Source organism: Pseudomonas sp. HLS-6, from assembly GCF_002753995.1.
Classification (GTDB): domain Bacteria; phylum Pseudomonadota; class Gammaproteobacteria; order Pseudomonadales; family Pseudomonadaceae; genus Aquipseudomonas; species Aquipseudomonas defluvii.
Window position 1 is genome coordinate 690,100 of record NZ_CP024478.1, and the last position, 49,901, is coordinate 740,000.

41 protein-coding genes and 1 pseudogene (1 of these 42 running past the window's edge) are annotated in these 49,901 nt (G+C 61.5%); 15 read left to right on the forward strand and 27 right to left on the reverse strand.

The window, feature by feature from the left end; genetic code table 11:
* The 4 genes from aroQ to CS390_RS03075 all read right to left on the reverse strand — a co-directional run.
* Nucleotides 1-261, reverse strand: partial view of a type II 3-dehydroquinate dehydratase gene (gene aroQ / locus CS390_RS03060; protein ID WP_065757952.1) — the 5' portion only. The gene continues 192 nt to the left of window position 1, outside the view; only the first 261 of its 453 coding nucleotides appear in the window; it begins with the start codon at nt 259-261; its stop codon lies beyond the left edge, outside the window.
* Nucleotides 262-433: 172 nt separating this feature from the next.
* A complete protein-coding gene (locus tag CS390_RS03065) occupies nt 434-2,215 on the reverse strand; it encodes a protein-disulfide reductase DsbD (RefSeq protein WP_099776522.1) in 1,782 nt (593 codons plus the stop codon).
* Between the two features lie 113 nt (nt 2,216-2,328).
* On the reverse strand, nt 2,329-4,290 hold the full coding sequence (locus CS390_RS03070; protein WP_099773441.1) for a methyl-accepting chemotaxis protein: 1,962 nt from the start codon (nt 4,288-4,290) through the stop codon (nt 2,329-2,331).
* A 108-nt stretch (nt 4,291-4,398) separates the two neighbouring features.
* Nucleotides 4,399-6,015, reverse strand: a complete 1,617-nt coding sequence (locus tag CS390_RS03075; protein WP_099773442.1) for a PleD family two-component system response regulator — start codon at nt 6,013-6,015, stop codon at nt 4,399-4,401.
* A gap of 282 nt (nt 6,016-6,297) precedes the next feature.
* On the opposite strand from CS390_RS03075, the gene CS390_RS03080 reads away from it, so the two are divergent.
* The 4 genes from CS390_RS03080 to speA all read left to right on the forward strand — a co-directional run bounded on the left by CS390_RS03080 (nt 6,298) and on the right by speA (nt 10,545).
* Nucleotides 6,298-7,371, forward strand: a complete 1,074-nt coding sequence (locus tag CS390_RS03080; RefSeq protein ID WP_099773443.1) for a DUF2333 family protein — start codon at nt 6,298-6,300, stop codon at nt 7,369-7,371.
* A 4-nt stretch (nt 7,372-7,375) separates the two neighbouring features.
* Nucleotides 7,376-7,912: an NUDIX hydrolase gene (locus tag CS390_RS03085; RefSeq protein ID WP_099773444.1), complete on the forward strand. Its 537-nt coding sequence runs from the start codon at nt 7,376-7,378 to the stop codon at nt 7,910-7,912.
* A 193-nt stretch (nt 7,913-8,105) separates the two neighbouring features.
* Nucleotides 8,106-8,477 (forward strand): translation initiation factor Sui1, encoded by a 372-nt coding sequence (locus CS390_RS03090; RefSeq protein WP_065757957.1) that lies wholly within the window; start codon nt 8,106-8,108, stop codon nt 8,475-8,477.
* Between the two features lie 154 nt (nt 8,478-8,631).
* Nucleotides 8,632-10,545 carry an arginine decarboxylase gene (gene speA / locus CS390_RS03095; protein WP_065757958.1) on the forward strand — a complete coding sequence of 638 codons (1,914 nt, stop codon included), beginning with the start codon at nt 8,632-8,634 and terminating at the stop codon, nt 10,543-10,545.
* A 206-nt stretch (nt 10,546-10,751) separates the two neighbouring features.
* On the opposite strand, the gene CS390_RS03100 is transcribed toward speA, so the two are convergent.
* The gene (locus CS390_RS03100; RefSeq protein WP_099773445.1) at nt 10,752-12,116 is read right to left on the reverse strand and encodes an MATE family efflux transporter; all 1,365 of its coding nucleotides are present in this window, start codon (nt 12,114-12,116) and stop codon (nt 10,752-10,754) included.
* Between the two features lie 171 nt (nt 12,117-12,287).
* Between CS390_RS03100 and CS390_RS03105 the strand changes: the two genes are divergently transcribed.
* Nucleotides 12,288-17,186 (forward strand): alpha-2-macroglobulin, encoded by a 4,899-nt coding sequence (locus tag CS390_RS03105; RefSeq protein ID WP_099773446.1) that lies wholly within the window; start codon nt 12,288-12,290, stop codon nt 17,184-17,186.
* 65 nt (nt 17,187-17,251) lie between these two features.
* Here the strand turns inward: CS390_RS03105 and CS390_RS03110 are convergent, their stop codons facing one another.
* On the reverse strand, nt 17,252-17,545 hold the full coding sequence (locus CS390_RS03110) for a hypothetical protein (RefSeq protein ID WP_065757961.1): 294 nt from the start codon (nt 17,543-17,545) through the stop codon (nt 17,252-17,254).
* A gap of 104 nt (nt 17,546-17,649) precedes the next feature.
* On the opposite strand from CS390_RS03110, the gene pbpC reads away from it, so the two are divergent.
* Nucleotides 17,650-20,004 carry a peptidoglycan glycosyltransferase PbpC gene (pbpC, locus tag CS390_RS03115; protein ID WP_065757962.1) on the forward strand — a complete coding sequence of 785 codons (2,355 nt, stop codon included), beginning with the start codon at nt 17,650-17,652 and terminating at the stop codon, nt 20,002-20,004.
* 12 nt (nt 20,005-20,016) lie between these two features.
* On the opposite strand, the gene CS390_RS03120 is transcribed toward pbpC, so the two are convergent.
* On the reverse strand, nt 20,017-20,466 hold the full coding sequence (locus tag CS390_RS03120) for a DMT family transporter (protein ID WP_065757963.1): 450 nt from the start codon (nt 20,464-20,466) through the stop codon (nt 20,017-20,019).
* A 180-nt stretch (nt 20,467-20,646) separates the two neighbouring features.
* Between CS390_RS03120 and CS390_RS03125 the strand changes: the two genes are divergently transcribed.
* On the forward strand, nt 20,647-22,314 hold the full coding sequence (locus CS390_RS03125; RefSeq protein WP_099773447.1) for a ShlB/FhaC/HecB family hemolysin secretion/activation protein: 1,668 nt from the start codon (nt 20,647-20,649) through the stop codon (nt 22,312-22,314).
* 397 nt (nt 22,315-22,711) lie between these two features.
* Here the strand turns inward: CS390_RS03125 and CS390_RS03130 are convergent, their stop codons facing one another.
* The 7 genes from CS390_RS03130 to CS390_RS03160 all read right to left on the reverse strand — a co-directional run bounded on the left by CS390_RS03130 (nt 22,712) and on the right by CS390_RS03160 (nt 27,849).
* Complete coding sequence (locus tag CS390_RS03130; RefSeq protein WP_099773448.1) at nt 22,712-23,182, reverse strand: prepilin peptidase; 471 nt, start codon at nt 23,180-23,182, stop codon at nt 22,712-22,714.
* A gap of 93 nt (nt 23,183-23,275) precedes the next feature.
* Nucleotides 23,276-23,836, reverse strand: coding sequence for a DUF4136 domain-containing protein (locus CS390_RS03135; protein ID WP_065757966.1), 561 nt, complete (start codon nt 23,834-23,836; stop codon nt 23,276-23,278).
* A 26-nt stretch (nt 23,837-23,862) separates the two neighbouring features.
* Nucleotides 23,863-24,483 (reverse strand): DUF4136 domain-containing protein, encoded by a 621-nt coding sequence (locus tag CS390_RS03140; protein ID WP_099773449.1) that lies wholly within the window; start codon nt 24,481-24,483, stop codon nt 23,863-23,865.
* A gap of 20 nt (nt 24,484-24,503) precedes the next feature.
* Nucleotides 24,504-25,253, reverse strand: coding sequence for a methyltransferase (locus tag CS390_RS03145; RefSeq protein WP_099773450.1), 750 nt, complete (start codon nt 25,251-25,253; stop codon nt 24,504-24,506).
* On the reverse strand, nt 25,250-25,555 hold the full coding sequence (locus CS390_RS03150) for a MazG-like family protein (protein WP_065757969.1): 306 nt from the start codon (nt 25,553-25,555) through the stop codon (nt 25,250-25,252). Before CS390_RS03150 ends, CS390_RS03145 begins: the two co-directional genes overlap by 4 nt.
* 78 nt (nt 25,556-25,633) lie before the next feature.
* Nucleotides 25,634-26,494 carry a MaoC family dehydratase gene (locus CS390_RS03155; RefSeq protein WP_099773451.1) on the reverse strand — a complete coding sequence of 287 codons (861 nt, stop codon included), beginning with the start codon at nt 26,492-26,494 and terminating at the stop codon, nt 25,634-25,636.
* A 2-nt stretch (nt 26,495-26,496) separates the two neighbouring features.
* The gene (locus tag CS390_RS03160) at nt 26,497-27,849 is read right to left on the reverse strand and encodes a 3-oxoacyl-ACP reductase (protein ID WP_099773452.1); all 1,353 of its coding nucleotides are present in this window, start codon (nt 27,847-27,849) and stop codon (nt 26,497-26,499) included.
* Nucleotides 27,850-27,968: 119 nt separating this feature from the next.
* Between CS390_RS03160 and CS390_RS03165 the strand changes: the two genes are divergently transcribed.
* The gene (locus CS390_RS03165; RefSeq protein WP_099773453.1) at nt 27,969-29,246 is read left to right on the forward strand and encodes an acetyl-CoA C-acetyltransferase; all 1,278 of its coding nucleotides are present in this window, start codon (nt 27,969-27,971) and stop codon (nt 29,244-29,246) included.
* On the opposite strand, the gene CS390_RS03170 is transcribed toward CS390_RS03165, so the two are convergent.
* The gene (locus tag CS390_RS03170) at nt 29,233-30,252 is read right to left on the reverse strand and encodes a bile acid:sodium symporter family protein (RefSeq protein ID WP_099773454.1); all 1,020 of its coding nucleotides are present in this window, start codon (nt 30,250-30,252) and stop codon (nt 29,233-29,235) included. The two genes, CS390_RS03165 and CS390_RS03170, sit on opposite strands and share 14 nt — an antisense overlap.
* Nucleotides 30,253-30,337: 85 nt before the next feature.
* Between CS390_RS03170 and CS390_RS03175 the strand changes: the two genes are divergently transcribed.
* A complete protein-coding gene (locus tag CS390_RS03175) occupies nt 30,338-31,126 on the forward strand; it encodes a helix-turn-helix transcriptional regulator (protein ID WP_099773455.1) in 789 nt (262 codons plus the stop codon).
* Nucleotides 31,127-31,147: 21 nt separating this feature from the next.
* On the opposite strand, the gene CS390_RS25585 is transcribed toward CS390_RS03175, so the two are convergent.
* Both CS390_RS25585 and CS390_RS25590 read right to left on the reverse strand, forming a co-directional pair.
* Nucleotides 31,148-31,915, reverse strand: coding sequence for a methyl-accepting chemotaxis protein (locus CS390_RS25585; RefSeq protein ID WP_371918254.1), 768 nt, complete (start codon nt 31,913-31,915; stop codon nt 31,148-31,150).
* 90 nt (nt 31,916-32,005) lie between these two features.
* Nucleotides 32,006-33,094 (reverse strand): annotated as a pseudogene (locus CS390_RS25590) (cache domain-containing protein); the annotation flags it as partial.
* 221 nt (nt 33,095-33,315) lie between these two features.
* Between CS390_RS25590 and CS390_RS03185 the strand changes: the two are divergent.
* Nucleotides 33,316-34,197 carry a PA4780 family RIO1-like protein kinase gene (locus CS390_RS03185; protein WP_099773457.1) on the forward strand — a complete coding sequence of 294 codons (882 nt, stop codon included), beginning with the start codon at nt 33,316-33,318 and terminating at the stop codon, nt 34,195-34,197.
* 7 nt (nt 34,198-34,204) lie between these two features.
* On the opposite strand, the gene cueR is transcribed toward CS390_RS03185, so the two are convergent.
* The 3 genes from cueR to CS390_RS03200 are packed head-to-tail and all read right to left on the reverse strand — an operon-like array spanning nt 34,205 to nt 37,447.
* Nucleotides 34,205-34,606, reverse strand: coding sequence for a Cu(I)-responsive transcriptional regulator (gene cueR / locus CS390_RS03190; RefSeq protein ID WP_065761621.1), 402 nt, complete (start codon nt 34,604-34,606; stop codon nt 34,205-34,207).
* The gene (locus tag CS390_RS03195) at nt 34,603-37,005 is read right to left on the reverse strand and encodes a heavy metal translocating P-type ATPase (protein ID WP_099773458.1); all 2,403 of its coding nucleotides are present in this window, start codon (nt 37,003-37,005) and stop codon (nt 34,603-34,605) included. The genes cueR and CS390_RS03195 overlap by 4 nt, the downstream gene beginning before the upstream one ends.
* A gap of 55 nt (nt 37,006-37,060) precedes the next feature.
* A complete protein-coding gene (locus CS390_RS03200) occupies nt 37,061-37,447 on the reverse strand; it encodes a hypothetical protein (RefSeq protein WP_099773459.1) in 387 nt (128 codons plus the stop codon).
* Between the two features lie 148 nt (nt 37,448-37,595).
* Between CS390_RS03200 and CS390_RS03205 the strand changes: the two genes are divergently transcribed.
* On the forward strand, nt 37,596-37,793 hold the full coding sequence (locus tag CS390_RS03205; RefSeq protein WP_065761624.1) for a heavy-metal-associated domain-containing protein: 198 nt from the start codon (nt 37,596-37,598) through the stop codon (nt 37,791-37,793).
* Between the two features lie 119 nt (nt 37,794-37,912).
* Nucleotides 37,913-39,094, forward strand: coding sequence for a multidrug effflux MFS transporter (locus CS390_RS03210; protein WP_099773460.1), 1,182 nt, complete (start codon nt 37,913-37,915; stop codon nt 39,092-39,094).
* On the opposite strand, the gene CS390_RS25040 is transcribed toward CS390_RS03210, so the two are convergent.
* The gene (locus CS390_RS25040) at nt 39,078-39,242 is read right to left on the reverse strand and encodes a hypothetical protein (protein WP_176717476.1); all 165 of its coding nucleotides are present in this window, start codon (nt 39,240-39,242) and stop codon (nt 39,078-39,080) included. The two genes, CS390_RS03210 and CS390_RS25040, sit on opposite strands and share 17 nt — an antisense overlap.
* A 723-nt stretch (nt 39,243-39,965) precedes the next feature.
* Here CS390_RS25040 and CS390_RS03215 point away from each other — a divergent pair.
* Nucleotides 39,966-40,691: a helix-turn-helix transcriptional regulator gene (locus tag CS390_RS03215; protein WP_099773461.1), complete on the forward strand. Its 726-nt coding sequence runs from the start codon at nt 39,966-39,968 to the stop codon at nt 40,689-40,691.
* Between the two features lie 69 nt (nt 40,692-40,760).
* Here the strand turns inward: CS390_RS03215 and CS390_RS03220 are convergent, their stop codons facing one another.
* The 6 genes from CS390_RS03220 to CS390_RS03245 all read right to left on the reverse strand — a co-directional run bounded on the left by CS390_RS03220 (nt 40,761) and on the right by CS390_RS03245 (nt 46,817).
* A complete protein-coding gene (locus CS390_RS03220; protein ID WP_099773462.1) occupies nt 40,761-41,714 on the reverse strand; it encodes an adenosine deaminase in 954 nt (317 codons plus the stop codon).
* A 132-nt stretch (nt 41,715-41,846) separates the two neighbouring features.
* Nucleotides 41,847-43,202, reverse strand: a complete 1,356-nt coding sequence (locus tag CS390_RS03225) for an 8-oxoguanine deaminase (protein ID WP_099773463.1) — start codon at nt 43,200-43,202, stop codon at nt 41,847-41,849.
* A gap of 120 nt (nt 43,203-43,322) precedes the next feature.
* Entirely contained in the window at nt 43,323-44,009 is a 687-nt protein-coding gene (locus CS390_RS03230; protein ID WP_099773464.1) for an SDR family oxidoreductase, read from the reverse strand.
* 499 nt (nt 44,010-44,508) lie between these two features.
* Nucleotides 44,509-45,093: a YigZ family protein gene (locus CS390_RS03235; RefSeq protein ID WP_099773465.1), complete on the reverse strand. Its 585-nt coding sequence runs from the start codon at nt 45,091-45,093 to the stop codon at nt 44,509-44,511.
* 9 nt (nt 45,094-45,102) lie between these two features.
* Nucleotides 45,103-45,765 carry a TetR/AcrR family transcriptional regulator gene (locus CS390_RS03240; protein WP_099773466.1) on the reverse strand — a complete coding sequence of 221 codons (663 nt, stop codon included), beginning with the start codon at nt 45,763-45,765 and terminating at the stop codon, nt 45,103-45,105.
* 134 nt (nt 45,766-45,899) lie between these two features.
* Nucleotides 45,900-46,817: a LysR family transcriptional regulator gene (locus CS390_RS03245; RefSeq protein WP_099773467.1), complete on the reverse strand. Its 918-nt coding sequence runs from the start codon at nt 46,815-46,817 to the stop codon at nt 45,900-45,902.
* A gap of 114 nt (nt 46,818-46,931) precedes the next feature.
* On the opposite strand from CS390_RS03245, the gene CS390_RS03250 reads away from it, so the two are divergent.
* A complete protein-coding gene (locus tag CS390_RS03250) occupies nt 46,932-48,278 on the forward strand; it encodes an aspartate aminotransferase family protein (RefSeq protein ID WP_065761678.1) in 1,347 nt (448 codons plus the stop codon).
* Between the two features lie 70 nt (nt 48,279-48,348).
* The gene (locus CS390_RS03255; protein WP_065761679.1) at nt 48,349-49,842 is read left to right on the forward strand and encodes a CoA-acylating methylmalonate-semialdehyde dehydrogenase; all 1,494 of its coding nucleotides are present in this window, start codon (nt 48,349-48,351) and stop codon (nt 49,840-49,842) included.
* The last annotated feature ends 59 nt before the right edge of the window (nt 49,843-49,901 follow it).

Consider the following 49,901-nt stretch of genomic DNA (forward strand, 5'->3'; position numbering starts at 1 on the left):
ACGTAATGCGACACTTGTGTGCGTAAAAGCCGCCGGGTTGATCAGGATGAAGTCCACGCCTTCGTTGCGTGCGGCGTGGATACGGTCGATCAACTCGTACTCGGCATTGCTCTGCAGGTACTGCAGGTGGTGGCCAGCGGCACGGGCGCGCTGTTCCAGGTCCTGGTTGATCTGATCCAGGGTCACGGCACCGTAAACACCAGGCTCGCGGGTGCCAAGCAGGTTCAGATTGGGGCCATGCAGTACCAGTAGCGTTGCCATCTGCGGATCCTTTTTTATTCGTGCGAACACATCAGCGCGGCGACTATGCCGCAAGCACGGGGCAGTGTCCAGTTACCTGCAATAGCCAGCACGATGAGCGAGATTCACGCAAAATATATGACCATTTTGTTAATTTTGGTCATGCATGCCGCTTTTTTACGACCACAGCAAGTTATAGACGCAGTTCGCTGCGAATGCGCAACAGATGTTCAGCAAATTCGCCGGCGTTTGTCTCGCCAACCACTCGGGCGTCGGTTTTTTCGCTGCCGTTCGCCGCAAAAAACATCAGCGCAGGTGGGCCGAACAGGTGGTAGCGGTCGAGCAGGGCGCGTTGTTCGGCGGTGCTCTCGGTGATGTCGAACTTGATCAAGCGAAAGCCTTCCAGATGCGCCTGGACAGCAGGCGCACTCAGTACCTCGCGCTCGATCACCTTGCAACTGATGCACCAGTCGGCGTACCAATCCAGCACCACGGGTTGCCCTGCCGCTTTGGCCTCGGCCAGGGCGGCGTCGAGTGCTGCGGGTGTGCGCACCTTCTGCCACGCGTCGGCCTGGGCGCTGGCGATGGCACTGGCGCTGCTTGGCAGGTGCGTTTTGCCCAGTGGCCTGAACGGGTCGGTCTGGCCACTGAAGGCGCCATACCAGCAGGCCACTGCATAGGCGAGCAGTAACAGGCCGAGCAATTGCGTCAGGCGTCGGGCCGGGCTTTTCTCGATGAACTCAAGGGCACCGAGGAACAGTGCGACACCCGCCGTCAGCAAGCCGATCAGCACCAGGGTCACTTCGCCCGGCAATATCCGGCTTAGCAGGCCGATGGCCAGACCCAGCAGCAAGACACCAATGGCATTTTTCACGGTGACCAGCCAAGGGCCGCTTCTTGGCAGCCAGGCGGCACCGCCGGTGGCGACCAACAGCAGCGGCGCCCCCATGCCCAGGCCCAGGGCAAAAAGCTTCAGCGCGCCGCCCAGCGCATCGCCACTGGCGCTGATGTACAGCAGGGCGCCGGCCAATGGTGCGGATACGCAGGGCGATACCAACAAGCTGGAGAGGATGCCAAGCACCGCCGCACCAAGCAGTGAGCCGCCGCGTGTACGCCCGGCAATATGGTCAAGGCGAGTGCTCACGGCCAACGGCAAACGCAGTTCAAACAGACCGAACATCGCCAGGGCAAAGACCACGAAGAACAGCGAAAACGGCACCAGTACCCAGGCCGATTGCAGGCGCGCCTGCAGGTTCAGTTCGGCGCCGAACAGCCCCATCAATGCGCCCAGCAGGGCAAAGCAGGCGGCCATCGGCAGGACGTAGGCCAGTGACAGGCTCAAGCCTCGCCACCCACCGATATGGCCGCGCAACACCACGCCGGAGAGAATCGGCAGCATTGGCAGTACGCACGGGGTGAAGGTCAGGCCGACGCCGGCGAGGAAGAACAGCAGCAAGGCTTTCCAGTCGGTATGGGTACTGGTCTTGGCCGTGTCGGCTGGCGCCGCGCCGCTGCCCGAAATGCTCAGGCGCTCAGTTTCCGGTGGGTAGCACAGGCCTTTGTCCGCGCAGCCCTGGTAGGTCACCAGCAGGGTGAAGGCGCGCTTATCGGCGCCCCGTGGCAGGGTGATGTCGAGGATGCCGTGATACACCTCGACATCGCCGAAGAATTCGTCGTGCTTGGCTTCGCCTTTGGGCAGCTGTGCGCCTCCCAGTGCAATGTCGGCGGGTTCGCTACGGAACTGAAAGCGGTGTCGGTAGAGGTAGTAACCCTCGGCAGCGACGAAGCGCAGGGTGATGGACTGCGCATCGTCCTTGACCAGGCTGAGCTTGAACGCTTCGCGTACTGGGAGGAAATCGGCGCTGTTGTTCAGCGTGGTGGCGCCTAGCGTTGCACTCGGACGGCTGTCGAGCAGGCCGGCGGTGGCAACGGGCAGGGCCAGGAGCATAAACAGAAGGCAAAGCAGACGGCGCATGACAATCTCGCGGAACGGGTATGGGCGCATCATAGCGGAGTGTGCCGAGACGTGCAGGCGCCGCGCACCCCCTTACATCCCGCGGATGCCTTTACAGGCATCCGGTGCGCCACTCAAACCCTGAATGCGCGAACGGCAGTGTTCAGTTCGCCCCCCAGCCTGAGCAACTGTTCGCCCTGTTCACGGCCCTCGCCGATACGATGCAGGTTGTCTTCACCCAAGGTGTGGATGCGCTCGCTGTGATCACGAATTTCACTGACCGCGCCACTCTGTTGAGCCGTGACATCTGCGATACGCTCGGCGGTGGCAGCGATGGTCTGGATTGCCCCGACGATTTCATCCAGTGCGCCGTCGGCGGCCTGGGCCTGGCTGGCGGTCGCTTCAGCATGTTCAACCTGCGCACGCATACCTTCCACCGAATGGCGTGCGGCCTGTTGCAAGCGCTCGATCAGCGTTTGAATTTCTCCAGTAGCCCCCGTCGTGCGCTGCGCCAGCGAGCGGACTTCTTCGGCGACCACGGCAAACCCCCGGCCCATCTCGCCAGCCCGTGCGGCCTCGATGGCCGCGTTGAGGGCCAGCAGGTTGGTCTGTTCGGCAATCGAGCGGATCACCGTCAGTACACCCCCGATGGTTGCCGACTCCTGAGCCAGTTGTTCGATCATCTGGGCGTTGCCCTGCACCTCGCCGACCAGCGAGTGCAGCCCGGTCAGGCTTTGGCCAATGACTCGCTGCCCCTGCTCGACGGCACGCCCGGCACTGCGGCTGGCATCGGCAGCCTGGCTGGCATCGCCAGCGACCTGGACAATCGTGGCCTCCAGCTCACCCAGCGCGTCGCGTATCTGCGCTGTATCTCCGGCCTGGCGCTCGGCGCCATCGTGCAGGGCACTGCTCATGTTGGCCAAGGCATGGCTGCTGCCGGCCACTTGTTCGGCATTGCTGCGCAACGTGCCAACCAGTTCCACCAGATAGATGCGCAGGCGATTGAGCGAGTCCTGAATATCGCGCAACTCGCGGTTGGTTGCGCCCAGGGCGATGGTCTGGCTGAAGTCGCCTTCCGCCCAGCGCGACAGTGCCGGGGAGAGGTTGGTCAGCACCCGCGTCAAGCGTCTCTGCAGGGTGTCGATCAACAGCGCAATCAGCAGGATCATGGCAATCATGACACCCTGGATCAGGCGTACTTCACCCTGTATCTGCGCGTGCTGGCTACGCACGCCTGGCTCCAGTTCGGCAATCGCCTGTTGTACTGCTGCAATGCGCTCATGGGTGCTGTTGGCCAGCTCGGCGCGGCGTTGAATCTGTTCGCGGGTGCGTTGAAGCTCGCCCGGATAACGGCTTAGCAGGCTGTTAAGCTCGCGTTTCAGGGCGATGCCGCTGTCTTCGGCGACGGCGGTGGTCTCGCTCTGCAAGCCCATCAGCGCGGCGAAGTCGTCTGTGCTCGAGGCCGTGCTGGCGGTGACGCCCAGCAATGGCAACTGGTCGAGGGCGCGGGCTTGGCCGACGATGCTTTGCAGCTCGCGCTCGACCTCGTCGGCCAGTTCGCTGCGACCACTGCTGACCAACTTGTCGCGTGCCAGTGAGAGCCTGCCCAAATGCACGCTGGCATTGAGCAGCGCTTGTGGGTAGTGCCCGGCGTCGGGGCTGTTGCTGCTCTGGGCATACTGCGCCAGTTGTTCAAGTGCCACCCCAAGCTCGCGTTCGGCTTGCAGCAACAGGGCTTGAGGGTCGCCGGCAAGCTTGCCGGCGGCCAGTAGCTCGGAGCCGGTGAACGCCTGCAGGCTGTCCAGGCTTGGGCGCAGGCGAGCGGCCAGGTCGTCGGGGAGAACACTCAGTTGTGCCTGCAAGTCGACGATAGCCTGCTGTGCTTCAGCATGGCGCAGCGCATCGCCGCTATTCAGGTAGTCCTGAATGTTGCGCGCGGCCTGGTTCTGAAACTGCTGGGACAGGCCCAGGTAGCGCTCCATCAGCAGATAGGGGCGCTCCAGCGCATGCTGTGACCACCACAGTGTCGCGCCCAAGGCCAGGCAGACGGTGACCAGCAACAAGGTGTTGAGATTGGTAAGCAGCTTCAGGCGCATATCCAGGGTCTACCAACGGCTGAATGGTAAGCCTCTGAAGTTATTGCGTTTTTGTTACGAGGTTATGACGAAGGCGCGGAAGAACTAAAAAAAACTGGCACATTGCCTTTATGGTTCGCTGCGCAGCACGGTGTTGCGTCCTGCAGCCTTGGCCCGGTACAGCGCCTCATCGGCGGTGGTTGCCATGCTCAACGCATCGAGCCCATCGTTCAGTTGTACAACCCCGGCGCTGAACGTGCAGTACAGGTCGCGCGGCTGGGCCGGGTAATGAATTTCGGAGAAGCGTTGGCGGATCTCATCCAGCACTTTGTGTGCGGCATTCAGGTCTGTACTGGGCATGACAATCGCAAACTCTTCACCGCCATAGCGACCAATAAAGTCGGTCTTGCGCAGGCGTTGTTTCAGAAACAGCGCCAGGCTTTTGATCACGCGGTCGCCCATGGGGTGGCCGTGGCTGTCGTTGACCTTCTTGAAGTGATCGATGTCGAGCATTGCAAAGCTCAATGGGCGCTCTTCGCGACGGGCGCGGAAGCTGCAGTCTTCAAGCAATTGCAGGATGTGCGTGTGGTTGTACAGGCCGGTGAGGCTGTCGCGCACCATGCGTGCATTGAGGTTGCGCGCCCGTGCTGCACGGTTGCGTACCGTGGTGATCAGATGGTGCGAACGTATGGGTTTGGTCAGGAAGTCATCGCCGCCCTCGCTCATGGCTTCGAGCTGCTTGTCCAGGTCGTCCTCGGCCGACAGGTAAATAATCGGCACACTGACATAACGATCGTTCTGTCGGATGACCTTGGCCAGCTCTGGCCCCGTGCAGCCCGGCATGTACAGATCAAGAATGATCAGGTCTGGCTGGAAGTCGGCCAGCTCAGCCATGGTTTGAATCGGGTCGGTGAGGGTGCGGGTAACGATGCCTGCGTTGTTCAGCAAGCGCTCGGTGTAGATGGCTTGAGCCCGCGAATCATCAATGACCAGTACCCGGAACGGCTCGTACTGAGTCACGCTGGTCAACAGCTCGACCTTTTCCAGCAGGCTGGAGGCTTCCAGCGTGCCGGTCAGGAATTCCTGGCCGCCAGCACGCACGGCAGCCAGGCGCGTCGGCGTATCGGTTTCGTGCAGGCTGAAGAACAATAGCGGAAGGGGCTGCTCCAGCCCCTGTTGAGCCTGGGCCGCCAGATGCAGGCCTTGCCCGCTGCCGGTGAAGTCGACGTCCATGACGAGGGCGGCCGGCAGACGCTCGGCCATCGAGGCCCGAAAGGCTTCGGCGCTGTTCAGTGCCTGTACCCCTAGGCCAAAGAACTCCAATTGCGTCGCCAGTCGCTCTGCCCGGTCATGGTCTTGCAGCATGATGTAAACCGGCTTGCGCAGCGGCGGCAGCGGGGTCTGCTCAAGCTGGTCGCCCTGGCGCAAGCCAGTGCGCGACAGGCGTTGCATCAGGCGGTTGAGTTCATTGATCAAGCCGCTGCTCAGGCGCGCACCGTTAGCCTCTATGGCCTTCAGGGTTTGCCCTATTGCCTCGGCCAGTTGACTGTGCTCAGGCTGGTCAAAGCGCTCGGCATAACGCTGCAGTCGCAGGTTGGCTTCGCACAGTTCACCGAGGTCATTGCTCGACCACTCGCTACGCTGCAGGCGTTGCCAGATCTCAAGTATCTGCCGAGCCTGGTGAATGACCCGCTGGGCAAAGTGCTGTTTGAGGCGCTCACGATTTGGGTCTTCTGGCTCGGTCATATCCTGACTACTTATATAGGGGTGAGGCTGAGTTCCAGTGATGGCTCTATGCTAGCACTACTTTTCAGGCGATCGCGTGTCTTGCGTCAAATTACCGCGTTGCCTGCAAATTCAGTTTGTGACCGGATAGTCGCTTATGCGAAGCAGCCGGGTTGATTTATAGTGCAACGCATGATGCCGACCCCCGGCAGGCGAGCGGCTGTGAAAAGCACAGGGTACGCCGGCGCAATGCCTGGGCTTGCGGTCGAACCTTTGAACCGACGTGACTGAAAGGACAATGCCATGCTGGACTGGAAAAACCGTACAGGCAAAGCCGAGGCGAGCGAGCGGGCTGGTACCCGTGAAACAGCAGCGGGCAGCTATTTCAGCGGCCTGTTGTTCAGCCGGGCGCTGGGAACACTCATTGCCCTTTATCTGTTGGTGACGATTGCCCTGGGCTGGTACTGGAGCGAGGAGCCTGACCTGTTCCCGGTTCAGCAGAACGCCCAGGCTGCAGCTGAGCGCACGGGCAAGCAGATGGTGATCGGCTATACCACCATCGAAACCCTCAAGACTGTTTCCGGTACGTTGCTGCACAAGCCCGGTGGCTATATCTCCAACGACCGTTTCCCGCCAGGCCTGTGGATGGACAACATGCCGAGCTGGGAGTACGGCGTGCTGGTCCAGGTGCGTGACCTGAGCCGCGCCCTGCGCAAGGACTTTGCCCGCTCCCAGTCGCAGTCCACCGAGGATGCTGACCTGGCCAAGGCCGAGCCGCGCTTCAACTTCGATAACAAGAGCTGGATCTTGCCGTCGAGCGAGTCGGAGTTCCAGGAAGGCATCAACAGCCTGACCCGTTATCAGAACCGCCTGGCCTCGCCTGACCAGCAGGGCGCGCAGTTCTATACCCGTGCCGACAACCTGAACAACTGGTTGGGCGATGTCGCCACGCGCCTGGGTTCGCTGTCCCAGCGCCTGTCGGCCAGCGTCGGTCGGGTCAAGCTCAATACCACCCTGAAAACCGAGTCTGTGGTTGCCGGCCAGGTACCGCAATTGGATGAGGAAGTGGTCGAGACCCCGTGGCTGCAGATCGACAACGTGTTCTACGAGGCCCGTGGCCAGGCGTGGGCGCTGTCGCACCTGCTGCGCGCTATCGAGGTCGACTTCGCCGACGTGCTGGCGAAGAAGAACGCCACCGTCAGCGTGCGTCAGATCATCCGCGAGCTGGAGGCCTCCCAAGAGCCTCTGTGGAGCCCGATGGTACTCAACGGCAGTGGCTTCGGCATGTGGGCCAACCACTCGCTGGTGATGGCCAACTACATTTCCCGGGCCAACGCCGCAGTGATCGACCTGCGCCAACTGCTGTCGCAAGGCTGAGGCGGTGGCCATCTCTTCCCGCGAGGCGGCGCATCGCGCCGCTTCAGATGCTGAGCGCATCGTCTGGGTCGACCGCGATGATGCCGAGCTGGGTGCCATGCAACGGGCCGAGTTGCGCGAGCGCGGCTTGATCGGTCGTGGCACGTTCATTCTGCTGTTCAACTCGGCCGGGCACCTGTGCGTGCACCGGCGCACGCTGAGCAAGGCGCTTTATCCGGGCTATTGGGATGTGGCCGCTGGTGGCATGGTGGCGGTGGGTGAAAGCTACGCCGCCTCGGCAGCGCGAGAGCTGGAAGAAGAATTGGGCGTAACCGGTGTTGAGCTGACGGCCCATGAGCGTTTTTTCTTCGATCAGCCCGACAACCGTTTGTGGTGCGCGGTGTTCTCGGCCGTCTGGGACGGCCCCCTGCGGCTACAGCCGGAGGAGGTCAGCGAGGCTCGTTTTCTACCTCTGGAAGCGGTCATGGCCGACAGCCTGGTGCAGCCGTATTGCCCCGATTCACTGGCCGCGTTGAAACGTTACCTCGACCGTCAATCCTGAGGTCGCTAAATCTGCCTAAAATGGCGCAGATTTGTACTTAGCATTTGCTGCATTTGTCGTTACACTGCGCGGCCTTTTAAAGCCGGGACTGTTCGCAGACCCGGTTGCGCTGCCCCTGCCAGAGTGGGGCTTCGCGGTCGGTACCTCGCTCGGGGCATCGACCAGTTTTTGTCCTCACGATAGAGGATCAAAAGTGGCCAAAAAAGCCGCATCATTCGCTGCCCTTGGCGGCCTGGTGTTCTCCACCGATGCAGGTCGGCATTGCCCGGACTGCAGCCAACCCATCGATGCCTGCATCTGCAAGCAGACGGCCATCCCCGAAGGCGATGGCATTGCTCGCGTGCGCCGCGAAAGCAAAGGCCGTGGCGGCAAGACCGTTACCACCATCAGCGGCGTGCCGCTGCCCCTCGAAGCACTCAAGGATCTGGCCAGCACGCTCAAGCGCCGCTGTGGAACCGGTGGTGCCTTGAAGGACGGTGTCATCGAGATCCAGGGCGATCATGTCGAGCTGTTACTGGCAGAACTGGTCAAACAGGGCTTCAAGGCGAAAAAATCCGGTGGCTGATCGGCCCCGTCGCGATTTTTTGCATTCCCGTTTCTAAACTCGTTCCCGTAGGAAGGGTCTACCCCTGAACACGGAAGACCGTCATTTTCAGGATTTACACTGCGCCCGCTCCGGGCTGGCCGGTGTTCTTCGATTTTTTATATAGGGGACTTCGATGTCCGTACGACGCACACGCAAAGACGATGGCAGCCAATGGACCGTTGCGGACAGCCGCAGTGTGTATGGGATCCGCCATTGGGGGGCCGGGTATTTCGCGATCAACGAGGCCGGGCGCGTCGAAGTACGCCCCAACGGGCCGGGCAGTGCGCCGATCGACCTGTTCGAGGAAGTCGATGAACTGCGCAAGAGCGGCTTGTCGCTGCCATTGCTGGTTCGTTTCCCCGACATCCTGCAAGACCGCGTACGCCAACTGACCGGTGCTTTCGACGCCAACATCGCGCGCCTGGAATACCAGAGCAAGTACACCGCGCTGTACCCGATCAAGGTCAACCAGCAGGAAGCGGTGGTGGAAAACATCATCGCCACCCAGGACGTGTCCATCGGCCTTGAGGCAGGCTCCAAGCCTGAGCTGCTGGCCGTGTTGGCGCTGGCGCCGAAGGGCGGCACTATCGTTTGCAACGGTTACAAGGACCGCGAGTTCATCCGCCTGGCGCTGATGGGCCAGAAGCTGGGCCACAACGTCTTTATCGTCATCGAGAAAGAGTCGGAAGTGGCGCTGGTGATCGAAGAAGCCGCCGAACTCAAGGTCAAGCCGCAGGTTGGCCTGCGTGTGCGCCTGTCGTCCCTGGCTTCGAGCAAGTGGGCTGACACCGGTGGCGAAAAATCCAAGTTCGGCCTGTCGGCGGCACAACTGATCTCGGTGGTACAGCGCTTCCGTGATGCCGGCCTGGATCAGGGTATCCGCCTGCTGCACTTCCACATGGGTTCGCAGATCGCCAACCTGGCGGACTACCAGCACGGTTTCAAGGAAGCCATTCGCTACTACGGCGAACTGCGCGCCCTGAACCTGCCGGTCGATCACATCGACGTCGGCGGTGGCCTGGGCGTGGACTACGACGGTACCCACTCGCGCAACGCCAGTTCGATCAACTACGACATGGACGACTACGCCGGTGTCGTGGTCGGCATGCTCAAGGAGTTCTGCGATGCGCAGGGCCTGCCGCACCCGCACATCTTCTCCGAGAGCGGTCGCTCGCTGACAGCCCACCACGCCGTCCTCGTAGTGCAGGTGACGGACGTTGAGAAACACAACGATGAAGTGCCGACCATCGAAGACAAGGAAAGCCTGCCGGAAACCGTGCAATGGCTGATCGACCTGCTTGGCCCGACTGACATCGAGATGGTCACCGAGACCTACTGGCGCGCCACGCACTACATGAGTGACGTCGCTGCCCAGTATGCCGATGGCAAGATTACCCTGGCCCAGAAAGCCCTGGCCGAACAGTGCTACTTCGCCGTCTGCCGCCGCCTGCACAACTCGCTGAAGGCGCGCCAGCGTTCGCACCGTCAAGTGCTGGACGAGCTCAACGACAAGCTGGCCGACAAGTACATCTGCAACTTCTCGGTGTTCCAGAGCCTGCCGGACACCTGGGCGATTGGCCAGGTACTGCCGATCCTGCCGTTGCACCGTCTTGACGAAGAGCCGATGCGCCGCGCTGTGCTGCAGGACCTGACCTGTGACTCCGACGGCAAGATCAACCAGTACGTCGACGAGCAGAGCATCGAGACCAGCTTGCCGGTGCATGGCATCAAAGAAGGTGAAGACTACCTGCTGGGTATCTTCCTGGTAGGTGCTTATCAGGAAATTCTGGGGGACATGCACAACCTGTTCGGTGATACCGATTCGGTGAACATCTACCAGAACCCGAACGGCAGCGTGTACCACGCCGGTATCGAAACCCACGACACCATCGAAGACATGCTGCGTTACGTGCACCTGTCGCCGGAAGAGCTGATGACGCACTACCGCGACAAGGTCGCCAGCGCCAAGATCAGTGCCCGCGAGCGCACCCAGTTCCTGGATGCCCTGCGCCTGGGCCTGACGCGTTCTTCGTACCTGTCCTCGTAACACGGCGTCGGCTGCCATCGCGGCCAAGGCCGGCTCCTACAGAGATCCGTGCAGAACACTCCATTTCTGTAGGGGCAGGCTTGCCTGCGATGGCATTGGCGGGGCGTCAGTAAGTGCGCGGCGCCCGCATCGTTGGCAAGCCAACTCCTACAGGGATCAGTGTGGAGCACTGCATTGTCTGTGTGGCAGGCTTGCCTGCGATGGCATCAGCGGGATTTCAGTGCGTGGGTGGGCTCTTTGAACCATTCATTGCGTTGCTGCATCCGCCAGCTCATCAGGCCCAGTGTCACGCCGCGCAAGGCCATGAACAGCAGAAAACCCAGCCACAGCCCATGGTTGCCCAGCCCGCTTATGGCATAGGCAAAGGGGACGGCGAGGACGACGCTGAGCAGCATGCCGTTGCGCATTTCCCGTGCGCGGGTGGCGCCGATGAACAGGCCATCGAGCAGGTAGCTCCACACGGCGATCAACGGCAGCACTGCCAGGTACGGCAGGTACTCGAAGGCGGTTTCACGCACGCTTTGGATGTCGGTCTGCATTTCAATGAACAGGTGGCCGCCAAGCATGAACAGCAAGGCAAACCCCAGGCTCGCCAGCAACGACCAGCCCGCCGCCACGGTCAAGGATCGACGCAGGGCGGGACGGTCGCCGGCCCCGATGGCGTGACCGCAAAGCGCTTCCACGGCGTGGGCCAGGCCGTCCAGTGCATAGGCCGTGAGGAGCAAGCCGTTGAGCAGCAGGGCATTCGCTGCGACGGTGGCATCGCCTAAGCGGGCGCCCTGCACGGTGATCAGGAAGAACACCGCCTGCAAGGCCAGGCTGCGAATGAAGATGTCCCGGTTGACGCTCAGCAGCGGTCGCCAGCTCTGCCAGCGGCGTAGCGCTGCCCAGGCCAGTTTGCCCGGGTAGGCGCGCAGGGCCGAGCGGGTCAAGGCCAGGCCGAGCAGGGCAGCGCTCCACTCGGCGACCACCGAAGCCCGCGCCGAGCCGATAACGCCCCAGTCCAGGCCCATCACGAACCAGAGGTTGAGCACGATGTTCAGCAGGTTGGTGGTCAGCAGGATCGCCAGCGGTGCACGCGCATTCTGGGTGCCGAGGAACCAGCCTACCAGGGCGAAGCTGGCCAGGGCGGCCGGCAGGCCGAGCAAGCGGGTCTGGAAGAAGTCATGGGTGGTTTGTGCCAGCGCCTGCGAGGGTTGCATCACGCTCAACGCCAGGTGGCTGAAGGGGATCGCCAGCAGGCCCAGCAACAGGGCGAAGCACAGCGCCAGCGCCAGCCCTTGCAGCAGTACCTGGCGCAAGGCAGCGCCGTCCTCACGGCCGGCGGCTTGTGCGGCAAAGCCGGTAGTGCCCATGCGCAGGAAGCCCATCACCCAGGCCAGGACGGTATAGAGGCTGGCACCGACGGCCACTGCACCGAGTTGGTGGGCATGGGGCAGGTGGCCGATCACGGCACTGTCGACCAAGGCCACCAGCGGTACGGAGATGTTCGAAAGAATCATCGGCGCGGCCAGCGCCCACACGTTACGGTGGGTCGGTCGGTCGCGCCAATCGGCGATCAGTGAGGTCATGCAGGCTCCTTGTCAGCCCGCATTGTAGTGGACAGACGGCACTAATGGGCCGACAGGCGGTCTGAGCGCCTAGCCTGTGGCTAAAGCGTGCATTTGCGCACGCTTGCCCTGATGCTGATGAGATATAGTTCACCCCTTAAAGACACTGCTGCCCAAGAGAGTTCATCTCCCATGTTCAACAAAGGATTGTTGCTGGCCTGTGCGCTGGCGCTATTGAGTGCCTGTGACTCGTCATCCGTGGATAAACCCGCGCCTGCACCGGCAGAGAAGGCGGCGCCCAGCGCGCCCAAGCCCGCGCGTGAAGATGCGGCAACCCTGGCCCAACGCTACGCCGGACGCGAGTTGAGCGTGGTGGATGTGTCCGAGGTGCAGTTGGATGGATCGAGCACCTTGTCGGTGTCATTCAGCGCACCACTGGACGCTCAGCAGCCATTCGCCGAGCGCCTGCACCTAGTCGATACGGTAAAGGGCAAGGTTGACGGTGCCTGGGAGCTCTCTGATAACCAGATGGAGCTGCGACTGCGGCACCTGGAGCCCAAGCGCAAGCTGGTGCTGACCATCGACGCCGGGCTGTTGGCGGTGAATGGCAAGCGCCTGGCTGCCGAGTCGGTCAGCCGCCTGGAAACCCGCGACCTGGAGCCGACTGTCGGTTTCGCCAGCCGCGGCTCGCTGTTGCCGACCCGCGTGGCCGAAGGCCTGCCGGTGATCGCGCTGAACGTCGACAAGGTCGATGTCGAATTTTTCCGGATCAAGCCTGAAGCGCTGCCGACCTTCCTGGGGCAGTGGGGCCGCAACAGCAGCCTGCAGACCTATGAGTCCCGCGAGCTGTTGCCGATGGCCGAGTTGGTCTATGGCGGTCGCTTCGACCTGAACCCGGCGCGCAATACCCGTGAAACCCTGCTGTTGCCGATCGCCGGCCTCAAGCCGCTGCAACAACCGGGTGTTTATCTGGCGGTCATGCGTGCCTCGGGTACCTACAACTACTCGCAGCCGGCCACACTGTTCACCCTCAGTGACATCGGCCTGTCGGCGCACCGTTATCAGAACCGCCTCGATGTGTTTACCCAGGCGCTGGAGGGCGGTAAGGCCCTCAGCGGTGTGGAGGTCGAACTGCTCGACAACGAGGGCCGTGTGCTGGGCCAGGGCAAGACCGATGGCAGCGGCCACGCGCAGTTGCCGGCAGCGGCCAAGGCTGAGGTGCTGTTGGCCAAGCAGGCTGAACACACCACGATGCTGCGGCTGAACAACGCCGCGCTGGACCTGGCCGAGTTCGACATCACCGGGCCTCTGGCCAACCCTTTGCAGTTTTTCGTGTTTGGTCCGCGTGACCTTTATCGCCCGGGTGAGACGGTGCTGCTCAACGCGCTGCTGCGTGATAAGGACGGTAAGCCGGTCAAGCCGCAACCGGTCACGGTCGAAGTGCGTCGCCCGGATAACCAGATCAGCCGCAAGTTTGTCTGGGAGCCGGGTAGCGAGGGCCTTTATCAATACGCCCTGCAACTGGCTGGCGAAGCGCCGACCGGGCGTTGGGAGTTGCTCTTCGACTTCGGCGGCGGTCAGCGCCAGGTCTACGGCTTCATGGTCGAGGACTTCCTGCCCGAGCGCCTGGCGCTTGAACTCAAAGGCAGCCCGACACCCCTGAGCCCTGATGAAACTGCCGAGATATCGGTCAATGGCCGTTACCTCTACGGCGCCCCAGCGTCGGGCAATCGCCTGAGCGGCCAGGCCTACATCCGCCCACTGCGGGAGGCGGTGCCGGCCTTGCCCGGCTACCAGTTCGGTTCGGTTACCGAGCAGGAGTTGAGCCAGGATCTGGAGCTGGACGAAACAACCCTGGATGCCTCCGGTGATGCCACGCTCAGCATCGAGAGCAAATGGTCCGAAGCCCGTTCGCCTTTGCAGTTGACGGTGCAGGCAAGCCTGCAGGAGTCCGGAGGCCGACCAATCACTCGCCGGCTTGAACAGCCGATCTGGCCTGCCGAGCGGCTGCCGGGGCTGCGTGGCCTGTTTGACGGTGAGGAAACCGATGGTGACGGCCCGGTAGAGTTTGAACTGCTTGTCGCCGACCGCAACGGCAACAAGCTGGCGGTGGATAACCTGCGGGTGCGCCTGGTGCAGGAGCGCCGTGACTACTACTGGAACTACTCCGAAAGCGATGGTTGGAGCTACAACTTCAACGAGAAGTACCTGACCCAGAGCGAAGAAACCGTCAGCATCAAGGCCGGTGGTACTGCCAAGATCAGCTTCCCGGTCGCGTGGGGCCCGTACCGTGTCGAGGTGGAAGACCCGCGCACCGGGTTGGTCAGCAGCTTGCGTTTCTGGGCCGGCTACCGCGCCCAGGACAACACCGACGGCGGCGCCGTACGCCCAGACCAGGTCAAGCTGGCGCTGGACAAGAAAGCCTATGCCGATGGCGACACCGCCACGGTCACCGTGACCCCGCCCGCTGCAGGCAAGGGTTACTTGATGGTCGAGTCCGCCGATGGCCCGCTGTGGTGGGAGGAAATCGACGTGCCGGCCGAAGGCAAAGCCTTCGAGGTCAAGCTGGACCGCAAGTGGGCGCGGCACGATCTGTATGTCAGCGCCCTGGTGATTCGCCCGGGTGAGCGCAAGGCCAACGTCACGCCCAAGCGTGCCGTGGGTATTCTGCACCTGCCGCTGGAGCGTGCCGAGCGCAAGCTGGCGGTCAGCCTGACGGCGCCAGAGAAGATGCGTCCCAAGCAACCTCTGACGGTCAAGGTGCAGGCGCGTAACGCCGATGGCAGTGTGCCAAAACAGGTGCATGTGCTGCTGGCAGCGGTTGACGTTGGCATTCTCAACATCACTGAATACGCAACGCCTGATCCATTTGCCGCGATGTTCGGGCGCAAGGCCTATGGGGCCGATCAACTGGATATTTACGGCCAGTTGATCGAAGCCGGTCAGGGCCGCCTGGCCAGCCTGGCATTCGGTGGTGACGCCGGCCTGACCAAAGGTGGCAAGCGCCCGGACACCAGCGTCACCATCGTTGCCCTGCAAAGCGCGCCGGTGACCCTGAACGAGAAGGGTGAAGGCCAGGCCAGTGTCGATATCCCGGATTTCAACGGTGAGCTGCGGGTGATGGCCCAGGCCTGGACCGAAGACCGCTTCGGCATGGCCGAGGCCAAGACTGTCGTCGCCGCGCCGCTGATTGCCGAGCTGTCGGCGCCGCGCTTCCTCGCCGGTGGTGATCGCACCACCCTGGCGCTGGACCTGTCGAACCTCTCCGGCAAGGCACAGAACCTTACGGTGCAGTTCAGCGCAGATGGTCAGCTCAGCCTGATGCGCGCCGCCGAGCAGCAAGTGCCTTTGGCTGAAGGCCAGCGCAAGACCTTGCTGATTCCGGTGCAGGCCGTTGGTGGCTTGGGGCAAGGGCAGGTCAAGGTGCAGGTGCAAGGCCTGGTGCTGCCAGGCGAGCCGAACACCGTGTTCAGCCGGGAGTGGACCTTGGGCATACGCCCGGCGTACCCGGCGCTGCTCAAGCATTACCGCGCAACGCTCAGCGATCAGCCATGGAGCCTGCCGCAGTCGGAACTGGCGGTGTTCGAGCCGGCCGGCCTTGAGGCGAGCCTGGCCTTGTCCAGCCGCCCACCGCTGAACCTTGGCGAGCAGATTCGCGCGCTGGAAGCCTACCCGTATGGCTGTGCCGAGCAGACCACCAGTGGCCTGTACCCCTCGCTCTATGCCGATGACGCGACACTTAAACGCCTGGGCCTGAAAGGCGAGGCTGCGGATAAACGTCAGCGCAAGATCGAAGTCGGTATTGAGCGTTTGCTGGGCATGCAGCGCTACAACGGCAGCTTCGGCCTGTGGAGTGCTGACGGTGAGGAAGAGTACTGGTTGACCGCCTATGTCACCGACTTCCTCCTGCGTGCCCGTGATCAAGGCTATGCGGTGCCGGCCGAAGCCTTGAAGAAGGCCAGTGAGCGCCTGCTGCGTTACGTGCAGGAGCGTAACCTGATCGAGGTGCGCTACAGCCAGAACGCCGAGCACAGCCGCTTTGCCGTGCAGGCGTATGCCGCGCTGGTATTGGCGCGCAGTCAGCAAGCACCACTGGGCGCCCTGCGCAGTTTGTTCGAGCGTCGTAGCGATGCGCGCTCGGGCCTGCCGCTGGTGCAGTTGTCCGTGGCTTTGGACAAGATGGGCGACAAACCGCGCGCCGAACAGGCGATGCAGGCCGGGCTGGCGGTTACCCGTGATAGCCGCTACTGGCTGGGCGACTACGGTAGCCCGCTACGGGATCAGGCCTTGATTCTGGCCCTGCTGGAAGAAAACAACCTGGCGGCGGGCAAGCGTGAGGCTCGGTTGTTCGAGTTGTCGGACCTGTTGGCGGCCAATCGCTGGTTGTCGACGCAGGAGCGCAACGCCCTGTTCCTGGCCGGGCGCGGTTTGCTCGGCAAGCCAGAGCAACCCTGGACCGCTCGCCTGGAGGCTGGTGGCGAGGTGCGAGAGCTGAGCCAGGCACAGCCTGCAGTGAAGCTTGAAAGCACTGCGCTGGCTCAGTCGTTGACCGTACAGAACAACGGTGACCAGACCCTCTACCAGCAACTGACCTTGTCGGGTTATCCACAGGTGGCGCCACCGGCCGGTGGCGAGAACCTGAGCATCCGCCGCGATTACCTGGGCATGAACGGCCAGCCGTTGGACCTTAATGGCCTGAAGAGCGGCCAACTGGTGTTGGTACACCTGGCGGTGAGTGCCAGTCAGCGTGTGCCGGATGCCTTGGTGGTCGACCTGCTGCCTGCCGGCCTGGAGCTGGAGAACCAGAACCTGGCGCAAAGCGCGGCCAGCCTGGACAACGCCAGCAGTGCGGTGAAGGAGTGGCACAGTGCGATGCAGAACGCGACCTTGCTGCATCAGGAGTTCCGTGACGATCGTTATGTCGCGGCGGTGGACCTGGACGGATACGGCACCACGCACCTGCTGTACCTGGCCCGTGCAGTGACCCCGGGTGTTTACCGGGTGCCACCGCCACAGGTCGAGTCGATGTACCGGCCAAACTGGCAGGCGGTCGGCGAGGCGCGTGGGTCGTTGGTGGTCAAGGAGCGCTGAGTCTGCTGCCAGTGCCTACAGGGTGATGTCTGTCCTGTAGGCACCGGCCTTGCCGGCGAGGGTGGTCAATGCACCACCCAGCTCAGAATCCACAACCCCAGCAGCAACCAGATGATCCCGATAATGATCGAGGCGCGCATGAATGCGCGAACCGCCGAGTACAGCACCAGCAGCCCGACGATCAGCGTGAGGATGCTGACCAGCGAGGTGTCCATGCCCAACGTGCGCGAAAGGCCTTCGATAAAGCTGCCGCCAGCGTTGGACAGCAGGCTGAACAGGCCATTGAGGCCATCCACTACAAAGCGGATCAAGGCGCCCAGCGCTTGGCCGAGCCATTCGAAAAAACCTTCTACATGCATAATCGCTTCCTGATAATCATCATGGCAGCTTCGCCATTTTCCAGCCTTTGGCCACTCACGGGCCGGCTCGGTTCCCTGTGCCCGGAACAAGGTGTCGGCACGTGATGTTCAGCGTAGTTCGCCCTGATAGTCGCACGGGTAGATGGCTTGCGGGCATCGCGGCGAGTGGGTTGCTGCTGTGCGCGCTGCTATGGCTTGCCGACCGTATCTGGCCGCTGCCGTTGCCTGCGGATGACCTGGCCCGGGTGGTGCTGGCGGAGGATGGTACACCGTTGTGGCGTTTCGCCGATGCCAATGGCGTGTGGCGCTACCCGATCACTCCTGAGCAGGTGTCGCCCCTGTACCTGCAGGCCTTGCTGACCTACGAGGACCGCTGGTTCTATCGCCATCCCGGGGTGAACCCCTTGGCCTTGGGGCGCGCTGTCTGGCAGAACCTGCAGGGTGGCCGCGTGGTGTCCGGTGGCAGCACATTGTCGATGCAGGTGGCGCGACTGCTCGACCCGCATGCCAGAACGCTGCCCGGCAAGTTGCGCCAGCTCTGGCGTACCGCGCAGTTGGAGTGGCACCTGTCCAAGGACGAGATCCTGCAGATCTACCTCAACCGCGCGCCCTTTGGCGGAACATTACAAGGGGTCGCGGCGGCGAGCTGGGCGTACCTGGGCAAGTCACCCCAACAACTGACCCCGGCCGACGCCGCGCTGTTGGCGGTGTTGCCGCAAGCACCGAGCCGCCTGCGCCCTGATCGTCACCCGCAGCGTGCCCAGGCTGCACGTGACAAAGTGCTGCAACGGCTGGCCGAATACCGGGTGTGGCCTGAGCAACAGGTTGCCGAAGCGGCGCAGGAACCACTGTTGCTGGCGCCACGTCAGGAGCCGACACTGGCCCCGCTGTTGGCCCGGCGCTTGAACCGTCCGGGCAGCCCGCCATTGATCCGCACCACCCTCGATGCCGCCCTGCAACGCCGTCTGGAGGACCTGCTGCTGGGGTGGCGCGCGCGCCTGCCTGAACGTACGTCGGCAGCGATTCTGGTGGTCGAGTCGCAGACCATGGCCGTGCGCGCTTACTTGGGCTCGGTCGATCTCGGCGATACCCGGCGCTTCGGTCATGTCGACATGATCAGTGCCCTGCGCTCACCCGGTTCGACCCTCAAACCGTTCCTGTTCGGGATGGCGCTTGATGAAGGGTTGATTCACTCCGAGTCGCTGCTGCAGGACGTACCTCGGCGTTACGGCGACTACCGTCCCGGCAATTTTTCTCAGGGTTTCAGCGGGCCGGTTTCGGCCAGTTCGGCCCTGGCCTTGTCTCTGAACCTGCCCGCGGTGCAATTGCTTGAAGCCTATGGGCCGAAACGCTTTGCCGCGCAGATGCGTCAGGGCGGCATGCCGTTGACGCTGCCACCACTGGCCGAGCCCAACCTGTCGTTGATCCTGGGCGGAGCGGGCAGCCGTCTGGAGGATCTGGTCAGCGGTTACAGTGCCTTTGCCCGCAACGGCATGAGTGCCGCGCTGCGTTTGCAGCCCGACGACCCACTGCTGGAGCGGCGCCTGTTGTCGCCGGGTGCGGCGTGGATCACGCGGCGCATTCTCAGTGGCCAGGCCCGCCCAGACCTCGACCCCCATGCCGAGTTGGTGCAGCGGCCACAACTGGCCTGGAAGACGGGCACCAGTTATGGCTTTCGTGACGCCTGGTCGATTGGCGTTGGCCCACGCTACCTGATCGGGATCTGGATCGGGCGCCCCGATGGCACACCGGTGCCGGGCCAGTTTGGCTTGGCCTCGGCGGCGCCGTTGATGCTGCAGGTGCATGACGTGTTGAGTAACCGCGACAGCCAGCGTGGCATCACCGCACCGGTAGCAGCCGTACCGGCCAACGTTGGGGTGGCAGCGATCTGCTGGCCACTGGGCCAGCCGATGGCCCGGCAGGATGACAACTGTCGGCGGCAACGTTTCGCCTGGACGCTTGATGGCACCACGCCGCCGACGTTGCAGGCGCTTGATCAGCCCCTGAGTGTGGGCTTGCTGGAAAAGGTCTGGGTCAATGACCAGGGCTTGCGTGTCGATGCGGCGTGCCCCGGTGCCCATGCACGCGACATCGCCTTGTGGCCTGCGCCGCTGGAACCGTGGTTGCCCCGGGTGGAGCGACGCGAGGCACGGTTGCCGGCCATTGATCCACGGTGCCCGCCGAAGGTGCCGGACGCCACCGCGCCGTTGTCGATTGTTGGTGTGCGCAACGGCGACCAATTGCGCCGACCGGCGACCAGTCGCGACGCGCTGCAACTGAAAGTGTCGGCCTTGGGTGGCAGTGGCCAGCGCTGGTGGTTTCTCAACGGCGCGCCGGTAGGCGAGACCGCTGCACAGGATAGCCTCACGGTCAGTTTCGAGCAGGCCGGCCGGTATGAGTTGAGTGCACTCGACGCCAGCGGGCAGACCGCGCGCATCGAGTTTCAGGTCAACGACTGAGCCGCAGCCTTTTCAGCCGCGACGAATCATCCAGACGCCGGCCAGTACCAGCAGCAAACCAGCGACCTTGCCCAGGCTGGCCGGCGCTTCGCGAAAGCCGGCCCAGCCGAAATGGTCGAGGGTCAAGGCCATTGCCAGCTGTCCGGCCAGTACCAGCGCCATGAACAGCAATGCGCCGATGCGCGGGCCGGCAAAGGCGGCCGTTGTAATGAAAAAGGCACCCAGCAGACCACCGCACCAGTGCCACCAGGTCAGACTCTTGAGTGCGTTGAATCCAGGCACTTCGCGCTGCAGTAACACCAGCGCAAGCAGCGCGACGGTGCCGACACCAAAGGAAATCAGGGCGGCGGCCAACACGCTGGACACCTGTTTGGCCAACTGGCCGTTGATACCGGCTTGCAGCGGCAGAAAGGCGCCAGCGACGAACGGCAGGCAGAGCAGCCACCAGGCAGGGGCGGGCATGGCAATCTCCAGAAAAAAGGGGCGCGGATTATAACGGCAGGCGGCGAGGGGTGCTCGTCTTGCCTCTGGCAACTGTAGACCGTGTGGCCAATTAGACGGTTGTTCGGGCAACACCTACGCTTGGGTTAGACGAAACGCACCGTCGAGCCGCCCCGTACATTCAGGGTCAAGGAGTGTCCTATGCGTTCGGTGACCCTCGCATTGCTGGGCCTTTTCTGGGGGTGTGGGGTGTACGCCGACGCCTTGCAGAATGACCTCAATCGCAGTGCGGTCGAACGCTACCTGCCGACATCCAGCCTGCCGATCGATGCCTATCGCCCGGCCGCAGCCGATGTGTTTGTCGCGCCTGCGAAACCGCCTTTGTTGCGTTTGCCGACCGGTACCCGGGTGTGGTTTCGAAAGGTGCATTTTGAGGGGGGTACGGTCTACCCACTGAGTGATTTGAAAGACAACTATCAGGACCTGATAGAACGCGCCGTCACCCTTGACGAGGTGCTTGAGGCCACGGCGCGATTGACCGAGCGTTATCACCGCGATGGCTATTTTCTGTCTTATGCGGTGGTGCCGGATCAGGACTTCAGTGAAGGTTCCTTGCGGGTGGTACTGGTTGAAGGCTACGTGCGCGACGTTGAACTGCGCGGTGATGTCGGCCCGGTGTCGGCCTATGTGACACGCCTCGCAGAGAGGATCAAAACGCAAAGACCACTGACCCAGCAGACCTTTGAGCGCTACACCAGCTTGATGAACCACATCCCAGGCGTGACCCTGAAAGGCTTGTTGAGCCCCGCCAGCCCGTCGGACGGTGCTGCCCGGTTGATCGTCAGGGCATCGCGCCAACCCTTGGCGGCGGCGGTGGTACTGAACGATGGCAGCCGTGCAGACCCTCAAGCGTTATTGAGCCTGGACAGCCAGTCGCAGACGGCGCTGGGTGAGCAATTGAGTGTTCGTGGCTTGTTTGCGCCGGGCGATGATCATCAGCGTTACTACCGTCTCGACTATGCCCAGTACCTGGACAGCGAGGGCAGCCAGTTGAACCTGGCTGCCTCGACCTTCCGCACGGAGTCGGACACTCCGCTACACCTTCGCAATGGCCAGGAGCTGCTGCGGGATTGGCGTAGCGACACCGTATCGGCGGGGCTGAGCCAGCCACTGATTGCCGCACCTGACGAATGGCTGAATGTTGCGGCAAGGCTCTATGCGGTGCGTGACCGCATTGACTATCGGGCTGACGGTACGCCGCTCAATACCTCAACGGATACCGATACCCGTGTGCTCAGCTTTGAGGGGGATTGGCGCAAGGCTGATGAGCGGCAACTGCGGATGATCAGTGGAGGTGTGTACCAGGGGCTTGATTACCTGGGGGCCAAAACCAACAGCGATTACGACCTGGATTTTTTGCGCCTGCGCGTGTCCGGCGTCCAGCGTGACCGTTTCTTCGACAATTGGCAGGGTGTGGCCTCGGGGGCTCTGTACTGGAGCGACGACAGCCTGCCGGACAGTGAACGGGCCGTGTTTGGTGGGCGGTATTTTGGGCGAGGTTACCCGGTCGACCAGGCCTCGGGCGATAAAGGATGGGGCTTGGCTTATGAGGTCAACTACAGCGTCATGGGGGAGGGTGGCCTACTGAACGTGGTGCAACCCTATGCTGTGCTGGATACCGCCCAGGCCTGGTTCAACAAACTGGATGTACGCAGTGCGCACCTGGCATCGCTGGCGCTGGGAGTGCGCATGGGGGATTTGCGTGACTACAACCTGTCACTGGAGATCGCCAAACCTTTGGCCGATGCAGCGTTTGACAGCGTCGATCGGCAGCCGCGTTTTACCGTGAGCGTCAGCCTGAAGTTGTAAACCTGTACGGGATGGCATTTCGTTTTCCTTGCGCTACCGTCAATTAACGAAGCCATTGAATGCCGCTGCAGGGTTGGGGCGCTGCCTGAAAAGACACTGTGAGTGGTCGTTTGAGCAGAGGGGGCCGACATGAGTAGTCGCATTACCATTAGTCTGGTGAGGGCGTTTCTGCTGGGGGCGCTTGTGGCCTGTTTCTGCGGGCAGGTGCTCAGTCGGGATCCTGGCGTATCGGAGGCCGTGCCGGTGTTCATGAGTGAGCGGTTGATCGTACCGCCCTCAGGCAATTTTCAACGTCTTGAACAGGTTCTGGGGCGCAGAATCTGGCGGGCACTGGCCGCCGGTCCCTGGCAGGAAGCGTGTCATTTTGAAGCGCGAGCGCTAAGCAGGGGCGGTTCGGTTACTGGATCCACACCGCAGCCAGAAGAAAGCCTGCCATCAGGAACGGTGCGAAGGGCTGTTTGCTCGATGACGCTTCACGCAGTTGCGTGAGGCGTTTTTTCACTCGCAGGCTCAAGAGCGACCACAGCCAGCGCCGGCTCAATAGCCAGATCACCAAGGCCACGCCTGCACCGATAAAGGTGCCCAGGACATGCATCTTGTCGGTGGCCAGTGCCAACGCGGCGAGCAGCTTGACGTCACCCGCACCCACATGGCCAAGCATGTAGCCGGGCAAGGTCAGCAGCATGACCAAGGCCAGCGCCCAGCCGCCTTCGCTGGCGTCGGCGCCTATCCAGGTATGCCCGGTGGTGAACAGGTAAGCCAGTGCGCACGTGGCGGCACCCAGCGTCAGGGTATCGGCGACCTGGCGTTCACGTACATCCTGTTCGGCACACAAGGCGAGCCACAGCAGCAGGACGATGCTTTGCATGGGTGAGTTGCCATCCTTTTCGATGATTGATTCTAGGAGCCGTCTGCGCTCTCTTTCAGGGTAGACGCCTTCAGCCACGGCGGAAAAAAAAGCTCAGCGCGGTGGGTAGTTGGCCAGGACCTTGGCGACGGTTTGCTGGATCGCACTGCTGCGCTCTGCAGGGCTGGGCGGGTAGTTGCTCATTACGTGTTCAGCGCTGCCGCGCCAGACCAGCTTGCCGTCATGGCCGTCGAACAGGTCGACCTGAATGGTGGCCACCGTGTAGTCGACGCTGCGGGTTTCGTTGTAGGCCGGCCCGCCCCAGTAGCCGCCCCAATAGCCGTTCCATGCGCCACCATAGTTGGTCGTGACCTGCTGCTGGCGGTTTTCGACGATCAGGTAGGCCTGTACGCTCAGATCGGCATGGCTGCTGCCTTGCGCTGGGCGCAGGCCGCGTTGATCGAGCTGACCACTGATGGCCTGGCGAATGCGTTGCTCGGTCAAGTCACTCTGGATGCGCGGATCGTCGGGCCGGTACTGCAAGGCCGGTTCTTTCCAGGCCCAGCTACGGTAGCTGGCGAAGTCTCGGCTGGCGTCGAAGTCCTGGGTGACATTGTTGCTCTGGCAAGCACTCAACAGGGCAAACAAGGCAAGTAACGCAATACGGCGGAACATGACGGTTCTCCGGTGGCCTCTACAACCTAACTGGGAGGATAACCCTCCAGTGCTTTGTTAATTGCGCTACGCACTGCATCGGCACGGCCCCGCTCGGAGCTCGGGTTCGCGGCTTCGGCGCTGGCACTCCAGACCGCTTGGCCATTGCTGGCGTCGAACAGGTGCAGGCGCACCACTAACACTTCGATTTCGTAGGTCCGCACGATGGGGACGCTGGTGTACATGCCATAACCGCCGTGGTGACCATAGCCATAACCGCTGTACCCATAGCCACCATAAGGGTAGTCGTCCTCACGAACCTGGCGCAGGCGTTTTTCCACACTGAGGCTGGCGCTGACCTGCAGGTCGGCGGGCTGCTCGCGGGAGGGCCGCAGGCCGTGTTGGTCAAGTGCGTTACTGACCGCCTCGGCCAGTTGCGCCGGATCGGCGATGCTACTGCCATCGGGCAGTTGGCCATTGCGCCAGCTCCAGCTGCGGTAGTGCGCATAATCACGGTTCGCTTCCGGGTAGGCGCTGGCATCGAAGGTGTTGGCTGCATGCGCGGGTGCTGGCGGTATTGGCAGAGCGCTGGCGACATAAGGGTTGCTGCCCTGGCAGCCAACCAAGGCCAGGCAGATCAGGCTCGCAGCAACAGGACGGTACGACATGTCGTGCTCCAGTCGACCCGCTACAGGGGCCGGCAGATCCAGTGCAGGTAACGGCCCAGCCCGGCAAACGCCGGATGGCGGCGGTGCGCCAGTTCCATTTCCAACAGGTCGCTCAACGCAGCCTTGGCCTGGAACTCGCTTGGCATGTAGTCGTGGAAAACCCGCACGCCGCTTTCGTTTTCAACCTGCCACAGGCGTTCAAGGTGCACCTTGAGTTCGCGTGGATCAAGTGGTTTTTGCGGGGTCAGGCTCTGCTTTTCGCCAGCCATGCTGTTGCGCCGCATTTTGCGGAAATGGCCCTTGAGCAGGTTGCGGTACACCAAGGCATCACGGTTGTAGAACGCCAACGACAACCAGCCACCGGGGCGTGTCAGTTGATGCAGGACGGGCAGAATGGCCTCGGGCTCGGCCAGCCATTCAAGCACGGCGTGGCATAACACCAGGTCATAGGGCTCGGTGAGTTGGCCGAGCAGGTCTTGCCAGGGGGCCTGGATGAACGTGGCGTGTTGGCCTGCGTCGGCAAAACGTGCCCGGGCACCGTCAAGCATCGGCGCGGCGGGCTCGGCCAGGGTTACCTGGTGGCCGCGCTCGGCCAGCCACAAGGCCATATGGCCCAGGCCTGCACCAATATCAAGAACGCGTAGTGGGCGCTCTGGCAGGCTCTCGACAAGGTCGGCCTGGAGCACCGCCAGACGAATCGCACCTTTTGCTCCACCGTAGATCTTTTCGGCAAAACGGGTCGCCAGCTCATCGAAGTGACGGTCATTCATCGGGCGAAACGCCTCTCGCTGTCAGCCAACTTGAGTGTGACGACCTGCTCCATGTCCAGGCCCAGTTCACTGCACAGTAATAGCAGGTAGAGGACGACATCGCCGACTTCCTGGCCGGCGTGTTCCAGTTGCTCCCTGGAGAGTTGGCGCGACTGGTCTTCGCTCAGCCACTGGAAAATTTCGACCAGTTCGGCCATTTCAACGCTGGCCGCCATGGCCAGGTTTTTCGGGCTATGAAAGCCGCGCCAGTCGTTGTTGTCACGAATGCGGTGCAGTCGCTCGGTCAATGCTTGCAAATTCATGGGGTAGTCTCCTCAGGCTGCATAGCTTCAGCCTGAGCGCGCTGCAACGCAAGGACCTCAAGGCCAGAGGTTGCTGGTTCAGCGGGCTTCAAGCGCTCGCCATGTCCCCTGTATATGCACCAACCCGCCATGGCCACTCAGACGCAGTTGCCCGGTGGGTGCGACAGGGCTGGCGTCGAGTACCACCTCGCTTGGCAAGCGTACCGGTTTGTGGAAATTGACCTCAATCGCGTAACCGCCGGTTGGCAGGTGGCCACGCAAGGCGGCCAGGGCCATGGCTTTGCTCCACATGCCATGGGCAATGGCTTTGGGGAAACCAAACAGGCGGGCGCTGATGGCGCTCAGGTGGATCGGGTTGTAGTCGCCACAGAGGCGTGCATAGCGTCGTCCGATGTTGCTGTCGGCGTACCAGCGGGTCAGTTCGCTCAGGGGCAGGGCTTCGGCTTCAGGTTCGCAGGCGGGTTCGCCTGGAAGTTTCACGCCTCGGCACAGCATGCGGCTGGTTTCGCTCCAGAGCAGCCCGAGACCATCGCGGGCTTCGGTGATGAGGTCGAAGGTTGCGCCTTTCTCATGGGCCTGCAGGTTATCCACCCGCACCGCGAAGTGCAGTCGGGTGACACCGCCCAGCGGTCGTATGACGTGAATGCTGTTGCTCAGGTGAACCAGGCCTGGCAGCGGAAACGGAAAGTCGTTGGCAGTGAGCAACTGCAGTTGCAGGGGGAATGCCATTACATGCGGCCAGGTCGCGGGCAGCAGCGGGTCGTCACCAAAGTGGCACAGCGTGCGGTAGGCTGCCAGTCGCTCGGCATTGACCTCAAGGCTGCAGCGTAGCCCGGTCGTCGGCAGGGTGGTGCCGCTGATCTTGCGCTTGCGCGCTGCTCGCAGGTACAGCCCAGGCAGCGCGGCGGTCGTGCTCAGTTCATGCCATTGATCCGTCATGCTCAAGCCCCCATGACCGCTTGCCCGCAGACCCTAAGCACCTGTCCGTTGACCGCGCCGCTGCCCGGCTGCACCAGCCAGGCCACGGCTTCGGCGACATCCTGTGGCAGGCCGCCCTGGCCCAGTGAACTCATGCGCCGGCCGGCCTCGCGCAGGGCGAAAGGAATGGCGGCGGTCATCCGCGTTTCAATGAAACCCGGGGCGACGGCGTTGATGCTGCTCCCCGTGCTGGCCAGACGTGGCGCCCAGGCCTGGGCCAGGCCAATCAGGCCGGCCTTGCTGGCGGCATAGTTGGACTGCCCGCGGTTGCCCGCAATACCACTGATCGAGGCCAGCAGCACGATGCGGGCGTTGGCGTGCAGGGCGCCTCTGTCGAGCAAGGCCTGGGTCAGGATCTGTGGTGCCTTAAGGTTAACGGCCATGACCGAGTCCCAGTACTCCGGGGTCATGTTGGCCAAGGTCTTGTCACGGGTGATTCCGGCGTTGTGAACGACGATATCGAGGCCATCAGGCAGGCCTGCGATGAGCTGTTCTGGAGCATCGTCCGCACAGATGTTCAGTGCCAGGCTGCGTGCGCCCAGGCGGGTTGCGAGCGCTTCAAGCTCGGCCTTGGCCTGCGGTACGTCGAGCAGCACAACGTCTGCACCGTCGCGGATGAGGGTTTCGGCGATGGCCGCACCAATACCGCGTGCGGCGCCGGTCACCAGTGCCTTGCGCCCGGCCAGGGGGCGCGTCCAGTCCTGAACGTGGCTGGTGCAAGCATTCAAGCGCAGCACCTGGCCGGAGATGAAGGCACTCTTGGGCGACAGGAAGAAACGCAGTGCGCCTTCAAGCTGGTCCTCGGCACCGTCGCCGACATACAGCAGTTGCAGTCTGCCGCCGTTGCGCAGTTCTTTCGCCAGCGAACGGCTGAAGCCCTCCAGGGCACGCTGGGCAACACTGGCCAGCGGCGCTTCGAGCTGTTCCGGGGCACGCCCGAGAATCACCACTGACGCATTGGCATCAAGGCTACGTAGCAGCGGCTGGAAGAACTCGCGCAGTTGCTTGAGCTGGTCGATGTCCTCCAGTTCGCTGGCATCGAACAGCACCGCCTTGAGCGATGGCCCCAGGCCCGCCACCCACGCCGGCAGTTGCAGGCCCTCATCGGCATAGCTGTAGACCTCGTCGGTCAGGCGTGTGGCAAACCCGGCTACCTGCCGCGACAGTGCCCCACCGCCCAGCAGCAGCGCCCCTTCGATCGGACGCATCCGGCCGGCCTCCCAGCGCTCCAGGCGGGCCGGTGTCGGCAAGCCGATGACACCGACCAGGCGGCGACCGAAGTCGGAGTTGGCGAAGTCGAGATAGCGGTCGGACATGAATGAGGCCTCCATGAGATCAGCCTCAAAGTGTGGACCATGTTTTGCCGTTGGTCGCTTGAAGGTGGAAAAAACACCTACGCTGTATCGAGTCTGCCCTCAACACAAGGAGGTTGTGCATGCGTTCTTTGCGCCGGGTCGCAATCATCGGTGGTAACCGAATCCCCTTTGCTCGCGCGAATGGCCCTTATGCCAAGGCCAGCAACCAGGACATGCTCACTGCGGCCCTGGAGGGGCTGATCGAGCGCTTCAGCCTGCACGGCGTGCGCCTGGGCGAGGTGGCCGCTGGCGCGGTGCTCAAGCATTCACGGGATTTCAACCTGGCCCGCGAATGTGTCCTTGGCTCGCGGTTGTCAGCGCAAACGCCGGCCTATGATGTGCAGCAAGCGTGTGGCACTGGGCTGGAAGCGGCGTTGCTGGTCGCCAACAAGATCGCTCTGGGGCAGATTGAATGCGGGGTTGCCGGGGGTGTTGATACCACTTCGGATGCGCCGATTGCGGTGAGCGAAGGCTTGCGTCGGATCCTGTTGCAGGCCAATCGGGCGAAAGGTACGGGTGAAAAGCTCAAGGCACTGTTGCAACTGCGCTTTCGGCACCTGAAGCCCGAATTGCCGCGTAATGGCGAGCCTCGCACAGGCCTGTCGATGGGCCAGCACTGCGAGTTGATGGCGCGTACCTGGCAGATTGAGCGTCTGGCTCAGGATGAACTGGCCTTGCGCAGCCATCAGAACCTGGCGGCGTCTTTTGCCGAGAGCTGGCACGATGACCTGCTGACACCTTTCCTGGGTTTGAACCGCGACCAGAACCTGCGCCCCGACCTTACTCTGGACACGCTTGCTGCACTCAAACCGGTGTTCGATCGAAGCAGCCAAGGTAGCCTCACGGCAGGTAACTCGACGCCGTTGACCGATGGTGCCTCGGTGGTCTTGCTGGGGAGTGAAGCCTGGGCGCAGGAGCGTGGTTTGCCGGTGATGGCCTGGCTGGTCGACGGCGAGAGCGCTGCGGTGGATTTTGTCCGGGGCCAGGAGGGGCTGTTGATGGCCCCGGCCTATGCGGTGCCGCGGCTGCTGGCGCGCAATGGCCTGAGCCTGCAGGACTTCGACTACTACGAAATCCATGAGGCGTTTGCCGCGCAGGTGTTATGCACGCTCAAGGCTTGGGAAGACCCTGTTTACTGCCGCGACCGTCTTGGCCTTGAGGCGCCGCTGGGCCGCATCGACCGCAGCAAGCTCAACGTCAAGGGCAGTTCGTTGGCGGCCGGGCATCCGTTTGCCGCGACTGGCGGGCGCATCCTGGCCAATATGGCCAAGCTGTTGACACATGCCGGCAAAGGCCGCGGGCTGATATCTATCTGTGCCGCCGGCGGCCAGGGCGTGACCGCGATTATTGAGCGCTGAGGGCGGCGCTGCTGTCGACGCGAGTTGCACGGTTGGCGTACTGCTCGGCCATGACTGAGCAGACGATCAATTGCAGCGGGTGGTAGATCATGATCGGCAGCAGGATCAGCCCAAGCCCGGGGTGAGCACCGAAGATCAGTGCAGCCATGGGCGCGCCGGCGGCCAGGGACTTCTTGCTGGCGCAGAACACTGCGGCGATTTCGTCTGCCGGGCTGAAGTTCAAGGCGCGTGCACTTCGAGTGGTCAGCCATAGCACCAGCGCCAGCAACAATGCACTGCCGAGCAGGGCCATAGCGATCACTGCGGTGCCCTGTTGTTGCCACATTCCCGAGACCATCGAGTTGCAGAACGCGGCATAGACCAGCAGCAGGATCACCAGTTTGTCCAACACGGCGGTGTAGCGCTTGTAACGGGCGAAGAGGTGTCCGAGCCAGGGCCGCAGCAGTTGCCCAAGCAGCAGCGGCAGCAGGAGCATGGCGTACAGGTCGAGCAAGGTTGAGCCAAGGTCAATGCCGTCACTGCCGCTGCCAACCACCAGGCTGACCAACCAAGGGGTGATGAAGATACCCAGCACGCTGGACAGGCTGGCGTTGAGAATCGCAGCGGGTACGTTGCCCTTGGCGCTACCGGTAAGCGCCACCGAGGACGAGATGGTTGAGGGCAGGGCGCACAGGTAAAGGAAGCCCAGCATCAGCAGGGCCGGCACCTGGGTACCCAGTAATGTCTTGCCGACCAGCCAGAGCAGGGGAAAGGCCACGAAGGTAAAGCCTTGCACCATCAGGTGCAGGCGCCAGTTTTTCAGGCCGTGACGAATCTGTTCGCTGGACAGGTTGACCCCGTGCAGGAAAAACACCAGGAACACGCCGATGTTGGTCACGTACTCGGCATGCAGGGCACCACCGCTGCTTCCAAAACGAGGGAACAGCCAGGCGAGCAGGGTGGCGATGAACATGCCGCAGAGGAACCAGTCGGTTACCACGCGCTTGAGGTGTTTGAACGCTTGCATGGGGAGGCCTGTGGATATTTTGTAATTGGCGATGACAGAGGCTAACCTGCGAGGTCTCTACCGTCTTGCGATACCAGGTCAATCGATGCCGCGTAACGGACAACCTTCAGGCCCTCGCCCGATTCCCACGCTGGAGCGCCTGCCCCGGCCGCTGTATGCGCGAGCCGAAAGTCTCAGCGCCGGATCCTGGACCTCGCGCCATCAACATGATTGGGTGCAGTTCTCCTATGCGATCAGCGGTGTGCTTGGGGTCTATACCGCTGAAGGCAGTTACTTTGCACCGCCACAGTGGGGCATCTGGATTCCTGCGGGGGTCGAGCATGAAGTGGTGACGTCGATGCGTGCCGAGATGCGCAGTGTTTATGTGCGACGCGAGGATGCGCAGTGGGCGCCGGACGGCTGTCGGGTGCTGGCCGTCACGCCGCTGGCCCGTGAGTTGATCAAGCAGTTTTGCCAGTTGCCGGTGGAGTACCCCGAAGGCAACAGCCCCGAGGCGCGCCTGGTGCAGGTATTGCTTGACCAGTTGCAGGGGCTGGCGGAGGTGGGCTTTTCCTTGCCGTTGCCACAGCATCCGCGCTTACGTGAACTATGCGACAGCCTGCTTGAACAGCCAACACAGTCCGACACCCTTGGCCAGTGGGCGGAGCAGTTGAACATGTCGGAGAAAACCCTGACTCGCCTGTTCCAGCGCGAGACAGGTTTGAGCTTTCGAGGCTGGCGCCAGCGGATGCGCCTACTGTCCTCGCTCAGCGTGCTTGAACAGGGCGCAGGGGTAACGGAGGCTGCGCTGGGGTGTGGTTATGACTCAACCTCTGCCTACATCGCAGCGTTCAAGCGCTTGTTTGGTTTTACCCCGGGGAGCCTGGGCCTGTAGCCGGCCCCCCAAGGCAGGACATCAGGTACGGAAACGGCGCACCAGCGAATCCAGTTCGTTGGACAACCCGGCCAGGCTTTCGGAGTCATGCCGCGCTGCGCTAGCCAGTTCGGCTACCAGTTGCGCGTCACCATGGATCTGGCTGATGTGCCGGTTGATGTCCTCGGCGACCTGATGCTGCTCTTCGGCTGCAGTGGCGATCTGGGTGTTCATGTCACGAATGACGTCCACCGACTCGCGGATCTGCCCGAAGCTGGTGCGTGCCATGCCAATACGGCTGACCGATTGTTGCGACACTTCCAGGCTGGCGTGCATTTGTTGCGCAACCTGGCTGGTGCGTTGCGCCAGATTCCCCAGCAAGCCATCGATTTCGGCTGTGGAGTCGGCCGTGCGTTTGGCCAGGGCGCGTACTTCGTCGGCCACCACAGCGAACCCTCGACCCTGCTCACCGGCGCGTGCGGCCTCAATGGCGGCGTTGAGCGCCAGCAGGTTGGTCTGTTCGGCGATGGAGCGGATTGTGCCGAGAATCGACTGGATGTCGTTGCTGTCGCGCTCCAGTTGTTGCATCGATTGCGCTGACTGCTCGATTTCCTGGCTCAGGCGATCAACGCTCTGAACGGCGGCGTCGATCTGCTGCTGGCCTTCCCGGGCCTGCTGTTGGCCGCTGTCGGCCGATTCGGCGGCCTGGCTGCAGGAGCGCGCGACTTCGTTGGCGGTGGCAACCATTTCATGGAACGCCGTGGACACCATATCCACCGCTTCACGCTGGCGCCCGGCGGCTTCGACCATGTCGCCGGAGACGCGGGTCGAGTTGCTGGAGGTGGCGAGGATCTTTCCGGCAGCCTGGCCGATATGCTGGATGAGGCTGCGGATGGCCGCGAGGAACTGGTTGAACCAGTTGGCCAGTTGAGCGGTTTCGTCACGACCCCGGACTTCGAGGTTGCGGGTCAGGTCACCTTCGCCCTGGGCAATGCCCTCCAGGCCCAGGCTGACGCTGTTGATCGGGCGTACGATCAAGCGCGCGAAGGTCGCCCCGACTACGGCGAAGACGGCGGCCAGCACCAAGGCAATGGCCGCGATCAACCAGGTCAGTTGCGTGGCCGCGCCCATGACTTCGTCCTGACGGACCAGGCCGATAAAGCTCCAGCCCAGTTGTTCGGAGGGCCAGACGTTGGCCATGTAGCGCACGCCATCAAGCTCGACTTCTACCAGTCCTTTCTCGACCTTGGCCAGTTGCGCATAGCCTTCGCCCAGAGAGCCCAGCATCTTGAAGTTGTGCTCGGGCTGATGTGGGTCGACCAGCACGTTGCCGTTGCGTTCAAGCAGCATCAAGTAGCCGCTTTCACCCAGCTTGATCTGCTTGACCAACTCGGTCAGCTGTTTGATCGAAACATCGACGCTGACCACTCCACCGGGCGAACCCAATGAGTTCGACACGGTGCGTACGGTGCTGAGCAGTACCGCGTCATCAGGTGCCCAGTAGTAAGCAGCAGTGCGCAGTGTTTTGCCTGGGTTAGCCATCGCGGTCTGGTACCAGGGGCGTTGGCGCGGATCATAGTTGGCCAGTTTCGGATCATCTGGCCAGGAGGCGTAACCGCCGTCTTTGACGCCGTAGGAAACATAGGCGTAAGCGGGATGACTGGCGGCCATGCGAGTGAAGAAGTCGACCAGGCGCTTGTCCTGTTCGCCTTGGGCGATACTGGCTGCATCGGCACTGATGTACTGTTTCAATCCCGCGCCGGTGCCAGTGAACAGAGGCTGTGCGGCCATGTAGTCGATGTTCTGGCTGATGCCTTCAAAAAACAGCTGCATGGCATTGGCGACTTGGCGAATCTCGCGGTTGCTGCCGTCGATGAAGGATTCACGAGCGTCCGTGCGCAGGTTCAACACCACCAGCGTGGCGACCACTAGAATGGGCAGGCTGGCAATGACGGCAAAGGCCCAGGTCAATTTCTGTTTGATGTTCATCCGCGCTCCGAATCATTCTTATTAAACACATGAACCCTCTAAAGAGTGGATCGGCAGGGTGCAGAGGAAATAAAGTGTCGTAGAAGAAAACCCCCGTGTTTATTGGCAAAACAGCCGAATCTGACTTTTTGCCGGCGTTTTACTCATAAAAAGAATGGCGGGTCGCGCGGTTTGCCGTTACAAACCCCTATACGCCTCACAAGGAGCCAGAATCAAAGCTGATGAAGACGCCAAAACGGATTGAACCGCTCGTGGAAGACGGGTTGGTCGACGAAGTGTTGCGCCCCCTGATGAGTGGCAAGGAGGCAGCGGTCTACGTGGTACGCTGCGGTCAGCACCTGCGCTGCGCCAAGGTCTACAAAGAGGCTAACAAGCGCAGTTTCCGTCAGGCCGCCGAGTACCAGGAAGGTCGTAAAGTACGCAACAGCCGCCAGGCACGTGCCATGGCCAAGGGCTCGAAGTATGGACGCAAGGAGGCTGAAGAGGCCTGGCAGAACGCCGAAGTAGCCGCGCTGTTCCGCTTGGCGAACGCAGGCGTTCGGGTTCCCAAGCCCTATGACTTTCTCGACGGTGTTCTGCTGATGGAGCTGGTCGTCGACGAACATGGCGACGCCGCGCCGCGCCTCAATGATGTGGAGCTTGAGCCCGAGCAGGCCTTGGAGTACCACGCATTTGTCATTCGCCAGATCGTGTTGATGCTCTGCGCCGGGTTGGTGCATGGCGACCTGTCGGAGTTCAACGTGCTGCTGGGGCCAGAGGGGCCGGTGATTATCGACCTGCCGCAGGCGGTGGATGCCGCGGGCAACAACCATGCGTTCAGCATGCTTGAGCGCGATGTTGGCAACATGGCCAGCTACTTTGGGCGCTTTGCGCCCGAGCTCAAGGCAACCCGATACGCCAAGGAAATGTGGGCGCTGTATCAGGCGGGTGAACTGCTGCCGGACACCGAGTTGAGCGGGCAGTTTGCTGAAACCGAGCACAGTGCCAATGTGGCCGATGTGATGCGTGAAATCGATGCCGCGCGCGCCGACGAAGCCCGTCGTCGCGCAGCCCTTGCACAGGAGGGCGTGGAGGCCGAGCCTACCCCGCCCTGGATGCAGTAAGCCAGGGTTAGTGGCAGCAACCGCCGGCAGCCAGGTCCTTGAGGATCGGGCAGTCCGGCCGGTCGTCGCCCTGGCAGTGGGCGACCAGTTCACTCAGGGTGTCACGCAGGCTGACCAGTTCGTCAATACGGCGATTGAGGTCGGCAATGTGTTCATTGGCCAGTGCCTTCACATCGGCACTGGCGCGCTGGCGGTCTTGCCAGAGTGTGAGCAGCCGAGCGACTTCCTCAAGCGAGAAACCCAGGTCGCGTGAGCGCTTGATGAAGGCCAGGCTGTGCAGGTCTTCCGGTTGGTAGAGGCGATAGCCGCTGTCGCTGCGCAGGGCTGGCTTGAGCAGGCCAATCGACTCGTAGTAACGGATCATCTTGGCGCTGAGGCCCGTGTGGCGGGCGGCTTGACCAATGTTCATGAGGCGTCGTCCTGTTGTCGGATCTCGGGTTTCCAGGTTTTAAGCCACAGTGCGTTGCTGACCACACTGACACTGGACAGGGCCATGGCAGCACCCGCCAGCACCGGGTTGAGCAAGCCGAAAGCGGCCAACGGAATCCCGATCATGTTGTAGATAAAGGCCCAGAACAGGTTCTGGCGGATCTTGGCGTAGGTCTTGCGGCTGATCTCCAGGGCCGCTGGCACCAGGCGCGGATCACCGCGCATCAGGGTAATACCGGCGGCCTGCATGGCAACGTCAGTACCTCCGCCCATGGCAATGCCGATGTCCGCCGCCGCCAAGGCAGGAGCGTCGTTGATGCCGTCGCCGACCATGGCCACGGTGCCTGAGCGTTTGAGTGCCAGAACGGTGGCGGCTTTGTCTGCCGGCAACACTTCGGCATGCACGTCTTCGATACCCAGTGCCAGGGCCACCACGCGCGCGCTGCCACGGTTGTCGCCGGTTAGCAGGTGGCTGCTGATGCCTTGCTCACTGAGCTGTTGAACCGCTTGCAGGGCGCCAGGCTTGAGGCTGTCACCAAAGGCCAGCAAGCCCAGCACGCGAGCCTGCGGGGCGCGCTCGATCAGCCAGGAAAGGGTACGACCTTCTGCTTCCCATTCCTGTGCAGCCTTGGCCAGATCGCCCGGTTGCAAGCCACTTTCATCAAGCAGCCGGCGGTTACCCAGCGCCAGTTCGCGTCCATCCAGGCTACCGGCGATGCCGCGTCCGGTGAGGGATTGGCTGGCGCTGATGGGCGGCACTTCCAGGTGCTGTTCATCACAGGCGTCGAGAACAGCCTTGGCCAATGGGTGTTCGCTGCCACGCTGCAGCGCACCGGCCAGTTGCAACAACTGCGCCTGATCGCCGACCACCGCCTGGCTGTGGACAATGCGCGGGCTACCGGAGGTCAAGGTACCGGTCTTGTCGAAGACCACGCGATTGACCGCATGGGCGCGCTCCAGCGCTTCGGCGTCCTTGATCAGGATACCGTGGCGAGCCGCCACGCCGGTACCGGCCATGATGGCTGTCGGTGTCGCCAGGCCCAGTGCACAGGGGCAGGCGATGACCAGAACCGCGACGGCGTTGAGCAGTGCAGTTTCCATGGGGGCCCCGACCATCCACCAACCCGCGAGCGTCGCCAGGGCCAGCAGGAGCACCACGGGCACGAATACCTGGCTGACGCGGTCTACCAGTTTCTGGATCGGCGCCTTGGCCGCCTGAGCGTCTTCGACCAAGCGGATGATGCGGGCCAACACGGTTTCGGTGCCCAGCGCCAGGGTACGCACCAGCAAGCGGCCTTCCCCGTTGATCGCGCCGCCGGTTACACGGTCGCCGGGTTGCTTGGGCACGGGCAGGCTCTCGCCACTGATCAAGGCTTCATCGGCATGGCTTTGCCCTTCGATCACCTCGCCATCCACCGGGAAGCGTTCGCCCGGCTTGACCATTACCAGGTCATTCAAGCGCAAGGCGCTGATCGGCACATCCCGCTCCTGGCCATCGATCACCTGCAACGCACGTTCAGGGCGCAGTGCCTCCAGGGCGCGGATGGCGCTGGCCGTCTGGCGTTTGGCGCGGCTCTCCAGGTACTTGCCGAGCAGTACCAAAGCGATCACCACCGCTGAGGCTTCAAAGTACAGGTGGGACATGCTGCCGGAGCTGGTGCGCGCCCACTCATAGAGGCTCAGGCCGTAACCGGCGCTGGTACCCAGCGCGACCAGCAGGTCCATATTGCCTGCCCCGGCCCGCACGGCCTTCCAGGCGGCGACATAGAAGCGTGCACCCAGGATGAACTGAACCGGCGTGGCCAGGGCGAACTGCAGCCAGGCCGGCAGCATCCAGTGAATACCGAAGGGCTGCAGCAGCATTGGCAGTACCAGCGGCAGGGCCAAGGCAATCGCCAGGCCCACCGCCCAACGCTCCTTGTGCAAGCGGCGCTCGGCGACGTCCTGATCGGCCTTGCCGGTGAGCGGCAGGCTGGCAGTGTAACCGGCGCGTTCGACTGCGCCAGTCAACAGCGCGGTATCAATCGTGCCGAGAACCTCGACATGGGCGCGCTCGTTGGCCAGGTTGACGCTAACGCGGTGAACCCCGGGCACTTTGGCCAGTGCGCGTTCGACCCGACCGACGCAGGACGCGCAGGTCATCCCGCTGATCTGCAGCTCAAGGCTTTGAGTGGGCACGCTGTAGCCTGCATCCGTGACGGCTTCAAGCAATGCCGGCAGGCTCTGCAGCGGTGCGGTGACGCGTGCCTGCTCAGTGGCAAGGTTGACACTGACCTGTTCGGTGCCAGCGACCTTGCGCAATGCTCGCTCGACGCGACCTGCGCAGCTGGCGCAGGTCATGCCGGCGATTGGCAGGTCGAAGGTGGTAGATTCGGGCATGGGGGCGTTCCTCCTTGGGCGTGCCTCCAGCTTCAACCTTCCCACGCGGGGAAGGTCAATAGCCCAGGCTTGCCTTTTTCAGGTAGAGGCCATTTTGATCCACCGCTATTCGGTACTTATTGATCTGCCCGGCCTGCAGGTTCAATTGGGTGCTGCGTTGATTCTCGATACCCGGCAGGCAGCCGGGGGCTTGCCCTGGCAACAAGCGCATGCGCACTGCTACCGGGCCTGCTGGCAGGTTGAACGAAGTCGATTGTTCCTGGAACAGTCGGCCCGCCAGCTGATCGTTGAGGTACAGACCTATCTCGCAGGTCGTCGCCACTTCCAGGCGTTCCCGGGAAATGATCAGCACGCTATAGTCCGAGGGGCCTTCGGCACTGGCCTGGGGGGCGAGGCCGAACATACCCAGCAGGCCGAAAAGGCCCAATGCTGCCCTGCGCATGAGTTGAATCTCCTGAATCATGAATCGTCAGGAGCGCAGCTTGGCCGAGGCGGGCGCCGATTTCCAGCCCGGCAGCAGATCGAGGAACTTGACCTTGCCACGGTGGCAAGCTTGAGACTGCATCAAAACCTGAACGGAGGCACTCCCGATGCATGTATTCAATGTCCAAGGCATGACCTGCGGCCACTGCGTCAAAGCGGTTACCCACGCGGTGCAAAACCAGGATCCGACGGCGGTGGTTGAAGTCGATCTGGGTCAGAAACAGGTACGTGTGCAAAGCACCCTGACACCTTCGAAAATTATCGAACTGATCCATGAAGAAGGTTATCAGGCCGAGGTGGCCTGATAACCTGAAAGGGCGGACGCAGGTTCGCTCTTTTTTTTACAGCAATGGCCAACAGCTCATCTGTAATGGATCCCGTACGGTTAGACTAACGAACTTGCTTAGCCTGCTACGGATTTCCGATGAACCTGCGAACCGTTTTGATTCTTGGCGCCTTGAGTGCCTTCGGCCCCTTGGCAATTGATTTCTATTTGCCGGGCTTTCCAGCCATGGCGCAGGCGTTCGCCACCGACGAGAAGCACATTCAGGCGACGTTGGCCGCCTACTTTCTTGGCCTGTCCCTGGGGCAGTTGGCCTACGGGCCGGTGGCCGATCGTTTCGGGCGTCGTATTCCGCTGTTGATCGGCCTTGTGCTGTTTACCGTTGCCTCGCTGGCCTGTGCGTTCGCACCGACACTGGAGGCGCTGATTGTGGCGCGTTTTGTTCAGGCGTTGGGCGGTTGTGCCGGGATGGTCTTATCACGAGCGATTGTCAGTGACACGTGCGATGCCGTTGGCTCGGCCAAGGTCTTTTCCCAGTTGATGCTGGTCATGGGCCTGGCGCCGATTCTTGCGCCGATGTTCGGTGGGGTTCTGGTCAGTCTGCACGGTTGGCAGTCGATTTTCCTGGTGCTGACGGTGTTCAGTGCCTTATGCACCTTGGCGGTGTTACTCGGTTTGCCCGAGAGCCTGCCTGCGCATCAGCCGCGCCAGCCCTTGTCTGGTGCGTTGCGCCAGTATGGGCGCTTGCTCAACGACCGTGTCTTTCTTGGGCATGCCCTGACCGGCGGCGTCGCCATCGCGGGCATGTTTGCCTACATCGCAGGTTCACCGTTCGTGTTCATCAAACTGTACGGTGTGCCTGCCGAGCACTACGGCTGGTTGTTCGGCACCAATGCCGCCGGGTTCATCCTGATGGCGCAAGTGAATGCGCGGTTGTTGGCCAGGCGCGGTCCAGCTGTACTGTTGTCGCGGGCGGTATGGGTATACGTGACGGCCGGGCTGGTACTACTGGCGCTCAGCGCCCTGCATCCGGCAGCCCTGTGGCCGTTGTTGATACCGTTGTTCATAGGTATTGCCAGCCTGGGCGCGATTGTGCCGAATGCCTCGGCCTGTGCCATGAGTGGTCAGGGCGCGCGGGCTGGGAGTGCTTCGGCATTACTGGGGTGCCTGCAGTTCAGTGTGGCAGCAGGTGCTGCGGCGTTGGTCAGCGTACTGGATGATGGCAGCGCCATACCGATGGCACTGGTGATCAGCTTGTGCGGCGTGATGGCCGTTGTGTTCTCTCAGGTCACACGCTGGCTGATGCTCAGCCGACCCGCTTGAGTGGATGCGGTGCCTGTAGGCGGGCTTGCAGCGTGGTGACGAAGGCGCGTGCTTCGGCTTCGCTGCGAAAGCTCACCACGTGCTGGTCGAGTTGCACTTGCCATGGGCTTCCGGGTTTTGTAGCGACTGCTTTGACAACGATGTTCATCGCACCGACTCCACTTGGCAAGTAACAGGTGAAGTCAGTTTAGCGTTGGTGCACAGGGGGCGACATGACCTGGGTCATCAGGCTGACTGGCGGTCATGCCTGTAGCTCGGAAACCGTCCAGCACATGCATGCCTTTGACCTGGCCTCTTTCCCGCAAGGCATGAGCGCAACGCCGCTCGGTATGCCATTGCAGTTGTCACAGGGCTCATGCAATGAGTGTTGCCGGCAATTACCGGAGGCACGAGTGTTAGTTTCGTATAGAACGTCACTCCGCCCATCTTACAATTACAGACTATTTATCTGCGGGTTTAATGTACTTGCTGCGTAGGCTTTGTTACGTCAGTGAAAGAACATAATTATTAAATAAAACGCTACGAGACATGGTTTTCGTGGCGTGAAGGTTAGAGGGTTGAAAAGGCCGCTTATATCAACCGGCATTAATTTTGTTCAAGGTTGAGGGAAGCACAGAGTATTGTCGGCGTAGCCTCGGGTTTAAGTGATTTTTGTTTCCATGCGCAGGCTTATACTGGCGTTGTCATCGTTTAACAGCGTGAGATGCTTCCATGGCAGGGAACGAACTGCGGGCCTCCCATCATTTGATTTCATCGATCTAGTAGTTGTCTGCGAAACAGTCGGCTCTCTGCGCTCACGGGAGCGGAGCATCGCTGTTGATAGTGTCCTGATCAATTGGCAAAGAGTGACTTTTTCTCGGGGAGTGAAGAGATGAAATCTGTTTCGAGTATAAGCAAAGTTGCAACCTTGCTGGCTGACCCAAAACGTAGCGCCATGCTCTGGGCGTTGATTGATGGGATGGCTCGGCCTTCGGAGGAACTGGCCGTGATGGCCGGGCTGACGCCCTCCTCGGCGTGCGCGCATTTGGCCAGGTTGTCGGCCAGTGGCCTGTTGAAGCTGGAGGCGCGCGGACGTAAACGTTACTTCAAGCTCGCAACGCCCGAGGTTGGGGCGGCCGTTGAGGCGCTGGCCAGTGTTCAGGTCCTCGGGCTTGAGGTGAAAGGCAGCGCGGCCGAGAAAGGCAACCCCAGCATTCCCTTGTCGATGCGTCGGGCACGTTTGTGTGGCGATCACCTGGGAGGCGAGTTGGCGGCCGACCTCTATCAGCGGTTACTTGACTGCGGGTGGTTGGAGTTGGTCGAGCAGCAGCTTGAAGTGACTCAGGAGGGGCGTGTGGAGTTTGCCCGTCTGGGCATTTACATCGAGGCGTTGGCTCAACGACAGCGCAAGATAGGCGTTCCGTGCAATTGTTGCAGTGAATGGAGTGAGCGGCGTCCGCATCTGGGCGGGGCGTTGGGAAGCAGCGTATTGAAATTGTTTATCCAGTCTGGTTGGGTTCGCGTGAACGATGATTCACGCGCCTTGCATATCACCTCCGCCGGTATGCACAAGATTCGTCAGATGGCTCAACCCGTCGTGGCCAAGGTGGCTGGCTGAAGGCCGTTATCTGTTAGTGTCGCGCGCTAGTTTGGGGTAGTGGCTGGACAGCCACTACCCCATCTGGGCTCAGGCCTTGATCAGACGTGCATCCAGGCTGTTCTGCGCCAGGCGACGGGCCTGGTCTTGGGTCATGCCCAGGTGGGTGTACAGGGCATGGAAGTTTTCCGTGACGTAGCCACCGAAGTAGGCCGGGTCGTCGGAGTTGACCGTGACCTTCACACCGCGCTCGAGCATGTCGAGAATGTTGTGATGGCTCATATGGTCGAACACGCAGAGTTTGGTGTTGGACAGTGGGCAGACGGTCAGTGGAATTTGCTCATCGATGATGCGTTGCATCAATCGCTCGTCCTCGATGGCCCGAACCCCGTGGTCGATACGCTGGATTTTCAGCAGGTCCAGTGCCTCCCAAATGTATTCCGGTGGGCCTTCTTCGCCAGCGTGGGCAACGGTCAGGAAACCCTCGCTGCGGGCGCGGTCGAATACCCGCTGGAACTTGCTGGGTGGGTGGCCGAGCTCCGAGCTGTCCAGGCCAACGGCAATGAATGCATCGCGAAAGGGCAGCGCCTGATCCAGCGTTTTCTGGGCTTCTTCCTCGCTCAGGTGACGCAGGAAACTGAGGATCAGGCCGCTGCTGATACCCAATTGCTTGCGGCCATCTTCCAGTGCGCGGCCAATGCCTCTGAGCACCACTTCAAAAGGAATGCCGCGGTCGGTGTGGGTCTGAGGGTCGAAGAACGGCTCGGTGTGAATCACGTTCTGCGCCTTGCAGCGTTGCAGGTAGGCCCAGGTCAGGTCGTAGAAGTCCTGCTCGGTGCGCAGTACATCGGCGCCTTGGTAATAGAGGTCGAGAAACTCCTGCAGGTTGTTGAACGCGTAGGCCGCGCGCAGGGCTTCGACATCGTTCCAGGGCAGGGCAATCTTGTTGCGTTCGGCCAAGGCGAACAGCAACTCGGGCTCCAGCGATCCCTCCAGGTGCAGGTGCAATTCTGCTTTGGGCAGCGCGTTAAGCCAGTCGTACATAATCGTTTCTCTTCAGGTACAGATGCCGTCATTCTAGCGTGCCTGCACACTGCAAGGATGAGTGATAACGACAGTAATCCCATCGATGGCGCTGTATGACCATCGATGAGAGCGGGCATTGGCTTCAGCTACTTAGCCTGCCATCAACGCCGCAGCAGCCTGGCGATGGTTGGCGATGAGTGCTTTGAGGTCCAGGCCGTCGATCTGCCCATCGATGACACGCCAGCGGCCACCGACCATCACTCGATCAGCGCGGTCTGCGCCACACAGCAGCAGGGCTGAGAGCGGATCGTGGCTGCCGGAGAAGCGCAGTTCGTCGAGTTTGAACAGGGCCAGGTCGGCCTGTTTACCCGGCGCCAGTTCGCCGATGTCGTTGCGCCCGAGCAATTGTGCTGAGCCTCGGGTTGCCCAGCCCAGTACCCGTTCCGGCGTAATGGCTTGCGCACCATAGCGCAGGCGTTGCAGGTACAGGGCCTGGCGAGTTTCCAGCATCATGTTGGAGGCATCGTTGGACGCAGAGCCATCCACACCCAGCCCGACCGGCGCACCGGCATTGCTAAGGTCCATGGTCGGGCAGATACCCGATGCCAGGCGCATGTTGGAACTCGGGCAATGGCAGATGCCCGTGCCGGCTTTGCCGAGGCGGGCGATTTCATCGGGGTTGAAATGAATGCCGTGGGCCAGCCAGGTGCGTGGCCCAAGCCAGCCGACACTGTCCAGGTAGTCGACGGTGCGCAGGCCGAAGCGTTGCAGGCAGAAGTCTTCTTCGTCCAGGGTTTCTGCCAGGTGTGTATGCAGGCGTACATCCAGTTCTTCCGCCAGGCTGGCGCTGGCCTGCATGATTTCGCGGGTGACCGAGAAGGGCGAGCAAGGGGCCAGGGCAATCTGGATCTGCGCGCCGTCGCCACGCTCATGGTAGTTGTGGATAAGTCGCTGGCTATCCGCCAGGATCACTTCGCCCTGTTGCACGGTTTGCTGCGGCGGCAGCCCCCCATCGGCCTCGCCCAGGCTCATCGAGCCGCGTGTGAGCATGGCACGCATACCCAGTTCCCGCACACTTTCGACTTGCACATCGATGGCCTCTTCCAGGCCTTCGGGAAACAGGTAGTGGTGATCGGCTGCCGTTGTGCAGCCCGACAATAACAGTTCAGCCAGCGCAACCTGGGTGGCCACTTTAAGCCGCTCGGGGGTCAGACGAGCCCAGACCGGGTAGAGCGTTTTGAGCCAGGGGAACAGTGGCTGGTTGACCACTGGCGCCCATGCGCGGGTGAGGGTCTGGTAGAAGTGATGATGGGTGTTGATCAACCCGGGCAGCAGTACGTGCTCGCGGGCATCGAAGACGTGATCGCAGGGGGCGGCGGGAGATTGTCCCAAGCCAAGAACTTCGTGGATACGGCCATTTTCGATCACCAGGCCGCCGCGGGCGTCAAGGGTGTTGGCGGTGAAGATGGCGAGGGGGTTTTTCAACCAGATGCGGGTCGCAGGCATGGTGCCGGCTCCTCTGAAAGTGGGTTCAGGTTAGCCAGCTCAGTTTTGCCCTGTCTGCTGATCCAGGTCCGCCATGGAGGCGAGACCTGGAGTCTACTGTTTCAGCGGTGGTGATTCAATTCACCAGATCAGGGGCTCGCCTTTGTAGTTGATGAAATACAGGCCACCCCGGCCGCTGTTTGCCTTGACCTGTTCAACCATGCCACGGGTGCTGGTGGCGACATCAATTTCGGCACCTTCACCGCCCATGTCGGTCTTGACCCAACCCGGGTGCATGGCCAATACGGTCAGGCCGGGGATTTCCAGGGGGCCGTAGAAACTGTTGATCATGGAGTTCAGCGCGGCCTTGCTGGCTTTGTACAAGGCCAGCTCTGGCGCATCGGGAATGCTGATACTGCCTAGGATTGAGCTCATGAAGGCGATCACGCCCCCGTCTGTCTTTACCTGATGGGCAAAGCGCTGGGCGACACGAATGGGCGCTACAGCGTTTGTCATGAACAGTTGACCGACCTCATCGAGGTTCGCGTGCTCAGCGTTCTGGTTGTCCGGGCCCTTGACGCCGGCGTTGATGAACAACAGGTCGAAGGTCTGCCCCTTGAGGCGCTGTTGAAGCGCGTCAAGTTGGGCGCTGCTGTTCATCTCCAGTGTCTCGACCTGAACATTCGGCACTGCGTTCAGCGCAGCGGCTTTTTGCGGGTCGCGGACGGTGGCTACGACGTTCCAGCCTTCTTCGTTCAGACGCTGCACCAGGCCAAGGCCCAGGCCGCGTGACGCGCCAATGATCAATGCGTTTTTCTGGGTGCTCATGCGTAGGGTTCCTTTCAAGGAGGCGCACGGCATTGCCGCTCACACTGCAGGGTTGAGGGCATTTACCAATGCATGTGCCGAGGCTCATTTGGGAGTGACCTTGAAGCATACTCCAGCCTTCAGCCAAGGTGCAGTTCGGTCGCGATGACGCGGCGGGGCGCCTTCGTCATGACGTTGCACTGAGTGTCAGGATTGCTCAAAAAACAACCAGCTTGCCACAGGCGTGACCGTTCAAGCGCTTGGCTAAGGCGTACACGGTTTATCCACAGGTTGCTCCACAGTATCTGTGTGCAAGGCGAAAACAGAGGTATAAGCGTCAGTGGGCAGTCTTCGATTGGCTATAAATCAACCTAAGCGTCTGATTTTCGGGCAATTGAAGCGCTGTCATCAAATATTGATCAAAATATGATCGTTTGCTTGCAGGCCACGTTTTAAAAGGGCTGTAGAGGAATGCTCAGAGCTTATCCACAGCCAGGCCCACAGTGGATGTGGGCAACTGTCAGGTACGTTCCAACAGGATCCGGCCGCGGCTGAGGTCCGCCAATTGGCGCTGGAGAGGCTCGATGTGCGCTTCGCCAAGGGCAATCTGCACGTCGACGCCATTGGCGGTGAATTGCTCATCCAGCACCAGGCCGTCGACTTCTGCGACGCGTAGTTTGAGCAGTGCCAGTTCGCTGAACGTGCAACTGCAGTGCAGGCCGACTCGGCTGACCAGGCGTCTTTTATCGGCCTGCTGCAGGCACTTGTTGGCGCCACCACCGTAAGCCCGTGCCAAGCCTCCAGTACCTAATTGAATACCGCCGTACCAGCGGATCACCAGCACAACGACCTGGTCGCAGTCCTGGGCTTCAATGGCGGCGAGAATTGGCCGACCTGCGGTACCACCAGGCTCGCCATCGTCGCTGCTACGGTACTGCTGACCGATTTTCCAGGCCCAGCAGTTATGGGTTGCAGCCAGATCACTGTGTCGCTCAATGAATTGTTGAGCTTCAGTTGGGCTACTGATCGGGCCTGCGAGGGTAATGAAGCGGCTTTTACGGATTTCTTCGCGAAACTCGCAGGTGTCCAACAGAGTTGAAGGCATAAACGATGTTCAATTGGGAGGTGTCAGGCCACAGCCTTTGAGGATGATGTGGATAAGGTTGTTGCTGGCTTCTTCCATGTCCTGCTTGGTCAGGCGGCTACGGCCGGTGACCTGGCAGATCTGGGTAGCGAAGTCTGCGTAGTGCTGGGTACTGCCCCATAACAGGAAGATCAAATGTACTGGATCGACGGGGTCCATCTTGCCAGCGTCGATCCAGCTCTGGAAGACCGCTGCCCGCCCCTGGAACCAGGTGCGATAGTCCTGGTTGAAGTACTCGCTCAGGCACTGGCCGCCACTGATGATCTCCATGGCGAAGATGCGTGAGGCTTGTGGGTTGCGCCGCGAAAACTCGATCTTGGTGCGAATATAGTTGCTCAGCGCAACAGCGGGATCGTCATCGCTGTTCAGGGTGTTGAAGGTGCTGTCCCATAGTTCGAGGATGTTGCTCAGCACCGCAACGTAAAGCCCCAGCTTGTTGGTGAAGTAGTAGTGCAGGTTGGCCTTGGGCAGCCCGGCGTTCTGCGCAATGGTGTTCATGCTGGTGCCTTTGAAGCCATGACGGGCGAACTCGTCTTCGGCGGCCTTGAGAATAGCTTGTTCGTTCTTTTGGCGTATGCGACCAGCAGGTTTGCCGGAGGCTGTCAGGCGATGCGCAGGGACTTCCAGGGTCATGGGGCGTTTCCGGAAAATACGAAGTAAATGCAGAGCAACAGATAACCCAGTCACGGCTATCAGGCAAGCATCTACCCGCTAAAAAACGCAATCTTCGTGTTTTTTTGGGTGTTTGGTACTGCTGTGCCAGCCTCTTAGCGGGTCGCGGCAAGGCTTTCCAGAAAGTTCTCCAGTACCAGGTGTGGTCGGCGGCCTTTACGGGTTACCCATGACAACCCCAAATCATAAAAGCGTTCGCTGGCTTTGAGGGCTCGCAATCGTCCCTGTTGTACCCAGGAACTGGCGTAATGGTCTGGCAGATAACCGATGTAGCGCCCAGTCAGGATCAGAAAGGCCATGCCCTCGCGGTCCGAGGCACTGGCGGTGCAGTTGAGCACTTGATAGTGAGCCTGAATGTCGGCGGGCAAGCGAAACGTCGGAGCAATGGCGTCCTGGGTGTTCAGGCGTTCGTCGTCGAGTTGGCGATCGTCGACGTAGAACAATGGATGCCCCACGGCGCAGTAGAGCAGTGAGCGCTCGCTGTACAGTGGCTCGTACTCCAGCCCGGAGAGCGGGCTGGTTTGTGGTACCACGCCAACATGCAGGCTGCCGTCCAGCACACCTTGCTCGACCTGACTGGGTGCAATCATGCGGATCTGGATACGCACGTCGGGGCCACGATCCTTGAGTTGTGCCAAGGCATGGGTGATCCGCATGTGTGGAAGGGTGACCAGGTTGTCGGTCAGGCCAATGTTCAGCTCGCCTCGCAGGTGCTGGTGCAGGCCGTTGACTTCGGTACGAAAACTCTCAAGGGCGCTGAGCAACTGCAGGGCGGATTGATAGACCTCGCGGCCTTCCTCGGTCAGCGAGAAACCGGCACGGCCCCGCTGGCACAAGCGCAAGCCAAGGCGTTGCTCCAGGTCGCTCATCTGCTGGCTGATTGCCGATCGACCAATGCCCAGTACGTTCTCGGCAGCCGAAAAGCCGCCGCACTCCACCACGCTGCGGTAGATCTTCAGCAAGCGAATATCGAAATCACTGACCTGGGCAAGGGGCTCCGGGCGACGGCTCATAGTTTAGTACTCGGTTATCTAAAGATTAGAAAAGTAGGCTTTTTCAGACTTTATAGCCGTGACAACTTAGCTGCAACAACACATATCACCCAATCGCCTTGCGAGGTTTGTCCGATGAACATGCCTGAACACGCACCGAACGGTCTGGCCAGCCAGCTCAAGCTGGATGCGCACTGGATGCCGTATACCGCCAACCGTAACTTCCAGCGTGATCCGCGCCTGATCGTCGCCGCTGAAGGCAGTTATCTGACCGATGACAAGGGCCGCAAGATCTACGACGCACTGTCGGGCTTGTGGACCTGTGGTGCGGGCCATACCCGCAAGGAAATCCAGGAAGCCGTGTCGCGTCAGTTGGGTGTCCTCGACTATTCGCCAGCCTTCCAGTTTGGTCATCCGCTGTCGTTCCAACTGGCCGAGAAGATCACCGACCTGACCCCGGGCAATCTGAACCACGTTTTTTATACCAACTCGGGCTCTGAGTGCGCCGACACCGCCGTGAAGATGGTGCGTGCCTACTGGCGCCTGAAAGGTCAGGCGACCAAGACCAAGCTGATCGGTCGTGCCCGTGGCTATCATGGAGTGAACATTGCCGGTACCAGCCTCGGCGGGGTGAATGGCAACCGCAAGATGTTCGGCCAGTTGCTGGACGTCGATCACCTGCCTCACACCGTGCTGGCCAGCAACGCCTTTACCAAGGGTATGCCTGAAGAAGGCGGTATCGCCCTGGCCGATGAGATGCTCAAGCTGATCGAGCTGCATGACGCCTCGAACATTGCTGCGCTGATCGTTGAGCCGCTGGCAGGGTCTGCAGGCGTATTGCCGCCACCGAAGGGTTATCTGAAGCGTTTGCGCGAGATCTGTGACCAGCACAACATTCTGCTGATCTTCGATGAAGTGATTACCGGTTTTGGTCGCATGGGGGCGAACTTTGGCGCTGAGGCCTTTGGTGTTACGCCAGACCTGATGTGTATCGCCAAGCAGGTCACAAACGGCGCCATTCCGATGGGGGCCGTGATTGCCAGTACTGAGATCTACCAGACCTTCATGAACCAGCCGACTCCCGAGTATGCAGTGGAGTTCCCCCATGGCTATACCTACTCGGCGCACCCAGTTGCCTGCGCGGCAGGTATTGCGGCCTTGGACCTGTTGCAGAAAGAAGGCCTGGTTCAGGCTGCCGCTGAGCTGGCGCCGCACTTCGAGAGCGTGCTGCACGGCGTGAAGGGTGCGAAGAACATCGTTGATATTCGTAACTACGGCTTGGCGGGTGCGATCCAGATTGCTGCGCGTGACGGCGATGCCATCGTTCGCCCTTATGAAGCAGCGATGAAACTGTGGAAAGCCGGTTTCTACGTCCGCTTCGGCGGTGACACCCTGCAGTTCGGACCAACCTTCAACGCTAAGCCGCAGGAGCTGGACCGTCTGTTCGATGCAGTCGGCGAAGCGCTGAACCAGGTCGACTGAGCCCTTCTATATATAAGTAGCAGGCGCGGGCAGCCCCGCGCCTGGACTAGCACCCTCTCTGGAGTTCTGCATGAGCATTGTTCAACATTTGATCAACGGCGACCTGGTGTCTGGCGGCGAACGTACCGCCGAGGTCTTTAACCCGTCCACTGGCCAGGTTATCCACAAGGTAGCGTTGGCCAGCAAGGAAACGGTCCAACAGGCTATCGATGCCGCCAAGGCAGCGTTTCCGGCCTGGCGCAATACACCCGCGGCTAAACGCGCTCAGATAATGTTCCGCTTCAAGCAACTGCTGGAAAAGAACGAAGCGCGTATCTCCCAGTTGATCAGCGAAGAGCACGGCAAGACCCTGGAAGACGCCGCTGGTGAACTGAAGCGGGGTATCGAGAACGTTGAGTTTGCCTGTGCCGCACCCGAAGTACTGAAGGGTGAGTACAGCCGCAATGTCGGCCCGAACATTGACGCCTGGTCCGACTTTCAGCCGCTGGGTGTGGTTGCCGGCATCACTCCGTTCAACTTCCCGGCGATGGTTCCACTGTGGATGTACCCACTGGCTATCGTTTGTGGCAACTGCTTCATCCTCAAACCGTCTGAGCGTGACCCAAGCTCGACGTTACTGATTGCTCAACTGTTGCAAGAGGCTGGCCTGCCTGACGGTGTGCTCAACGTGGTGCACGGCGACAAGGTTGCCGTGGATGCCCTGATTGAAGCACCTGAAGTCAAAGCACTGAGCTTTGTAGGTTCTACGCCAATCGCGGAGTATATCTATAAAGAAGGCGCTGCCCGTGGCAAGCGCGTACAAGCGCTGGGTGGTGCGAAGAACCACGCAGTACTGATGCCGGATGCCGACCTGGATAACGCGGTCAGCGCACTGATGGGTGCCGCTTACGGTTCCTGTGGCGAGCGTTGCATGGCGATCTCGGTTGCCGTATGTGTCGGTGACCAGGTCGCTGATGCATTGGTGGCCAAGCTGGTGCCACAGATCAAGGCGCTGAAAATCGGTGCAGGCACTTCCTGTGGTCTGGACATGGGGCCGTTGGTTACCGGGCAGCATCGCGACAAGGTGGCAGGCTATGTGGAAGACGGTCTCAAGGCCGGTGCCGAACTGGTTGTTGATGGTCGCGGCCTGAGTGTCGCCGGTCATGAGGAAGGCTTCTTCCTGGGGGGCTGCCTGTTTGACCGCGTGACGCCAGAGATGCGCATCTATAAAGAAGAGATCTTCGGGCCAGTGCTGTGCGTCGTACGGGTTAACAGCCTGGAGGAAGCAATGCAGCTCATCAACGAGCACGAGTACGGCAATGGCACATGTATCTTCACCCGCGACGGTGAGGCCGCTCGCTTGTTCTGCGACGAAATCGAAGTGGGTATGGTCGGTGTCAACGTGCCGCTGCCGGTACCGGTGGCTTACCACAGCTTTGGTGGCTGGAAGCGTTCGCTGTTCGGTGACCTGCATGCATATGGCCCGGATGGGGTGCGTTTCTACACCCGCCGCAAGGCAATCACTCAGCGCTGGCCACAACGCGCCAGCCATGAGGCTTCGCAGTTCGCATTCCCAAGCCTGTAAGTGCGGCTAGAAAGAGAGGGGAGGCCGTAAGGCCTCCCCTCTCTTGTTTTGGCCTATTT

Excerpts from the sequence above, each read along its gene's own strand:
- CS390_RS03065 (WP_099776522.1), bottom strand. The coding sequence starts at position 2,215 with ATGCGCCGTCTGCTTTGCCTTCTGTTTATGCTCCTGGCCCTGCCCGTT.
- CS390_RS03070 (WP_099773441.1), bottom strand. The coding sequence starts at position 4,290 with ATGCGCCTGAAGCTGCTTACCAATCTCAACACCTTGTTGCTGGTCACC.
- CS390_RS03075 (WP_099773442.1), bottom strand. The coding sequence starts at position 6,015 with ATGACCGAGCCAGAAGACCCAAATCGTGAGCGCCTCAAACAGCACTTT.
- CS390_RS03080 (WP_099773443.1), top strand. The coding sequence starts at position 6,298 with ATGCTGGACTGGAAAAACCGTACAGGCAAAGCCGAGGCGAGCGAGCGG.
- speA (WP_065757958.1), top strand. The coding sequence starts at position 8,632 with ATGTCCGTACGACGCACACGCAAAGACGATGGCAGCCAATGGACCGTT.
- CS390_RS03100 (WP_099773445.1), bottom strand. The coding sequence starts at position 12,116 with ATGACCTCACTGATCGCCGATTGGCGCGACCGACCGACCCACCGTAAC.
- CS390_RS03105 (WP_099773446.1), top strand. The coding sequence starts at position 12,288 with ATGTTCAACAAAGGATTGTTGCTGGCCTGTGCGCTGGCGCTATTGAGT.
- CS390_RS03110 (WP_065757961.1), bottom strand. The coding sequence starts at position 17,545 with ATGCATGTAGAAGGTTTTTTCGAATGGCTCGGCCAAGCGCTGGGCGCC.
- pbpC (WP_065757962.1), top strand. The coding sequence starts at position 17,650 with ATGTTCAGCGTAGTTCGCCCTGATAGTCGCACGGGTAGATGGCTTGCG.
- CS390_RS03120 (WP_065757963.1), bottom strand. The coding sequence starts at position 20,466 with ATGCCCGCCCCTGCCTGGTGGCTGCTCTGCCTGCCGTTCGTCGCTGGC.
- CS390_RS03125 (WP_099773447.1), top strand. The coding sequence starts at position 20,647 with ATGCGTTCGGTGACCCTCGCATTGCTGGGCCTTTTCTGGGGGTGTGGG.
- CS390_RS03130 (WP_099773448.1), bottom strand. The coding sequence starts at position 23,182 with ATGCAAAGCATCGTCCTGCTGCTGTGGCTCGCCTTGTGTGCCGAACAG.
- CS390_RS03135 (WP_065757966.1), bottom strand. The coding sequence starts at position 23,836 with ATGTTCCGCCGTATTGCGTTACTTGCCTTGTTTGCCCTGTTGAGTGCT.
- CS390_RS03140 (WP_099773449.1), bottom strand. The coding sequence starts at position 24,483 with ATGTCGTACCGTCCTGTTGCTGCGAGCCTGATCTGCCTGGCCTTGGTT.
- CS390_RS03145 (WP_099773450.1), bottom strand. The coding sequence starts at position 25,253 with ATGAATGACCGTCACTTCGATGAGCTGGCGACCCGTTTTGCCGAAAAG.
- CS390_RS03150 (WP_065757969.1), bottom strand. The coding sequence starts at position 25,555 with ATGAATTTGCAAGCATTGACCGAGCGACTGCACCGCATTCGTGACAAC.
- CS390_RS03155 (WP_099773451.1), bottom strand. The coding sequence starts at position 26,494 with ATGACGGATCAATGGCATGAACTGAGCACGACCGCCGCGCTGCCTGGG.
- CS390_RS03160 (WP_099773452.1), bottom strand. The coding sequence starts at position 27,849 with ATGTCCGACCGCTATCTCGACTTCGCCAACTCCGACTTCGGTCGCCGC.
- CS390_RS03165 (WP_099773453.1), top strand. The coding sequence starts at position 27,969 with ATGCGTTCTTTGCGCCGGGTCGCAATCATCGGTGGTAACCGAATCCCC.
- CS390_RS03170 (WP_099773454.1), bottom strand. The coding sequence starts at position 30,252 with ATGCAAGCGTTCAAACACCTCAAGCGCGTGGTAACCGACTGGTTCCTC.
- CS390_RS03175 (WP_099773455.1), top strand. The coding sequence starts at position 30,338 with ATGCCGCGTAACGGACAACCTTCAGGCCCTCGCCCGATTCCCACGCTG.
- CS390_RS25585 (WP_371918254.1), bottom strand. The coding sequence starts at position 31,915 with ATGGTCGAAGCCGCCGGGCGCCAGCGTGAAGCGGTGGATATGGTGTCC.
- CS390_RS03185 (WP_099773457.1), top strand. The coding sequence starts at position 33,316 with ATGAAGACGCCAAAACGGATTGAACCGCTCGTGGAAGACGGGTTGGTC.
- cueR (WP_065761621.1), bottom strand. The coding sequence starts at position 34,606 with ATGAACATTGGTCAAGCCGCCCGCCACACGGGCCTCAGCGCCAAGATG.
- CS390_RS03195 (WP_099773458.1), bottom strand. The coding sequence starts at position 37,005 with ATGCCCGAATCTACCACCTTCGACCTGCCAATCGCCGGCATGACCTGC.
- CS390_RS03200 (WP_099773459.1), bottom strand. The coding sequence starts at position 37,447 with ATGCGCAGGGCAGCATTGGGCCTTTTCGGCCTGCTGGGTATGTTCGGC.
- CS390_RS03205 (WP_065761624.1), top strand. The coding sequence starts at position 37,596 with ATGCATGTATTCAATGTCCAAGGCATGACCTGCGGCCACTGCGTCAAA.
- CS390_RS03210 (WP_099773460.1), top strand. The coding sequence starts at position 37,913 with ATGAACCTGCGAACCGTTTTGATTCTTGGCGCCTTGAGTGCCTTCGGC.
- CS390_RS25040 (WP_176717476.1), bottom strand. The coding sequence starts at position 39,242 with ATGAACATCGTTGTCAAAGCAGTCGCTACAAAACCCGGAAGCCCATGG.
- CS390_RS03215 (WP_099773461.1), top strand. The coding sequence starts at position 39,966 with ATGAAATCTGTTTCGAGTATAAGCAAAGTTGCAACCTTGCTGGCTGAC.
- CS390_RS03220 (WP_099773462.1), bottom strand. The coding sequence starts at position 41,714 with ATGTACGACTGGCTTAACGCGCTGCCCAAAGCAGAATTGCACCTGCAC.
- CS390_RS03225 (WP_099773463.1), bottom strand. The coding sequence starts at position 43,202 with ATGCCTGCGACCCGCATCTGGTTGAAAAACCCCCTCGCCATCTTCACC.
- CS390_RS03230 (WP_099773464.1), bottom strand. The coding sequence starts at position 44,009 with ATGAGCACCCAGAAAAACGCATTGATCATTGGCGCGTCACGCGGCCTG.
- CS390_RS03235 (WP_099773465.1), bottom strand. The coding sequence starts at position 45,093 with ATGCCTTCAACTCTGTTGGACACCTGCGAGTTTCGCGAAGAAATCCGT.
- CS390_RS03240 (WP_099773466.1), bottom strand. The coding sequence starts at position 45,765 with ATGACCCTGGAAGTCCCTGCGCATCGCCTGACAGCCTCCGGCAAACCT.
- CS390_RS03245 (WP_099773467.1), bottom strand. The coding sequence starts at position 46,817 with ATGAGCCGTCGCCCGGAGCCCCTTGCCCAGGTCAGTGATTTCGATATT.
- CS390_RS03250 (WP_065761678.1), top strand. The coding sequence starts at position 46,932 with ATGAACATGCCTGAACACGCACCGAACGGTCTGGCCAGCCAGCTCAAG.
- CS390_RS03255 (WP_065761679.1), top strand. The coding sequence starts at position 48,349 with ATGAGCATTGTTCAACATTTGATCAACGGCGACCTGGTGTCTGGCGGC.